We start from the raw sequence: 57,671 nt of genomic DNA on the forward strand, positions 1-57,671 counted from the left end.
CGTAATGCGAGGCCAGCATGCCCGGCGCCAGCGGCTGGCTGTCGTCGCTCTCGGCTTCCGCCGGCGGCCGCGCCAGCGGCGCGCCGAGCACGGCCTCGATCCGCTCGCGCGACAGGCCACCGGGGCGGAGCAGCGTCAAAGTCTCGAAGCAGCCGACAATGGTCGATTCGACGCCGACCTCGACCGGCCCGCCATCGACGATCAGGTCGATCCGCCCCGATAGATCACTTTCGACATGGGCGGCCAGCGTCGGCGAGACATGACCGGAGATGTTGGCGGATGGCGCCACCACGGCTCCGCCGAAGGCACGCAGGATCGCCTGCGCCACGGGGTGGGCCGGGATGCGGATCGCGACCGTGTCGAGGCCGGCGGTGGCAAGGTCCGCGACGGGGCAGTCGTCCGTCTTCGGCAGCACCAGCGTCAGCGGCCCCGGCCAGAAGGCTTCCGCAAGCGCCAGGGCGCGCGCATCGAACCGCCCGATCCGGCGCGCGGCCGCGAGGTCGGCGACATGGGCGATCAGCGGATTGAACGCCGGCCGCCCCTTGGCGGCGTAGAGATGGGCGATCGCGGCGGCATTGGCGGCATCCGCGCCAAGCCCATAGACCGTCTCGGTCGGAAACGCGACCAGCCCGCCGGCCGCGAGCACGCGGGCAGCCGTGGCATCGGCCGCCGCGCCGGCCGGTAAAATCAGCGTTTCAAGACCCGTTTTCACAGGGATAAAATTCCTCTAGCCCGCCGCTTGCGGTGCGCCAAACCCGACGCTATAAGCCGCCTTCTTGTCGGAGTGTGGCTCAGCCCGGTAGAGCACTGCGTTCGGGACGCAGGGGTCGCAGGTTCGAATCCTGCCACTCCGACCATTCTTCCAAAAGTTGACGTTTTCCAGAGACTTGGCGGGCCGGCCGCCGGGGCCTCGGGAGCGCCTTTCTGCAACGATTTTCGAGGCGGGTCCACGGCCGATTTGGCCCAAGCAGGGACGCCTGTGCGCGCGGCATGGCTCGTCAAGCGACGATCCAGATCGGCCGGCGCTTGATGCCCGAAACTGATCTTCGTCGGCACCGGCCTGGATCGATTTTTGAGCCTTCTTGACGGCTTTGAGAAGGGTATCGTCAATCCGACTCTGCCATCCGCGCCCCGAAGCCTTGAAATGCTCGAGGACAACCGGGCTCAGTCGCAGCGAAACCAGCTTTTTTTGTACGTGCCTTGTTGGGCCTTTACAGGATCGCCATCGGTCAACGGATCGAGCCGAACTCAACGGTCTCGCGTTTACCCGGTAACGTTCCTCTTCCGGCAACGCTACCGCCGCGCCACCACGACGCCCACCAGAAACGCCATCATCAGCGACGGCAGAGGCGCCTCGCGCACCATGCTGCGGACGATGTCCGGCCAGTGCTGATCCGGGACGAGCTTTGGAGATCTGACCTCGGCGAGCGGCGCCATGCCCCACTCGGAGGCGAGCTCGGCGATCTCGCTTTGCGCCAGGCGCACGCCGTCGCGGACGCGGAAGATGGCGGCTTCCGATCGGTCGCGCGGCGCGAGCGCCATCAGCGTTGCGACGGCGGTGCGCAACGTCATCTCGCCATAGCCTTGCAGCCTCACCGACTCCTCGGGATCGGACGTCATGCGAAATCCCTCGCGGGCGCGAAGCGTCACGATTTACGCCAGGCCCGGCATGGAAATGGTGATGCGCGACGTTGGTTCCCCCGGGGTGAAGCGAATCGCGAAGGATCGGATTATTTCCGCAGCAGCTCGCTCAGGGCCGCCGTCGCCTCGGCACAGCGGATGTCGTCGATCTCGCGCGACAGGCCGAGTGCGCTGGCTTTCAGCTCTTCCACCTTCCAGCTCTCGGGATGCTGGCTTTCCAGCTGGCCGAGCCGCTTGTTGAGGTCATCCAGTCTCGACTGGAGCTGCCCGATGCTGGCGGCCCCATTCACTTTCCAAACGCGTTGTGCACGCATCGTCGTCCCCCTGATAGTCTCACGGCCTTGTGAGAGCGGTTCGTGGCCGGATTGGGAGTTTCTTTTGTTCGGCTTCAGACAGTGGGGAACCGTTGCAAATTCGCAACGCGGTCCTGGGCTGGACCTCACCTCTCACTCCCCTGTGTCGCCCTATCAAGACATCACCATAAAAATATTCCTATATTCCGAAATTCGGAAATGACGCAGTGTCGGACGCAGCGTCACAAGCGCGACGCGCGTCTTCGACGCGCTAAGGCGTTGCAGCTTGTCCAGCACGAGGGCGCATCAATGACCGCGCTCGCGGTCGCCCATCGAGGCCCCCCTATGCGTGGCCCGGCTCTTGCTCGGCAGTATGATGTATCTGTATAAACATCATACTGGGGGTGCCGTGAGTTTGTCAGGTGGTGTTGCAAGGCAAGCGTTCGAGCCCGGCCCGATCGCACATCATCCTGCTCCATTCGCGGATGATGCGCCTCGCGCCGGGGCCGGACCGCTGCAATGCGTTGATGAGCGAGCAAGGCGATGTTGCGCGCTGCCGGTCCTGGTCGCCGCCGCGCTCCTCGGCGGCCACGGGGGCGCATCTGCACAGCAAAGCGGCGCCTCGCGCGAACTGCCGCCGGTTCAGGTCATCGGCAGCGAGACGCAGCGTGTCCGAAAGCCTCCGCCATCGCGGCGCGCCAGCAAGCCGGTGCCCGTCAGAAGCCGTAGCCTTGCTGACCCGGCAGCGACGCCGGGATCGGACCCGGCCGGTGTCGCGTCCGGCCCGAAGCACTCGCCGAGCATGGCGAGCGAGGTGATCGTCACCGGTGCGGAGATCAACGCGCGCCCGGTGACCCGGCCGGGCGAAGTGCTGGAAGCCGTGCCGGGGCTGATCGTGACCCAGCACTCCGGCGAAGGCAAAGCCAATCAATATTTCTTGCGCGGCTATAATCTCGACCACGGCACCGATCTCGCCATCTATGTCGACGGTGTGCCCGTCAATATGCGCACCCATGGGCATGGCCAGGGCTATGCCGATCTGAACTGGCTGATCCCGGAGACCATCGCCGCGATGGATGTGCGCAAGGGGCCGTATTTCGCCAACGAGGGCGACTTCGCCTCCGTCGGCAGCGTCCATATCGGCCTGATCGATCGCACCGAAAAAGGCCTCGCGCAGGTGACCGCCGGCAGCTTCGGCTATCGCCGCCTGCTCGGCATGGATTCGGCGCAACTCGGTGACGGCGCGCTGCTCATTGCCGGCGAGCTCGGCACCTATGACGGGCCCTGGGTCAATCCGGACCAGGTGCGCAAGCTCAACGGTCTCGTGCGCTACAGCCAGGGCACGGCGACAGACGGCGTCACCGTCACCGGCATGGCCTATGCCAACAAATGGAATTCCACCGACCAGGTGCCGCAGCGCGCGATCACGAGCGGCCTGCTCGACCGTTTCGGATCGGAGGACAGAAGCGACGGCGGCAACACCAACCGCTTCGCGCTCTCGGGCCGCATCGCGCAGAGTGACGATCTCGGCTCGTGGAAGGCCAACGCATATGTCGTGAAGAGCCAGCTCGATCTCTTCAACAACTTCACCTATTTCCTCAGCGATCCCGTGCTCGGCGACCAGTTTCACCAGCACGACGACCGCCTGATGGCGGGCGCCAACATCTCGCGCACGCTCAACGGTTCGTTTGTAGGCCTGCCGATGCAGACCACCTTTGGGCTGCAATCGCGCTATGATGCGATAGACCTCGCGCTCACGAACACGTTCCAGCGCGGCTTCCTGTCCAACATCCGCAGCGACAAGGTCGGCGAAGGCAGCGTCGGCGTGTATGCCGAGAACACCGTGCGCTGGACCGACTGGCTCCGGACGACGGCCGGCTGGCGCGGCGATTATTATGCCGCTGACGTCACCTCGCTGTTCAATTCCGCCAATTCCGGCAAAGCCGATGCAGCGCTCGGCAGTCCGAAATTCAGGATGGTGCTCGGCCCGTTCAATCGGACCGAATTCTTCCTCGGCGCCGGATACGGCATGCATTCCAACGACGCTCGCGGCGCCACCACGACCGAAGATCCGAGCGATCCCGCGACGCGGCTGACGCCGTCGCCGCTGCTGGTGCGCACCAGAGGCGCCGAGATCGGCGTCCGCAGCAGGATCATTCCCGGCCTCGACACCGCGCTCAGCGTGTTCATCCTCGATCAGGATTCCGAGATCCTGTTTGCGGGCGATGCCGGCGACACCGAGGCAACGCGCGCCAGCCGCCGCTACGGGTTCGAATGGACCAACCACTACAGGCCGGCATCCTGGATCGACATCGACGCCGATCTCGCAATGACGCATGCGCGCTTTCGCGGTTACAATGCCGCGCAGGCGGAGGCCTATGCCGAGCTCGCCGGCTATTCCGAAGCGCAAATCGGCAACGCGCCCGGCAATTACATTCCCAACGCGCCGCCGATGGTGGCATCGGTCGGCATCACGCTCGGTGAGAAGACCGGCTGGTTCGGCACCGTGCGCTGGCGCTATCTCGCCTCCAGCCCGCTGACGGAAGACAATGCGTTCCGCTCGGCCGCGACCAGCATCTTCAACGGGCGCCTCGGCTATCGCATCGAGAACGGCTGGCGCGTTCAGCTCGACGTGCTCAATCTCTTCAACACGCGGGCGAACCAGATCACCTATGCCTACGGCTCGCTGCTCAAGACCGACACGCTGTATGGGCTCTGCACGGCTGGCGCCGCGCCGGCCGCGGTCTGCCGGAACGGCGTCATGGACTACGTGCTCCATCCGGTCGAGCCGCTAACGATCCGCATGACGGTGGCGGGGGCGTTCTGAGAAGCGTGCCGTCGCGCGCTACGTATTGCGCAGGTGAGGTCCGTCAGTTCGGACAGGGTTGTCCCGCCGCTCCCCACGTGGCCATGTCCTTGACATGATCCTCGAACGTGCCCGGCGGTGTCGAGCGGCCGGCGCCCGGTGCCCAGCCGCGCGGGATGAAGCCGTTCAGCGATGCATCGTGCCGCAGGTGCTCGACCAGGCCTGCGGCGTCGCGGCCGCCATTGCGCTTGGAATCCTTCAGCTGCGCGCAGATATCGGCACCGCTTTTACCGAACCAGAGGAAATCAACGGGCGCGAGCTGCCAGTCGATGCCGGCGCGCGGCGGCGCCGGTGCCGGCTCGTTTGCCTGGGTCGAGGTCATGTGACAGGTTGCGCAGGGGATAGCCTCGGCGCCGATGCGGCTCGCGCCGCCATGGATGTTCATGCCATGCGGGCGCGGCTTCGTCTCGCCCGCCGGCGTCCAGATCGGGATCGCCTTGGCGTCAACGTGGCAGTTGGCGCAGCGCGGATGCGTCACCACGGCCTCGATCCGCTTCCAGGCCTCGAGCCCTTCGGCGCGGCTGACGCTGCCGGGCGGGAGCAGGTCCTTGGCGGTTTCGTCTTTCGCCGCGACAAGCCCGCTCAAGGCCGCAATGGCCGAGGCGGCAAGGACGACCGTGATCAGAGCTCTCTTCATGGCGCGCCTCACACGAAATCGATGAACTTGTTGAAGGGCATCTCGCGGATGCGCTTGCCGGTCGCCGCGAAGATCGCATTCGCGAGCGCAGGCGCGGCCGGCGGGACGGGCGGCTCGCCGACGCCTCTCACCTTGGGATCGTTCTCGAGCCCGCGAACCTCGATGACCGGACATTGGTAGATCCGCATGGCCTCGTGGTGGTTGTAGTTGGTCTGCTGCACCGCGCCCTTGGCATAGGTAAGCTCGCAATTGATGGCATGTCCAAGCCCCCAGACGACGCCGCCCTGCACCTGGTTCTCGAAATTGACGGGATCGACAACCTTGCCGACGTCGGCCGCGACCCACACCTTGTCGATCCGGATGCCTGCATCCGTCATCGTGACCTCCACGACTTCGGCGGTCGGTGTCCCGAACGATTCCACGAACGCGACGCCCCGGCCTCTGCCGTTGCCGAGCGGTCCTTTCCAGTCCGACATATCCGCGACCGTCTCCAGCACTTTGCGGTAGTGCGGCACGTTGCACATCGCAATGCGCGCCTTCATGGGATCAAGGCCCGCCGCGTGGATCAATTCGTCGATGAAGCTTTCGGTGAAGAAGCCTGCCGTCGATGCCCCGACCGAACGCCATGTGGTGCTCGGCGAAAGTCCCTGCGCCTCGTAGCTCGTCGCCCGGAAATTGGGGATATCGTAATAGACATTCCACAGACCGGCGGCCAGTTGCCCGTCCGGGTCCTTCGAGGGGGTCCCGGAACGCTCGAGCAAGCCCTTGAGCGGCGCAGTCGAAGCTACTTGAAGATCGGCGGCGACGATCTTGCCCTTGTCGATGCTCCCTCGATGCCGGGCGATCGCGATCTGGCGTGGAATGTCCTGAAGGAAATCCTCCTCGCGCGAAAACACGAGCTTGATCGGCGTTCCCTTCATCTGATTGGCGATCTCGGCGAGAACGCGGACGTTCTCGTATTCGAGACGATGGCCGAAGCTGCCACCAGTCCACTGATTGTGGAACGTAACCTGTTCCGGCTTGAGGCCAATCGCAGTCGCCGCGATATATTGCACGAAGCGTGGGCTCTGATGGCCAACCCAGACTTCCATCCCCTTGTCGGTGACGAGGCCGATCCCGTTGAGCGGTTCGAGCGGCTGATGCGCCAGATAGGGCGCGCGATACTCCGCCTCAACGCGGGTACCTGTCTTCAGCCCGCCTTCGATGTCGCCGATCTTCCGCCACTCCTTGCCCAGGAACTCGGGCTTGAACGAGGATTCCAGAACCTTCCAATGATCGGCTTGTTCGGCGGGGTAGGCCGAAGGCGCCCACTCGCAAATGATGGCGTCGACCGCCTTCATCGCATACCAGCTGTTCGTGGCGATCACCGCAACGCCATTCTTGATTTCGAGGACTTTCCTGACCCCAGGCATCGCGCGCGCCTTGCTGGCGTCGTATGATTTCAGCGGCTGACCCTTGTTGGGATTTAGCTTGACGGACGCATAGAGCATTCCGTCGATCTTCATATCGATGCCGAATTTGAGCTCGCCCATCACCTTCGAACGGACGTCGAGCCGCATCATCGGCTTGCCGAGCATGCGCCATTTGGACGGATCGCGCGGCTGCGCATCGAGCACCGGCGGAATTTTCGCGGCATCGGCCGCGAGCGCGACATAGGCTATCTTGGTCCCGTTGGGCAGGATGACATGACCCGATTGGGTGCGGAGGTCGGCCATTGCGACGCCCGAACGTTTGGCCGCAGCGGCCTTGAGCGTCTCGCGCGCGACCGCACCGGCGACGCGCAGCTTCTCGTAGGTGTCCGGGATCGTGCTCGATCCACCCGTCATTTGCAGGCCCGACTTTCGCAGCCATTCGAGCGTGGCAGCGCGCGCTTCCTCTGCGGCCTTGCTTTGGTCGGCAGCCACGAACGGCGCGAACTCGTCGGCGAAACCTGTGTTGAAGTAGGCCGGGCTCGGCCCCGCGAACCGGAACTCGAACTGGCCGGGATCAAGATCCATCTCTTCGGCGATCATGATCGGCTGCACCGAGCCGACGCCCTGGCCGATGTCGGCGTGTTGCGCGATGAGCGTGATCTTGTCCGGGCTGATCTCGACCCAGGGATTGAACGTCACGGAATTTGGCCCAAGACCGGCGGCCAAGGGGTTGTCACTTGCGGGCGTAGCCGCCGCCTTGGCATCGCCGTAGGCGCCGAAGGCAATACCCCCGGCGATAGCGGCGGAGCCGAAGACGAAAGCTCGACGTGAAATGCTCGGTAGCGCGCCCATCTCACTTCTCCGCCATCTTCCTGGCCGCAGCCGCGTGGATCGCCGCGCGAATGCGCGGATAAGTGCCGCAGCGGCAGAGATTACCGGACATCACCTGATTGATCTGCTCGTCGGTCGGCTTGGATATTAGGTCCAGAAGTGAGATAGCCTGCATGATCTGCCCGGTCTGGCAGTAGCCGCACTGCGGCACCTGATGTTCGATCCAGGCCTGTACAACCGGATGCTGCTCCCTCTTCTCCAGCCCTTCGAGCGTGACGACCGCCTTGCCAGCGACCTCGCCGACATGGGCCTGACAGGACCGCACTGCCATGCCGTCGATCTGGACGGTGCAGGCGCCGCATTGAGCGACACCGCAGCCGTATTTCGGGCTGGTGATGCCGAGCTCGTCGCGCAAGACCCAAAGCAGGGGCATCTCGGGTAACACGTCGACCCGGCGCTTGATCCCGTTGACCGTGAGCTCGATCATGTCGATATGTCCCTTCGCGGATTGGCTTCGTCACAGCATTCATTCATGGGCGCGGCGCGGTATTTCCGAATCCTGCGGGATCATATGCAATCCCTGCGCAATGCTCGATCGGTGCAGCCTTGATGTCGACCTGGCAGCAGCAAAGCTCCCGATACTGGCCCGGCGTGAGACTCGTGGCCTTGCGGAACACGCGCGTGAAATTGGCCTGGGAACCGAAGCCGAATTCCAGGGCGATCTCGACCAGGGACAAGCGGCTGCGGGCCAGCTCCTGCCGTGCAGCCTGGACGCGGCGATCGGTTACATAACGATGCGGTGACAGCCCGGTCGCCTCGCGAAACAACCGTGAGAAATGGAAGGGGCTCAGGCAAGCTTCGGCTGCAAGTTCCTCCAGCCTGATGTCTACGCCGAGAGAGGTCTCGATGAAGTCCAGGACGCGCTGCAGCCGTCGCGGATCCAGCGATGGCGACCTTTCCGGCGGACGCCAGCGATCGATCGTATAGTTCCCGAGAAGATGTGCCGCGAGCGCGACCTGGATGCCCTCGACGAACAGGGCGTCAGTCGGTTGGCGGGGGCGATGCAGCAGGTCGCGCAACGGCGAGCAGATATGAAAGAGAACCTGGTCTGCCAAACCATGGGCATAGGCGACCTCGACCTTGGCCGGATCGATATCGAAGTCTTCGAGGGCGCTTTGGTCCAGCAACGCCGGAGGAAGATAGAGATGAAGACATTCCATCCGGTCCGAAAGCTCGAGATGGCTCTCCTGCGTTCCCACGGGGACGAGGTAGCTCATGCCGGGCCGCGCAAGACTCTTCTGAACTTCGCCATTGCCGGAGCGGCAGACCATCCCGCCGCCCGACAGCAACATGACGAGCTCAGTGCAGATGGGGACGGGCGTCGCCTGCCGTCCCGCCTCGAACCTGCGATGCTCGATGCTCAGTGAGTGCCAGTTGCTGGTCTCGGCGAGCTTCTCGCTGTTCTGGTACTTCTGATCTCCGTGGGTGACGAGCGCCATCATGACCTCCGCTTGTGTTGCGGCGAATCCCGGCCCCGTATCGCGTACGAGCGAGCATTCCATCCGGTGGTGAGTTGCAGCCCCGGCCGCTGCCACGTCCATGCGGAATTTCTCACAAGCGGCGAGAGCGAAGTCCAGAGGCGGCGCGGTTAAAAGAGGTAAAAGGCAAGCAACGCAAAGGCTTGGCCGCGTGCGCGCTGGGCGCCGAAAGTCGATCGCGTATCAGCAAGATTCGTCCGTCATCGCGCAGGAATCGGAAATCCGCAATGCTGGCTTGACCGCATGATGGCTGCATCGAACGGCAATGCCGCCTTCGCGAGGGATCGGAGCCTGACATGAAGACACTTGTTTCAGCACTTGCCGCAATCTCGATCGCGACTGCCCAGGCCGCCACCGCGGGCGCGGCCGAGAGGACCGTCTCCGTCGTCCTTGTCCACGGTGCCTTCGTCGACGGCTCGGGCTGGAAGGACACCTACAACATCCTTTCGGAAGCGGGTTATGAGGTCCTCGTCGTCCAGCACCCGACGATCACGCTTCGTGACGATGTCGCGGAAACCGAACGGGTGATCGCCAAGGCACGGCATCCAGTCATTCTCGTCGGGCATTCCTATGGGGGAATGGTGATCACCGAAGCAGGCGACAATCCAAAGGTCCGCAGCCTCGTCTATCTCGCGGCATTTGCGCCCGATGCAGGAGAGTCGGTCAGCACGCTGGCGGAAGGGCCCGCACCGGCCGGCGAGCACAAGGCCCCGCTGGTCACCGAAGGCGACTATCTCCTCGTCGACCGCGACAAGTTCCCGACCTCCTTCGCTGCCGATGTCGATCTGGCCACGACCCGGTTCTTGGGCGCTGCGCAACTGCCCTGGGGACTGCAGGCGGTGCAGACCAAAGTCGGTCGCGTGGCCTGGAAGGCGAAGCCGACCCATTACATGGTGACGGCCGAGGATCACATGATCCCGCCGACGGCCCAGCGCACCATGGCCAAGCGGGCAGGCGCGAAGGTGGCGGAGCTGAAAAGCAGTCATGCCGTGATGCTGTCGCATCCGCGCGAGGTCGCAGCCTTCATCAGAAGTGCGGACACTCCCACGACCGATTGAAAACGATCGCGCCGCGGACTTTCTTCCGCTCTCGTACAGGAAGGACTTGCGAGATGGCCCTCAAGGATATTCTGCCGGGAAGGCTGGGCTTCGGCGCGGCGCCGCTCGGCAACATGTTTCGCGACATCCCGGAGCAGGAAGCGCTTGCCACGGTGAATGCGGCCTGGGACGACGGCATCCGCTATTTCGACAATGCGCCGTTCTATGGTGCAGGACTGGCGGAGATCCGCATGGGCGCCGCGCTCGCCGCAAGGCCCCGCGGCGACTACGTCATCAGCACCAAGGTCGGCCGCCTGATCCTGGATGAGATCGAGGATGTCGGCGCCCGTGATCTCGGCGAGAAGGGCGGTGTCTTCAGACACGGTCGCCCGAACAAGATCGTGAACGATTATTCGGCCGATGCGACATTGCGATCGATCGACGACAGCCTGAAGCGGCTTGGCACCGACCATATCGACATCGCCTTCGTGCACGACGTCGCGCAAGACTTCTACGGTGACGAATGGCTGACGGTGTTCGAGAGCGCGCGCAAGGGTGCGTTCAGGGCACTCGACCGGCTGCGCGACGAGGGGGTCATCAAGGCGTGGGGGTTAGGCGTCAACCGGGTCGAGCCCATCGAACTGCTGCTCGCGCTCGAAGGTCCGCGTCCGGACGGCTTCCTGCTCGCAGGCCGTTACACGCTGCTCGACCATGCCCGCGCGCTTCAGCGGGTGATGCCGATGGTTGCCGAGCATGAGCTCGCAATCGTGGTCGGCGGTCCCTACAGCTCGGGCGCGCTGGTCGGCGGTCCGAATTTCGAGTATGCGCCGGCGCCGCCGGAGATCCTCGACAAGGTGACGCGGATCAAGGCGATCGCCGACAGGTACGGCGTCAGCATGAAAGCTGCGGGGCTCCAGTTCGCGCTCGCCAACCCCGTGGTTGCAGCCGTCATTCCGGGTGCGAGCCGTCCAGGCCGGATCGCCGAGGATCGTGCTGCGCTCGCGGAATCCATACCCGTCGATTTCTGGCGCGAGCTCCGTTCCGCAGGTCTCGTCAACCCGGCAGCTCCGCTTCCCGCGGCTGCCTGAGCAATGCACGCATAACCAATCGAAACGACAAGGCGAGCGACATGACCGATGAAACACACAACGCAATCGAAATAGGCCGCCGCGCCGTACTGCGGTCGGCCGGTGCGGCCGTGGTCGCCGGGCTGGTCGTCGGCTCCGCGTCCGACGCCGGGGCACAGGGCACGGATGCGATGCCAGCCACCGCGCGCAACGAGGCGCCACTGGGGGCTCGGCTGCAGGGCGTCCAGCACTTCGGGTTGACGGTCCAGAACATGGAGCGCGCCTATCAGTTCTACACCGAGGTGCTGGGCGGCACGGAAGTCTTCCGGCATGGCGACTTCCAGGGCGACGGGGTCCAGAACACGTTGTTGGCCGACCAGGAAATCGAGGCGAATACGCGCGGCGTCAATCCGCGGACGATCGGCGTTCCCGATCTGCGGAGCGGCGCGCAGCGGCTCGATGTCCGCTTCATCCAGTTCGACAACATGGTGCTCGAACTGCTGCAATATCGCGAGGCCGATCAGCCCATGGGCAGCTCGAAGAGCTTTGCCGAACCGCTGGAGCACATGAGCCCGGCCTTTCCGCGCATGATGCACATCTGCTTCTACGTTCGCGACGATGTCGACTTCAACAAGTTCATCGCCGATCTCGAAGCCGAATCCGCGCGCCGCGGCATGACGCAGGTGCGGGCGAACCGCACGGTCAGGGTCACGACAGAAACGGACCGCAAGGCCGCTCCCCGCAGCGCCAATACGAACCGGGTGACCGAGGCGCCCTCGGACGGCTGGGAGCTGATCTATTGCAAGGGGCCGGAAGGCGAGCAGCTGGAATTCGTGAAGGCACTTGGCCCCGTCAAGAAGCGCTTCAGCGAGGCTCTCGCCCAGCGGCAGGCGATCGTGCGCTGATCAACGAAGGAGCCCATCATGCAAACTGTTGGCCGGAAGTCGCTTGCCGCGATGCTGTTCCTCGTGTTGTCGTCGCTGGCCGCTGCCCAAGAAGCGCAACATGTGCGCTATCAGGACATTCGGGAAGGCGCTTATTCGATCGTTGCCCAGGTGCGAGCCAAGCCCGGAAAGGAAGACGCGTTACGGGCCGCCACCCTGCCGCTGATCGAGCTGGTTCGCGGCGATCCCAAGAACCTCGTCTATTTCCTCCAGGAAGATCGAACGAAGCCCGGTCATTTCATCTTCTACGAGGTTTTCGCCAGCCAAGCCGATTTCGATGCACACAATGCCATGCCTTACGTCAAGGCGTGGTTCGCCAAGCTCCCGGAATTGGCCGAGGGCGGCGTCGAAGTCATGCGAATGGCGATCCTCGACCTGCCCAAAAAATAGTCCTGCGACGAAATGCTCACTCCAATCGCGTTAATTCACAAGGGGTCCATTCTCTGTTGTTGCAGCGCATGATAATTTCCTTCGGTCTCTCAGATCGATTGGCAATGGTCAATGCTGGCTGCCGCAGACACATCGCAGCGGGACGCGCGCCGACAGGAACTCACGTTCTCCTTCGGCCCGTTCCAGCTGATTCCCCGCCGCCAGCTGCTGCTTCTCGACGGCCGTCCCGTCAAATTGGGCGGCCGCGCGTTCGAACTCTTGCATCTGCTGGTGCAGCGACGGGGGGAATTGGTCAGCAAGAAGGAGCTGATGGCGGCCGCCTGGCCGGGCACCTTCCTTCACGACAGCAATCTCAAGGTCAACATGTGGAGCTTGCGCCGTTCGCTGGGCGATACCCAGATCGAGCCGGTCTACATCGCGACCGTGGCGCGCCGGGGATACAAGTTCATTGCGAACGTGCAGACCAGCATCGGCGAGAGTGGGGATGAACTGCCGCTTGCCAACCAAGCCGCCGTGTCCAGGCTGCCATTGTTGCGGGGGATCGTCGGTCGCGAGGCGGAAATTGCCGACATCGCCGATGTGTTGATCAACACGAGGCATGTCACTTTGGCCGGCCCAGGCGGGGTCGGCAAGACGACGGTCGCGCTTGCGGCGGCCCAAGTCGTCGCTTCACGATGCCGCGACGGCATGTGCTTCGTAGATCTCGCAACGATTTCCGATCCGACGCTGTTCGGCGCGGCGCTGGTCACTGCGCTCGGCATCAGGGGCAATCCGGACAACAGCCTGGCTGCAGCCCTTGATTATCTGAGACCGCGGCAGATGCTGCTCGTGCTGGACAATTGCGAGCACGTGCTGGCGGCTGCCACGATCTTTGCCGGCAGGTTCATGGCGGACACCTCGCCTTCCAGGGTCCTTGCGACGAGCCGCGAACCACTTGGCAGCATCAACGAACATGTCGTGCGGCTTGGGTCGCTCTCCTCACCGCGGCCGGGCCATGCTCTGACGGTCGATCAGTCCCTCGGATTTCCGGCGGTGCAGCTGTTCGTCCGCCGCGCCTGCGAATGGTCGGATTACCATTTCGTCGATGGCGATTGCGAGGTCGTCGCCTCGATCTGCCATTCGCTCGACGGCCTTCCGCTGGCCATCGAACTGGCGGCAGCCCAGATCGGCACATTCAGTCCGCGCCAGTTGGTAGCGCTGCTCGATCAAAAGCTGGGTTTTCGCGCCCCCGGCAGCGAGGGCGCATCGCCGCGCCACGAAACGCTCATGGCGGCGATCGACTGGAGCTTCAGGCTCCTGCCGCACAAGGAAGCCACACTGTTCGGTGTGCTGTCAGTGTTCAGTGACGCGTTCGAGACGGAGGACGCGGCTTTCGTCGCCGAGGCGGCCGGACTTTCCCCGGTCGAAGTCGCCACCGGCCTCGGCGGCCTGGTCGCCAAATCGCTGTTGAGCGCGCAGGTGAGGGGGCCGAGCCTGCGCTATCGGCTGCTCGACAGCACACGTCGCTATGCGGCCGAGCGGCGCCAGGCCGATCCAGCTTGCGGCGAAGCACAGCGTCGTCATGCGCAGCGCGTCCTGGCCTTGTTCGAACAGTCCGAAGAGGAGTGGAACTGGCGCGAGCCGGCCGATTGGACTCAACGCTATCTCAGCCGCATCGCGGATTTGAGGGCTGCTCTGTCTTGGGCTTTTGGGGAAGGGGGAGACCCCGTCCTCGGCATCAGGCTGACCGTTGCCGGGATCACGCTATGGTCCGAGACTTCGATCCTGTCCGAAGCCCAGGCGCGGTTGGCGTCCGCGCTCGCCCTCGCCAAATCCATCGCATGTGACGATTTGCTGAAGGCCAAGCTTGCTTGTGCACTGGGATGGAGCCTGTTCTATGCCCGCAAGCTGCCGAACGAGGCCGAGGTCGCCTGGCTGGACGCCATTCTCTTTGCAAGACGAGCCGGCAATATCGAATATCAGCAACGTGCGCTGGTTGGGTTCGCCTTCTATTTGCTGCAGATCGGCCATGTCCCGCGCGCCATCACCTACCTCGAGGAAGCCACGGGGCTGGGCGATCGTGAGCGCGACTTGACGGCAACATCCGAAGCCGACCGGGCGCTGGCTTGGGCCCGGGCCTTTGCCGGCGAATTGAGCAAAAGTCGCCCGGTGCTCGATCGCCTGGCCGCGACCTACTCGCTGGCCGAGGGCCGTTCGCGCAAGGATGCGAACGAAGTCTATCGATTCATCACCGTCCGCTTCAATCTGCCCTTTGTCGCGTGGATGCAAGGACAGGCCGAACATGCGGCGAGGCTCGCCCGCGCCGCGGTCGATGCCGCCGATCGCAGCGGTCAATGGGTCTCGCAGTCGAATGCGCTCGGACTTGCCGCACTTCCCGTCTCACTCGAAACCGGGAATCTGGACGCGCTCGAAAGCTATGCGGAGCGGCTGCGGCGCAATCTGGAACGGGAGCGCATCTCGCGCTGGGTCCCGGTTGAACGCTATTTCTCCGCCTGCCTTCGCGACCTTCGTGGCGACAAGCAGGCCGTCGAGGATATCCGAGCCGCGATCGACGAGCTGATCGAATGCCGCTTTGTGATGCGGATCGGCAGTTATCTCGCGGTCCTCGCCCGCGCTCTTCTGCGACAAGGGCGGATCGGGGAAGCGCGCGAGGCCATCGCACGGGCGATCGACCATCAGGAACGTCAGGGTGAACGCTGGTGCCGCTCGGAGCTTCAGCGGGTCGATGCATCGATCCTGCTTCACGCCGGTCAGCCGCTACGCGCCGAAAAGCGGCTTCAACAGGCACTCATGGAGGCGCGCGCGATAGGAGCGAAGACCTTCGAGTTGCGGATCGCCACCGATCTTGCCGCGCATTGGATGGCGACCGGCCGCAGGCCAAAGGCTATCCGGCTGCTCGCGCCGATCTATGACGAGTTCACCGAAGGCTTCGAGACCCAGGATCTCGTTGCTGCCTCGCGGCTGTTGCAACCGTTGCGGGCCAGCGGCTAATATTCGTTCCAATGGACCGTTCGATAGACCGCAACGCACGGGAGCCCCGCGTTTGCGCCAGCCCTGATCTCATGACATCGGGACGTGGATCGGTATACTGCCACCACGACCGGAACAAGGATCAGGCAATGGACGATACGATTGGCTTTCCCGACCCCGGCCTCGACCTGTCCGACGGCTTCAAGCCGCACACCTCGCATTGGGGCGTGTTTTCGGCACGCAATGGCAAGGCCGGACTCGAGGTGAGGGCCTATGCGGGCGATCCCGATCCGAACGGCATCATCGACAATTTCCCCGGCGCATTGCGCCACCAGGCCCGCATTGCCCAGCCGGCGATCCGCCGGCGCTGGCTCGAGCGCGGTCCGGGTCCGGACCACCGCCGCGGCCGCGACGAATTCGTCTCCGTGAGCTGGGAGAAGGCGCTCGACCTGCTCGGCGGCGAACTGGCGCGCATCCGCGACACGCGCGGTCCCGGCGCCGTGTTCGGCGGCTCCTATGGCTGGTCGAGCGCGGGCCGCTTCCATCATGCCCAGAGCCAGGTGCATCGCTTCCTCAACATCGCGATGGGCGGCTATGTGCGTTCGGTCAACACCTATTCCTCCGGCGCGTCCTCGGTGCTGCTGCCCCAGATCCTCTGCGGATACGAGGACATCACCAAGCGCAACGTCACCTGGGAGCAGATCGCTGATCACACCGACATCGTGCTGGCGTTCGGCGGAATGGCGCTGAAGAACTCCATGGTCGCCGGCGGCTCCATCAGCAAGCATGTCGAGCGCGGCGCCATGGCAGCGGCGCGCAAGCGCGGCTGCGAGTTCGTCCTGGTCAGCCCGCTCCGTGACGATCTGCCGGTCGAAGCCGGTGCCGAATGGATGAGTTGCATACCCGGCACCGACACCGCGCTGATGCTCGGCATCGTCTATACGCTGGTGAGCGAGGGTCTGCACGATCAGGCCTTCCTCGATCGCTACACCGAAGGCTGGCCGGTCTTTCTGCGCTATCTCACCGGGGAGAGCGACGGGCAACCCAAGCACGCCGAATGGGCGGCCGCGATCGCTGGCATCGACGCCGGCACAATCCGCCAGCTCGCGCGCCGCGCCGCCGGAAAACGCGCGTTGATCACCGTCTCGCATTCGCTGCAGCGTGCCGAGCATGGCGAGCAGCCGGTGTGGATGGGCATGGTGCTGGCGGCAGCGCTCGGACAGATCGGCCTTCCCGGCGGCGGCTATGCCTATTCGCTTGGGGCGATCGGCTATTACGGCCGGCGCGTCAACGACGTGCCGGGGCCGACACTGGGGCAGGGCCGCAACGGCGTTGCCGATTTCATTCCGGTGGCGCGCATCGCCGACATGCTGCTGGGTCCCGGCAGCACCTATCGCTACAACGGCGAGACGCGCACCTATCCGGATATCCGTCTCGTCTACTGGGCCGGCGGCAATCCCTTCCATCACCACCAGGACATCAACCGTCTGCGCAAGGCGTTCGCGAAGGTCGACACGCTGGTCGTGCACGAGCTCGGCTGGACCGCGACGGCCCGGCACGCCGACATCGTGCTGCCCGCGACCATGACGCTGGAGCGCGAGGACATCGGCTATTCCACCAACGATCCGCTGATGGTCGCCATGCACCGGATCGCCGAGCCGTTCGGGCTTGCACGCGACGACTACGATATCTTCGCCGATCTCGCCGAACGCCTCGGTGCGCGCGAGCCCTTCACCGAAGGCCGCACCTCGCGGCAATGGCTCGAGCATCTCTATGAGCCGACCCGTGTCTCGCTCGCCAAGCGTGGTCTGGAAGCGCCCGGCTTCGAAGAGTTCTGGCAGCGCGGCAGCCTCGTTGTGCCGCAGCAGCCCGATGACGGCGGCCGGCTGCGGCGTTTCCGCGAAGATCCGGTCGATCATGCCCTGCCGACGCCGAGTGGCCGCATCGAGATTTTCTCGGCGAAGATCGCGGGCCATGGCGACGCGGATTGTCCGGGCCACCCGGTCTGGCTGGAGAAGACGGACATGCCAAGGCCGGGAGCGCCGTGCTTCCTCGTTGCCAACCAGCCGGTGACGCGTCTGCACAGCCAGCTCGATTTCGGCGGGCATTCGCTCGGCTCGAAGCATCGCGGCCGCGAGGTCGCGCGCATGAATCCACGCGATGCAGACGCGCGCGGCATCAAGGACGGCGACATCATCCGCCTGTTCAACGATCGCGGCGCCTGCCTTGCCGCCGTCCACGTCACCGACGGCATCGCGAGCGGAGTCGTGCAGCTTCCGACCGGCGCCTGGTACGACCCCATGGACCCCGAGGACGACGCGCCGCTCTGCGTTCACGGCAATCCGAACGTGCTTACCCGCGACATCGGCACCTCGTCCTTTGCACAGGGGTGCACGGGGCAGTTGACGTCAGTGGAGGTCGAGAAGTTCACCGGCAATCTCCCGCCGATCCGGGCGTTCGATCCGGTATAGCGGCGATGGTCGCTCTTTGGCGCTGGAGGGTCGCAAAAGCTTGCTGTGCGGTCACGCCGATGTCGCCTTTCAACGATACGAGCGCGGGGGCCCAAATCTAACCAGGAGAACCAGGATGATCCGCAAGGCAACAGCAGTATGGAAGGGGACCGGTCGTGACGGCACGGGCCAGCTCTCCAGCGAATCCGGTGTGCTTGCGCACACGCCCTACTCGTTCAAAACCCGCTTCGAGAACGAGAAGGGGACCAATCCGGAGGAGCTGATCGCCGCGGCCCATGCCGGCTGTTTTACGATGGCGTTGGCCTTCGGCCTTCAGATGGCGGGTTTTACGCCGGAGGAGCTCTCGACGGAGGCCGCCGTCACGCTCGAGCCGGAAGGCAAGGGCTTCAAGATCAGCAAGTCGGCGCTCACCTTGCGCGCGAAAGTGCCGAATCTCGATGATGCGGGCTTTGCGAAGATCGCCGGCGAGGCTGAGAAGAACTGTCCGGTGTCGAAGGTGCTTAACGCCGCCATCACGCTCGACGCCAAGCTGGGCTAGCGGCGAGCTCTCGTGTCCATCCGGTTCTGAGAGGCGGAAGCGGCCGAAGCTTGGGCTCGCGAGAGGAGCCGGATGGACAAAGACCCGTCTTTCGGCCGGGCACCCGAAGGCATATATTCTCTCAGGACGGAGCGATCAACAGGGAGCGTCAGATGACGACAGAGCGCGCAGTTTTGGCCGGAGGCTGCTTCTGGGGCATGCAGGATCTGATCCGCAAGCAGCCCGGTGTGATCTCGACCCGCGTCGGCTACACCGGCGGGCATGTGAAGAACGCCACCTATCGCAATCACGAAGGCCACGCCGAAGCCATCGAGATCATCTTCAATCCCGCTAAGACGAGCTTCCGGACCATGCTGGAGTTCTTTTTCCAGATCCATGATCCGACCACGCTCAACCGTCAGGGCAACGATCTCGGCACAAGCTATCGTTCGGCGATCTTCTACACGAGTGATCAGCAGAAGCGGATCGCCGAAGACACCATCGCCGACGTCGAAGCGTCTGGTCTGTGGCCCGGCAAGGTGGTGACCGAAGTCGCGCCCGCAGCAGAGTTCTGGGAAGCCGAGCCCGAGCATCAGGATTATCTCGAACGCTATCCTGCCGGATACACCTGTCACTTCATCCGGCCCGACTGGAAGCTGCCGCGCCGGGCAGTTGCTGTCGAAGGCTAGGCCGAGCCGTCGTGCGGTCAGTGCGCGCGGCAGCCCGGCCATGCGCAATCGAGTCGTGGGCAACGCCGATGTCGGCGATGCCCATCGCCTCTCGAGAGCGCGCGTGACGACGCCGGCGATCGATTGGGGCTGAGCGATCCGTGAGTTCTCTCAGGCTTCGACGCGCGATGTCCGGGCCTGCTCCCGTGTGACGATGCCCGCCGTCAGCGTGACGAGACCCATCAGCGCCGCCAGCAGCCAGAACGCCATCGGCAGCCCGCTGACGCCGGCAACGAAGCCGACGCCGGCGGGACCGATCAGGATGCCCGCATAACCGGCTGTCGTGATTGCCGCGACCGCCAGCCCCGTGGGCATGGCGGTTTGCTTGGCCGCCCCGCGGAACAGGACCGGCACGAGGTTCGATGCGCCGAGGCCGATCAGCAGGAAGCCGGCCATCGCGACCGCCGCCATCGAAGCCGTGAGCAGGACCACGAAGCCCGCGATGGCGATCAGGCTTCCCCACAGCAGCGTCGCACGGTCGCCGATGCGCGCGACGACGGCGTCGCCGCCGAGCCGCCCGATCGTCATCGCGATCGAGAACACGATATAGCCGGCGCCACCTTGCGCCTCCGAGACGAGGCCTGCGCCGATGACGAGCAGCGCACCCCAATCGAGCATCGCGCCTTCGACCAGGAAGGTGATGGCGGCCAGCAGCGCGAGCAGCAGCACCGATCCATGCGGCAGCACGAATAGCGGCCCTTCCTGGGCCTGCGCCGAACGGAGCAGTCGGGGAGAGGTCACCAGCATCGCGATCAGCATCAGGACGGAGCAGATCAGCGTGCAGGTGAGCGCGCCGAGCTGCAGCGAGAGCAGCGCCGTCATCAGCGCGGATCCGGCGAAGCCGCCGATGCTGAACAGAGCGTGGAAGCCGGACATCAGCGGACGAGCCGCGGCGCGCTCGACCTCCACGGCATGGATGTTCATCGCGACGTCGATCGAGCCGAGCGCAGCACCGAACGCAAACAACGCAAGCGCCAGCGTTGCGGGCGAGCTCGCGATCGCGAGCAGCGGCAGGACGACGGCGAGACCGAACCCGCCCGCGAGGATGATCGGCCTGCTGCCATAGCGCGCGCTCAGCACGCCGGTCAGAAGCATGGCGAGGACCGATCCGATGCCGAGGCTGAGAAGCAGCAGTCCGAGGATGCCGTCGTCGACGCCGAGGCGCGACTTCGCGAACGGCACCAGCGGCGCCCAGCATGCGATGCCGAAGCCTGCGACGAGGAAGGCGAGCCGGGTCGCGAGGCGCGTCGCCGGCCGGTCGGCAGAAAGCATGGGAACTCCAGGGAATCAGGGAGGGTGGGATGCCTTCAGAAGCCCCCGAATTGCCGCGCCTTTGTGTCCGCGGCCTGCCCGAATGGACGCAGCAGGCATCTCGATGCGGAATAGCTGCCGGGGGCAAAACACCCGACCCATTTGCGCCGTGTGAGTGTCAAGCCCCGCAGCGAGAAATATTCCACTTTACCGAAATTCGGAATTGACGTATGTGTCGTCCATCCCGGTTCACCCTTGAGGGGCGGTCATGTTGTCGTGTGATCGCAGAGCCGGGCTTGCGGTGGACGCAGCAGCGTCGTGCGCGAAAGCCAAGGGCAGGGCGGATTGCTCTCCGTGAGCCCTTTGCATCGCGTGGACGAGCGGCGCTGTCAGGTTCGTCGCGTCATATTCCGAGGGCAAGGTGCACAACGCCCGCGGACCCTGTGGCGCCAACGAACCGTGCGTACGGCAAAACCGTGTGGTCCTGGCCGTCGTTGCTACGGTCAAGCTCTGGCGGATGCGGCACTAGCGTCAACCGGCGCGGGGCCGGTGAATTCCGTGAGGGTGAGGGAGGCCAGAAGGAACTCGGCTCCCGGGAGAGCACGGCATAAGCCGTCCGACCATCGCGCAGGGAAGGCCGTGTGTTGGGCTTCACCTGTATGCTGCTGTGCGGTTTTCTGCGTGTGCCTTTTGCGCAGCGGACCGCGGGTGCCGCCGGCACCCGGCCTTCCCTGCACCCTCTTGGATATGAGGGTGCGTGACCAAGCAAAGCTCGCGCGGATTGCGCCGCGAGGCTGCGAAGGCGTGTCTTTAGCCATACTCAGTGTCATCGTCCGCGAAGGCGGACGATCCAGTATTCCGAGACGTTCGTGATTGAATCGAGAAGCCGCGGCGTACTGGATTCCCCGCCTTCGCGGGGAATGACAGCGTTGATTGGGGGCCAACCCTGCCGCCTCATACTCCGTCATTGCGAGGAGCGAAGCGACGAAGCAATCCAGAATCCCTCCGCGGAAAGACTCTGGATTGCCCCGGCCTTCCAAAGCGTTAGTGGACGAGTCGCCGCGCTCGTAATGACGATGGGGGGAACGATGGTGTGCGGCAGGCCAGAATCAGAGCTCCACTTCGCTCGCCATGAAGCACCTCGCCAGCCTATCGTGCGTTTGTGAAATCGTGTGAAGCTCGTCTTATGTACAAAAGTGGACAGTCGTTTCCGGATATCGGATAATGCGCGCCTAAAATTGCAGGACACTGTGGCCTGCACTCGGACTTCCACAGAAAGGCCAATCCGATGACCCAGCCAGGCGCCTACGGACAGAGGCTCGCGCAATTCCTGCGTCTGAAGGAAACGCCGCCCGCCTTGGTCACGCGCTCGTTGCGCGGCACCGAGCTCGCGGTGACCGAAACCCGGAATGATCGCCCGGTGCGAGGTTTGTCCGGTTCGTTTGCCGCCGAAGACGCCTTTCTCGTCAGCCTGAAACTACAGGATTACCCGGATTGCGAGCTTTGGGATGACGGCAAGTGCATCATGAAGGCTGACGTCCACGCCGGCACGACCTATCTCTACGACCTCAAGCGCGATCCGCGCTATGTCATCGACAAGCCGTTCTACTCCCTGCACTTCTACATTCCACGTTCGGCACTCGACAGCATCTCCGAGCAGTGCCATGCGCCGCGGATCGACGAGCTCGATTGTCGGGTCGGCATTGGACACGACGACGAAACGATCCGCCACATCGGCGCATCGCTGCGGAAAGGCCTGCGCAGGCCGGACGAGGCCAACCAGCTCTTCATCGATCACATGATGCTCGGGCTGACCGCCCATGTCGCCCGGACCTATGGCGGGCTTGCGCCGAGATCCGAGCCCGCGCGGGGCGGCCTTGCGCCGTGGCAGGTGAAGCGCGCTTGCGAGAGGCTGGAATCCGACCTCGGCGGCAAGCTCTCGCTCCAGAAGATTGCGGCTGAGCTGGATCTCTCGGTCAGCCATTTTTCCCGCGCATTTCGCGTCTCCGTCGGCTTGCCACCGCACCAATGGCTGCTTCATCAGCGCGTCAAGGCTGCCAAGCAGCTGATGACGGTTCGCGACCTGCCGCTGACGGAGATCGCGATCTCGGCCGGGTTCGCCAACCAGAGTCACTTCACGCGCGTGTTTTCCTCGATCGTCGGCGCCAGCCCGGCCGCCTGGCGCCGTGAGACGCTCGTCGCTTCGCGCGCGGGGGCGTGAACCTCAGCGCCGTTTCGCCAGCGAAATGGCGTAGCCGGTGCGCCGCGCCGCAAAGATCTCGTCCGGCGGGTGGCCGATGCCGTCGGCAAGATTGGCCGGGTCGAAAATCGAGGCGTCGCAGGCCTCGTTCGGTTCGAATGCCGTGATCACGATCGTACCCAGGCGCACCTCTTCACGGCTGTCCTCGTCCGGCCAACGCACGGTCACGTCCATGACCGGGTCGCCCGGACGGTCGAGCAGCGCCATCACGTTGAGGCGAGCATCGCCCGTGGCAATCCGCCCCTTCAGGTCGTGGTGCAGGAAGTCGGCCGGCATCGTGTCGGCTTCCTGTTCAGTCAGCGTGAAGTCGTCGCCGACGGGCGCGACCTTGAACTTGATGAAGCGTGTCTCGCCGTTCGTGCTGGTGGCCGGAAAGGCGTGCACGCCCCAATAGGTCGTGCCGGCAAAGCTTCCGGGCAGCTGACGCGCGGCGACATAGTCCGCCTGATTGAGCGTCTCGGGATTGGCCGACGAGAAGGCTGCGATCCTGGCCTCGTTCAAGGGGGGAATGCGTGCTTCGAGGAAGGCCAGCATCTGTTCGAGTGTCCTCGCGAAATGCACGGGCGCGCTCTGTGTGAGGATGTCGGACCGATGAGCCTCATTGCCGAGCCTGAAGCTGAAGCCGCGCAGCACCTGCCGGTTGGTGTCTGCCACGTCGGGATTGCCGCCGCCCACCGAGAAACGGGCCAGCACGCGCGATGGTCTCGTAAAGCTCCGCGATCGCGTGACGTTCCCCGCTTTGTCCGACGGGGTATAGGTGCCGCGGACGCACCAGCCTTTGGCGAAGCTCGCGCGCACGTTCGTCGGACGGCCGGCGACGGCCTTGAGGGCTTCGACGATGGAGGCAGGCGTTGCGGCGCCGTTCGGGCTCTCTGACAAGACGGGTCTCTCGTGCGTGCCCCGAGTCTAGGCATGCCGCGCGTCCTGCGTCTTGTTCAAATCAGGCGCGATTTGCCTGATCAGGCCATAATCGATCACGCAAAGAGTAGATAAGCTAGCCGCCGAGGATGCGGCGGCAGGCGTCGACGAACACCTCCGCGCCGGTGACGATGTCGGAATCCGCTGTGTTCTCGGTCCAGTGATGGCTGATGCCGCCGATCGACGGCACGAACAGCATGGCCGCGGGCACGATCGTTGCCAGCATTTGCGCATCGTGGCCGGCGCCGCTGGGCATGCGAATGGATCGTCCGCCGGCGAAGGCCTTGCTTGCCGCTTCGATCGCATCCTGAAAGCCGGAGTTCATCATCGCAGGTGCGCCGGTGCGCAGCTTCGTGACGGTGACGGTGCAGGGGCCCTTTGCGTTGACCTCGTCTACCATAGTCCGCAGCAATTGCTCCAGCCGCGCGATGACGGCGGGATCGTCGTCGCGGATCTGGAACAGCATCTCGCCGCCGCCCGGAATGATGCTCGGCGCGCCCGGATCGAGCGTGATGCGGCCGGTGGTCCACACCGTCCGCGGACCGCAAGCATCAGGGAAACGTTCGTCGATCGCGACGCAGAACTTGGCCAGCGCCAGCCCCGCATCCTTGCGTACGGCCATGCGCGTGGTGCCGGCGTGGTTCTGCTCGCCGGTAAAGTTGATCCTGTATTGCCAGATGCCGACGATGGAGGTCACGACGCCGATCGCGAGGCGGCCGCTTTCGAGCGTGTCGCCCTGCTCGATATGCGCCTCGAGATATCCGACGTGCCGGCCCGGCTCGGCGGTGACGCGCGCCCGTCCGGAAAGACCCATGTCGGCGAGTGCCTCGCGCATGGAGCGGCCGCTGGTGCGGTCGCGCGCGGCATCGATTTCGGCCTCGGTCACTTGCCCCACAAACGAGCGCGAGCCGAGGAAGCTGCCGAAATGCCCTTCCTCGTCGCACCAGCAGGCGACTTCGACCGCGCCGTTGAAGGCGGGATCGGCATTGAGCACGCGCGCGGCTTCCAGCGCATAGATAACGCCGAGCGGGCCATCGAGCCAGCCGGCGTAATTCTGGCTTTCCAGATGTGAGCCCGCGAGCAGTTTCGGTCCCGGCTTCGTGCTGGTGCCGAAGACGTTGCCGATGCCGTCGATCGCGGCGGAGAGGCCCGCATCGGGCAGCTTCTGCACCAGCCAGTCGAGCGACTGCCTGTGCGGCTCGGAGAAGGTCGGCTTGTGCACGCCGGTCTTGTAGGCGCCGATGGCGCGGAGCGCGTTGAGGTCGGCGAGGACGCGCGTTCCCTCAGTGCGGGGCAGAGTGTCAGGCATGTTCGGCAACCTTCAGCGCCTCGGTGCGGATCTCCTCGACCAGCCGTTCCTTGAGCTGGACGAATTCCGGCGTGGTCTTAATCTTGTAGGAGCGCGGATGCGGCAGGTCGACATTGATCTCGGCCTTGATCCGGCCGGGACGCGCGCTCATGACGATGACGCGGCTGCCGAGGAAGATGGCTTCCTCGATGTCGTGGGTCACGAACAGGACCGTCTTCTGGTCGCGCTCCCAGATGCCCAGCAGCATCTCCTGCATCAGGGCGCGGGTCTGGTTGTCGAGCGCGCCGAAGGGCTCGTCGAGCAGCAGGATCTTCGGATCATTGGCGAGCGCGCGCGCAATCGCGGTGCGCTGCTGCATGCCGCCGGAAAGTTGCTTCGGCCAGTGGTTCTCGAAGCCGGCCAAGCCGACCTGGCGGATGAAGGCGTCGGCGATCTTGTTGCGCTCGCCCTCGGTCACGCCGCGCTCGCGCAAACCGAAGGCGATGTTCTCGCGCACGGTCAGCCACGGGAACAGCGTGTAGGATTGGAACACCATACCGCGATCGGCGCCCGGGCCGGTCACCTCGCGTCCATCGAGCGTCACGCGTCCGCTGGTCGGACGGTCGAGGCCCGCGACGATGCGGAGCAGCGTGGACTTGCCGCAGCCGGAGGGCCCGAGGATGGTGACGAAGTCGTTGTTGCCGATGACCAGGTCGGTCGGCTCCAGCGCCTTGGTCGGCGCGTTGCCATGGCGCGCAGGAAAGGTGCGCGAAACCTGTTCGATCCTGAGCGTCGTCATGCGAGCTTCCACGGAAACAGCCAGGCGTTGAACGCCTTGAACAGGAAGTCCGAGACCAGACCGATCAATCCGATCACGATGATGCCGAAGATGATCTGGCCGGTGTTGAGCAGGGCCTGGCTGTCGGTGATCATGTGGCCGATGCCCGAGGACGAGCCGATCAGCTCGGCGACGATGACATAGGTCCAGGCCCAGCCCAGCACCAGCCGCAGGATCTCCGCGATCTCCGGCGCGGAGGAGGGCAGCAGCACCCGGCGGATGATGCCGCGGTCGCTGGCGCCCAGCGTATAGGCGGCCTCGACCAGATCGCGCCGCGTGGCACCGACGGTCACCGCGACCATCAGAATGACCTGGAACACCGAGCCGATGAAGATGACGAGCAGCTTTTGCAATTCGCCGATGCCGGCCCACAGGATCAGAAGAGGAATGAAGGCGGAGGCAGGCAGATAGCGCGCAAAGGAGACGAACGGTTCGAGGAACGCTTCGACCGGCTTGTACGCTCCCATCAGCACGCCGAGGGGGACCGCGATGATTGCCGCGAGCGCAAACCCGCCGACGACGCGCCAGATCGTCATGCCGATGTCGTAGAGGAAGCCGTGCTTGGTGAGCAGCTCGACGCCCTCCTGCACCATGGTCAGGGGATTGGCGAGGAAGGTCTTCGACACATGGCCGCCGAACGTCGCCCAGGACCAGAGGGCGACGAACAGCACGAAGAACGCAAGGCCATAGGCCGCGCGCTGCCTCGATGTAACGGGGTCCAGAGGACGCATCAGACTGTCTATCCGAGAGATCGATTCAGCCGCCGGTCCCGCGATTGCGCGGAACCGGCGGCTTGACGAGGTTTACTTGATGAAGCTCGCGTCGTAGAGGTTCTCGACCTTGGGTGCGGCCTTGATGATGCCGATCTCGAGCAGCAGCTCGGCGGCCTCCTTGTTGAAGGTCAGGAAGTCGCCGGCGAAGAATTTCTGGTTCGCGGCCTTGTCCTGCCAGCGCAGATATTTCGCCGAGTTGCCGAACTGCTCGCCGGTCTGCTTCACATCGGCGCCCATGATCTCATAGGCCTTGGCCTGGTCCTTGGCGATCACCTCGAGCGCCTCGAAATAGCTGTCGGCGAGAGCCTTGGCGGCCTTGGGATTCTCCGTCAGGAATTTCGGCGTGCAGCCGAAGGTGTCCATCACCATCGGATAGTCGAGCGTGGTCGCGATGATCTTGCCCTTGTCTGGGGCGGCGCGCACGGTCGAGAGGTACGGCTCATAGGTCATCGCGGCATCGTTCTGGCCGGAGACGAAAGCCTGCGCGGCCGCAGCCGGCTCGAGGTTCACCACGGTCACGTCCTTCGTCGTCAGGCCGTTCTTCTTGAGCATCCAGGCCAGCGCGAAATACGGCGAGGTACCCGGCGCGGAGGCTGCGACGGTCTTGCCTTTCAGGTCCTTAATCGCGGTGACGTCGTTGCGCACGGCCATGCCGTCGGCGCCATAGCTCTTGTCGAGCTGGAAGATCTGCTTGGTGGCAACGCCGTTGGCGTTCCACGAGATCCAGGTCTCGACCGTGGTCGCCGCGCACTGGATGTCGCCGGAGGCGATGGCGAGATGCCGGTCCTTCTGCGGGATCTTCTTGATGGTGACGTCAAGCCCGTTCTTCTTGAAGATGCCGGCCTCCTTCGCGAGCGTCAGCGGCGCAAAGCCGGTCCAGCCGGAGATGCCAACGCCGACCTTGACGTCGTCGGCGAGCACGGGAGTGGAGGCCGCGAGGGCAATGATCGTCGCAAATACTTTTGAACTACGCATGTTTGTCGTCCTCTTGCCGATCGATGGATTGACGTCCTGTTGATCATTGTCGGTCCGTGCGGACCGTTGCCCGAAGCATTGCACGAATTGTGCCGACATTCTCCTCTCAGCCTCCCTTGAATCGGGCGACAAGGCGGTGAGAGTCACCGGGATAGAGCAGGCGAACCGCGGTGATGGTCCGCGCGCTGCGCCAGGTATAGCGGTCGATCACGAGGCAGGGGGCGCCGACGGCGATGTCGAGCGCCTCCGCCGTGCGATCGTCCGCAACGATGGCACTGATCGTGTGCTCGGCTTCCGTCCATGGGACATGGTGAAGCAGCCAGGAGCCGGGCGGCTCGCGCGCAAAATCCGCGGTTGCGGCATGCGGCACGGACGCAAGGTCGATCAGCCTGTCCTCGACGGCGAAGGGCACGTTGTCGGCGCTGTGCCGGCAGGCGATTGCGACCACCTTGCCGGCTTTCTTGACGCCGAGGCGATCGCGGTCGGCAGCGGTCGCCGCGCGCAGCTTGCGGCCGATTAGCTCGTAGCCGTAGGAGCGGCCGAGCCCCGTGATCTCGGCGCGGATGTCGGCGATCTTGAGCACCGCCGACTGATGCTGCGGCCGGCGCACAAAGGAGCCGGCACGCCGTCGCCGCTCGATCAGATCTGCTTGCGCCAGCTCCGACAGCGCCTTGTTCACGGTCATGCGGGAGCAGCCGTAATGCTCAACCAGTTCGTGCTCGAACGGAATGCGATGCCCCGGCGGCCACTCGCCGGTCAGGATGCGCTTCTCGATGTCGGCGCGGATGCGCTTATAGAGCGTCGGCTTGTCGCCATCGGTTACGAGGCTCATGCGACGAGCCTCCGCACTGCCGCGCTGAAACCTTCGCGCGCGGCTTGACGCAGCCTGTGCCGGCCGCCTTCAACGACCTTGTCGCCGCCGGCCCAGACGCAATCGATCGCACCATTGCTCGCGGCGAAGATCCAGCCGTCGATGGCCGCATCGCCAGTGCGTCCCGCCAGCGAAGGATGCGTCGTGTCGAGCGTGACGATATCGGCGCACGCGCCCGGTGCGAGGCCGACCATCGGTTGCGCCAGCGCTTGCGCGCCGCCCGCAAGAGCATGGTCGAATAGCGTGCGACCCGTGGAGCGGCCCGCGCCACTGGAGAGCACGTTGCGCTGGCGGTGCTTGAGGCGCTGGCCATATTCGAGTTGGCGCAATTCGTCGGCGACGCCGACCAGCACGTTGGAATCTGTGCCGACACCGAACGCGCCGCCGGCAGCGAGAAACTCGCGGGCCGAAAAGATGCCGTCGCCGAGGCTTGCCTCCGTGATGGGGCAGAGACCCGCGACAGCACCGGTCTTGGCGAACGCGGTGACTTCCTCATCCGTCATGTGCGTGGCGTGGATGAGGCACCAGCGCCGATCGAGCGGCGCATGCTCCAGCAGCCATTGCACCGGCCGCCGTCCCGACCAAGCCAGGCAATCCTCGACTTCCTTCACTTGCTCGGCGGCGTGAATGTGTACCGGCCCGCCATCGGCAAGCGGGATGATCGCCGCGAGCTCGTCGGGTGTCACCGCGCGCAAGCTATGCGGCGCGATGCCGATATTGGCACCCGGCAAATCGCTGATTGCCTTGCGCGAGGCGGCCATGAGCGCGGCGAACTGGTCGACCGAGCAGATGAAGCGGCGTTGGCCTGCATGCGGCAGCGCGCCACCAAATGAGCCATGCGCATAAAAACTCGGCAGCAGAGTCAGCGCAATGCCGGAAGCTTCGGCGGCCTGTGCGATGCGCGCGGCCATCTCGCCAAGGTCGGCGAAATGGGCGCCGTCGCGATCATGATGCAGATAATGGAATTCGCCGACGCGCGTAAAACCCTGCTCCAGCATCTCGACATAGAGCAGCGTTGCGACGGACGCGACGTCGTCCGGCGTCATCGCCAGTGCGAAACGGTACATCGTCTCGCGCCAGGTCCAGAACGTGTCGGTGCTGTCGCCGCGCAACTCGGCGAGGCCTGCCATGCCGCGCTGGAACGCGTGGCTGTGCAGGCTCGCCAACCCCGGAACCGCAATCTGGTGACGCTCATCACCGGCGGAAGGCGCGACGCCCGGCGTCACCTCCGCGATCGCGCCGTCGGTTACGACCACCTGCACGTCATTGGCCCAACCCGAGGGCAGGAGCGCGGAGGCGAAATGCAGTCGGGTCATGATTACACGCCGGCTGGACAGAACGCTCCCACGATTATATGTCTAGACATATAAGTCAAGCATCCCACGCGAAGGGACCGTTGCATGGCAGAGCGCTTCGACCGGATCTGGCACAATGCCCGGCTCGCCACGATGCGGGTCGACCGTCCCGATCTCGGCGAGATCGAGCGCGGCGTGATCGCGGCGCGCGGTGGCCGGATCGTCTACGCGGGCGCACAGACTGATTTCACGGCAGATGCCGATGCCACCGAACGGATCGATTGCGAGGGACGCTGGATCACCCCCGGCCTCGTCGATTGCCACACCCATCTCGTCTATGGCGGCAATCGCGCGCACGAATTCGAGCTGCGCCTGAAGGGCGCGAGCTACGAGGAGATTGCGCGCGCCGGCGGCGGTATCGTCTCGACGGTGGCCGCGACACGCAAGGCGAACGAAGCCGAGCTTGTCGCGAGCGCGTTGCCGCGGCTCGACGCCTTGATCGCCGAGGGCGTCACCACGATCGAGGTCAAGTCCGGCTATGGTCTCGATACCGAAACCGAAATGCGCCAGCTCGCCGCGGCGCGCAGCCTTGGTCGAGAGCGGCCCGTTGCGATCCGCACGTCGTTTCTGGGCGCGCACGCGCTGCCGGTCGAAGCCAATGGCGACAAGGACCGTTATATCGATCTCGTCTGCAACGAGATGCTGCCCGCCGTCGCGAAGGCCGGCCTTGCCGATGCCGTCGATGCCTTCATGGAGGGCATCGCGTTCTCGGCCGAGCAGACCGCGCGGGTGTTCGAGACGGCGCGGGAGCTGGGACTGCCTGTCAAACTCCATGCCGATCAGCTGTCGAACCTAGGTGGTGCTGCACTTGCGGCAAAATTCTCCGCGCTCTCGGCCGATCACCTCGAGCACACCGACGAAGCCGGCGCAGCCGCGATGGCGAAGGCGGGTACCGTGGCGGTGCTGCTGCCCGGCGCGTTCTACTTCATCCGCGAGACGCAGAAGCCGCCGGTCGAGACGTTCCGCAAGACTGGCGCCTGCATGGCGCTGGCGACCGATTGCAATCCCGGCAGCTCGCCGCTCGCCTCGCTGCTGCTCGCGATGAACATGGGCGCGACGCTGTTTCGGATGACAGTTGCCGAATGCCTTGCCGGTGTCACCCGCGAAGGCGCGCGGGCGCTCGGCGTGCTGGAGGAGACTGGTACGTTAGAGGCCGGCAAATGGTGTGATCTCGCCATCTGGGACATCGAGCGGCCGGCCGAGCTGGTCTATCGAATCGGCTTCAACCCGCTGCAACGCCGAGTATGGAGGGGACAGTGACAGGGCAGGGGGCGACCATCGTCGTCAAGCCGGGAACGTCCAGCCTCGACGATCTCGCGCGCGTGCTCGAGGGAGCTTCCGTCGTGCTCGATGCCTCGTTCTGGCCGCGCGTCGAGGCCGCGGCGGAGATCGTCGCGAAGGCGGCTCGCGCTGACGCACCGGTCTATGGCATCAACACCGGCTTCGGGAAGCTGGCGTCGAAGCGCATCCCGCCCGATCAGACCGCGCTGCTCCAGCGCAATCTCATCGTCTCGCATTGCTGCGGCGTCGGCCAGCCGACACCCGAGCCTATCGTCCGCCTGACGATGGCGTTGAAGATCGTCTCGCTCGGCCGCGGCGCTTCCGGCGTGCGCCGCGAGGTGATCGAGCTGTTGCAGGATATGCTGACCCGACAGGTCTACCCATTGGTGCCACAGCAGGGGTCAGTCGGCGCCTCCGGCGATCTTGCGCCGCTGGCGCATATGACGGCCGTGATGACCGGAGAAGGCCAAGCGATCGTTGACGGCAAAATTGTATCCGGCGCCGATGCGCTCAAGGCTGCCGGCCTGGCGCCACTGACGCTCGGCCCGAAAGAGGGGCTCGCGCTGATCAACGGCACGCAGTTCTCGACCGCCTACGCCATATCAGGCGTGCTGCGCGCATTCCGCCTGGCGCGTGCCGCGCTCGTGACCGGTGCATTGTCGGTGGACGCGGCGATGGCCTCGACGGCGCCGTTCCGTCCCGAGATCCAGGCGCTGCGCGGCCATGCCGGGCAGATCGCTGCGGCGGCGACGTTGACGGCGCTGCTCGACGGCAGCGACATCCGCCTGTCGCATCTCGAAGGCGACGAGCGCGTACAGGATCCCTATTGCCTGCGCTGCCAGCCGCAGGTCGCCGGCGCCGCACTCGACCTGATCACGCAGGCGGCGCGCGCGCTGATCGTCGAGGCCAACGCTGTCACCGACAATCCGCTGGTGCTGGTTGAGACCGGCGAAATCGTCTCGGGCGGCAACTTCCACGCCGAGCCCGTGGCCTTTGCCGCCGATGCGATTGCACTCGCGCTCTCGGAGATCGGTGCGATCAGCGAGCGGCGCATCGCCACGCTGGTCGACCCCGCGCTCAATTTCGGCCTGCCGCCGTTCCTGACGCCCGATCCCGGCATCAATTCCGGCTTCATGATCGCCGAGGTGACGGCGGCCGCGCTCTATGCCGAGAACAAGCAGCGCGCAGCTGCCTGCTCGATCGATTCGACGCCGACCAGCGCCAACCAGGAAGACCATGTCTCGATGGCCGCACATGCCGCGCGGCGGCTCTCGGACATGTCCGACAATCTCGCCGCCATCCTCGGCATCGAGCTGCTCGTGGCCGCCCAGGGCATCACGCTGCGCGCGCCGCATGCGACCAGCGCGCCGCTCGCTGCCGTCATTGCCAAGCTGCGCGAGCACGTGCCCGCGCTCGGTGCCGACCGCTATATGGCCGGCGATCTCGCCAAGGCAGCCGCCTTGATCGAAGCCGACGCGCTGCCGGCGATCGCGATCACCGCGCTTCCATCCGATCCGTTTCCGAGACTTGATTAAGAGGTCCGCATGAACCGCCGACTGGACAATGACCGCATCATCCGCGCCCCTCGCGGCAGCGACATCAGCGCGAAGAGCTGGCTCACGGAAGCGCCGTTGCGCATGATGATGAACAATCTGGATCCTGATGTCGCGGAGCGCCCGAGCGAGCTCGTCGTCTACGGCGGCATCGGCCGCGCCGCACGCGACTGGGACAGCTTCGACCAGATCGCGGCGGCCTTGCGCTCACTCGAAGCCGACCAGACGCTGCTGGTCCAGTCCGGCAAGCCGGTCGGCGTGTTCCGCACCCACGCCGACGCGCCGAGGGTGCTGATCGCAAACTCCAACATCGTGCCGCATTGGGCGACGCTCGATCATTTCAACGAGCTCGATCGCAAGGGCCTGATGATGTACGGCCAGATGACGGCCGGCTCCTGGATCTATATCGGCAGCCAGGGCATCGTGCAGGGCACCTACGAGACCTTCGTCGAGGTCGGCCGTCGCCACTATGGCGGTAGCCTCGCGGGCAAATGGATTCTCACGGCCGGTCTCGGCGGCATGGGCGGCGCGCAGCCGCTGGCCGCGACCATGGCCGGCGCCTCGATGCTCGCGGTCGAATGTCAGCCGAGCCGTATCGAGATGCGGCTGCGCACCGGCTATCTCGATCGCCAAGCTACGACCCTCGACGAAGCCCTCGCGATCATGGCAGACGCCGCGCAGACAAAGAAGGCGGTCTCGGTCGGCCTGCTCGGCAATGCCGCGGAGATTTTTCCGGAGCTGGTGCGCCGCGGCGTCAGGCCCGACATCGTCACCGACCAGACCAGCGCGCACGATCCGATCAACGGATACTTGCCGAAGGGTTGGACGCTGGCGGAATGGGAAGCCAAGCGTGGCTCCGATCCGAAATCGGTCGAGCGCGCCTCGAAAACTTCGATGGTCGAGCATGTCCAGGCCATGCTGGATTTCCACGCGCAGGACATCCCGACGCTCGACTACGGCAACAACATCCGCCAGATGGCGCAGGACATGGGCCTGAAGAACGCCTTCGATTTCCCTGGCTTCGTGCCCGCCTATATTCGCCCCTTGTTCTGCCGCGGCGTCGGGCCGTTCCGCTGGGCTGCGCTGTCGGGCGATCCCGAAGACATCTTCAAGACCGACGCCAAGGTCAAGGAGCTGATGCCTGAGGACAAGCATCTGCACAATTGGCTCGACATGGCCAAGGAGCGCATCAAGTTTCAGGGCTTGCCGGCGCGGATCTGCTGGGTCGGTCTCGGTGATCGCCATCGCCTGGGCTTGGCCTTCAACGAGATGGTGGCGCGCGGGGAATTGAAGGCGCCCGTCGTGATCGGCCGCGATCACCTCGACAGCGGTTCAGTGGCGAGCCCCAACCGCGAGACCGAGGCGATGAAGGACGGATCGGACGCGGTGTCCGATTGGCCCTTGCTCAATGCGCTGCTCAATTGCGCCAGCGGCGCGACCTGGGTCTCGCTGCATCATGGCGGCGGTGTCGGCATTGGCTATTCCCAGCACGCCGGCATGGTGATCGTCGCCGACGGCACGCCGGAAGCGGCCAGGCGGATCGAGCGCGTGCTCTGGAACGATCCCGCCAGCGGCGTCATGCGCCATGCTGACGCGGGTTACGACATCGCGATCGACTGCGCCCGCGACAAGGGGCTCGATCTGCCGAGCCTTGCGAAGTAACGCCTTCAGTCGCTCTCCAGGAGCCTCGGCATCGTCGTCTTGGCGCCGTCCATGAAGGTCTGGACGGCGTCGCGGACAATCGCGTCGAGATCCGGCGGGATCGGCGTCGCATAAATGAACTTGCGGATGGCGAGATAGAAGATGCGGCCGTGCAGGCCCCAGAACAGCTCGGTCTCGCGTTCACTCAACGAGTGCGCTTTCGCGTCAGGCAGCTTCAGTTCATGGCGCAACTCGCCAGCGGCGGGCTCGATGATCTCGCGCCTGACGATGTCGAGATAGCGGCCGGTGATGCCGAACGACTTCATGCCGGAGAAGACGAAGATCCGCACCCAATTGTACTCGAACACGCGTTCGACATAGTCGAGATAGAAACGCGTAAGCCTGGCCTCCAGCGGCAAGGTCCGGTCGCGGATCATCGGTCCCCAGTCCGGCGACCAGCGGCTGAGATAGACCTCCTGGTAGACCCGCTCGATCAGCGCTTCCTTGCTCGGGAAGTGGCGATAGATCGCCGAATGCGTAATGCCCATGCGCTTGGCGAGCTCGCGGGTCTGGCCCTCGAAGCCGCGCTCGGCGAAGAAGCGGATCGCTTCCTCCACGATCACGCGCTCGCGATCGGCCGCACGCATGTTGCGGCGCTTTGGCGCAGACTTGCTGCCTGTCTCGGTCCGCTTGCGGACCGCACGCTTCGAAGTTTTCTGCGCTTTCCGGGCCATTTCGTCGCTGAATCGAACGTCTTGCCTCCTTCATAGCCCAAGCTGGTTTTGTGACCAAATGGTCATTTCCTGTTGACCGGCATCCGGCGCCGTGTCAGGATTTTGAGACCAGGTGGTTACAAATCTGGCATCCCGGCTGATGAGCCGACGGATATCGGGGAAACGGCAGTGAAGGCGAAGGCTTTCAGCTATTTTCGTGCTGCGACGATCGACCAGGCGCTGGACGCTCACGCGCGCGCCGGGGACGATGCGCGCTTCATCGCCGGCGGCCAGAGCCTCGTCCCGGCGCTGTCGCTGCGGCTGCAGGCGCCGCGGCTATTGATCGACATCACTCATATCGACGAGCTGCGCGGTGTCACGCGCGAGGGCGGCCACTTGCGCATCGGCGCGCTGACGCGTCATTGCGAGATGCTGAGCGAGCCGTTGATCGCCGAATTCGCGCCGCTCCTGCATGCGGCCGCGCCCTTCGTCGCCCATCCCGCCATTCGCAACCGCGGCACGTTCGGCGGCAGCGTCGCGCTGGCCGATCCCGCATCCGAATTTCCGGCGATGACCCTGGCGCTGGATACCGAGATCGAAATCGCAGGCCCTTCCGGTCGCCGACGGGTGAAGGCGGATGATTTTTTCCTCGGCCTGTTCGAAACGGCGTTGCAGCCGGGCGAGCTGATCACCGCGGTCCATGTTCCGCTGTTTAGGGCCGACCAGCGCTTTGCATTCGACGAGCTGGCGCGACGGCGTGGCGATTACGCGCTGGTTGGCTGCGGAATATTAGGGACTTTCATCGGCGACCACATTGACGACATCCGCATCGCGTTCTTCTCCGTCGGCGACACGCCGACACGGGCGAGGAGTGCCGAGGCGGCGCTGATTGGCAAAGGACTCGATGCCGACCGTATCGCTGCTGCACAAGCCGCGCTCGAAGGCGATCTCGCGCCGCCGGAGAGCGACGAGGTGCCGCCGGCGATGCGGCTGCATCTCGCCCGCGTGCTGCTCGGCCGCCTGCTCGGACGTCTCGGTGAGGGCTCATGAGCGGCTTCGAGGACAGCCTGCTGGACGAGGTGGACGAGACCGTCCGGATTCGCCTTGTCGTCAATGGCCGCAAGGTTGTCTGCGAGGTCGCGCCGCGTCACACGCTGGTCGATTGCCTGCGCGACACGCTCGAGCTGACCGGCACGCACGCCGGCTGCGAAATGGGCGCCTGCGGAGCCTGCCTGGTGCAGCTCGATGGCCGCGCCGTACATTCCTGCCTGGTCTTCGCGGTGCAGGCCGACGGCGCGACCGTCAACACGATCGAAGGCCTCACCGAGAGCGGTGTGCTCGCCGAGCTCCAGGCCGAATTCCACCGCCGCAATGCGCTACAATGCGGCTTCTGCACGCCGGGCATGCTCGTCAACGCCCATGAACTGCTTTCGCGGGTGGCACAGCCGAGCCGCGAGGAAATCCGCGACGCGCTGTCGGGCAATTATTGCCGCTGTACCGGCTATGAAGCGATCATCGATGCGATCGACACCGTCGCCAAAGCGCACAGTGAGAACGGAGGCGCGACGTGAGCGCACCGCTGACCTCCCTGGATCGCCCGAACTCCTATATCGGCCGCTCTGTGCCGCGGCCGAACGCAAAGCGCCTGCTCGCCGGGCGCGGGCGCTATGTCAGCGATCTCCGCCTGCCGCGCATGCTCCATGCTGCGTTCCTGCGCAGCCCGCATGCGCATGCTAGGATCGTCGCGATCAATACTGACGAGGCGCGCACGCTCAATGGCGTGCATCTCGTCGCGACGGGTGGAGACCTTGCCAAGATCTGTACACCCTGGATCGGCACGCTCGACCATTTCAAGGGCATGACCTCGGCACCGCAACTGCCGTTGCCATTGGATCGCGTGGTCTGGGCGGGTCAGGCCGTGGTCGCGGTCGTCGCCGAGAGCCGCGCGATTGCCGAGGATGCGCTGGAGCTGATCGAGGTCGACTACGAGGACCTTCCTGTCGTCGTCGATATCGACAGCGCGCGTGAGGCCGGCGGCCCGCTGGTCAATCCCGGCAGCGCCAATAACACCTGCTTCCGCAGCCAGCTCGACAACGGCACCGTCGACGACGCATTTGCAAACGCCGCCCACGTCGTGGAGGAGGAGTTCTCCTTTGGTCGCCACACTGCGGTGACGCTGGAGCCGCGCGCGATCGTCGCGGATTACGATCCGGCGGCCGGCATGCTCACCGTGCATCACGCGACGCAGACGCCCTACCAGTTCCAGGATCTCTATTCGCGCCATTACGGTATTGCCGAGGCCCGTGTTCGCGTGATCGCGACCGACATTGGCGGCTCCTTCGGGATGAAGCTGCATGTCTATCACGAAGACATGGCGGTGGTCGGCCTTTCGATCCTGCTCGGCCGTCCGGTCAAATACGTTGCCGACCGCATCGAGTCCTTCGTGTCGGACATTCACGCCCGCGACCACCGCGTCCGCGCCCGGATGGCGCTGGATTCCAGGGGCGAGATCCTGGCAATGGACGTGCTGGACCTAACCTCGATCGGCGCATTCTCGACCTATCCGCGCACCAGCGTTGTCGAGGGCAACCAGGTGATCCGCCTGATCGGTGCGCCCTATCGCTTCAAGAATTATCGCGCCACGCTGGAGGTGATCTTCCAGAACAAGGTGCAGACCAGCCAGTACCGTGCCGTCGGCCATCCGGTCGCCTGCGCGGTCACCGAGCGCCTCGTCGACTTGGCGGCCGCGAAGCTCGGCCTCGATCCCTTTGCCATCCGCGCGCAGAACGTGATCGCGGACGATGCCTATCCGCAGACCTCACCGACCGGCTATCGTTTCGAGGCCTTATCGCACCAGGCCTGCCTCAAGCGTCTGCACGAGCTGATGAACTATGACGCGCTGCGTGTCGAGCAAGCGGACTTGCGCAAGCGCAGCGTCTACCGCGGCATCGGCATTGCCACCTTTGTCGAGATCACCAATCCAAGTCCTGCGTTCTACGGCGTGGGCGGCGCGCGTATTTCGTCGCAGGATGGGGCGATCCTCAGCCTGACGCCGTCGGGCGAGGTGCGCTGCCTGATCTCGGTGACCGAGCAGGGGCAGGGCACCGAGGCGATCATCAGCCAGATCGTGGCCGACCAGCTCGGCCTTGCGCAGGAGCGCGTCAAGGTCATCACCGGCGACACCGAGGTGACGCCGCATGGCGGCGCCACCTGGGCCTGCCGTGGGGCCGGCATCGGCGGCGAGACCGCGCTGCAGGCCGCGCGTGCGCTCAAGCGCAACATTCTGGAGATCGCCGCGCTGATCCTTCAGGAGCAGACGTCGGCGCTCGACATCATCGATGGTGAAGTGGTCGACGCCGGCACGCGGAACCAGCGGATGCCGATCGCGGAGATCGCGCGCATCGCCTATTTCCGCTCCGACACGTTGCCGCCCGGCACGCAGGCGCAGCTCACCGTCAGCCACCATTTTGCACCGCAGGGCTATCCCTTCGCCTTCACCAACGGCATCCAGGGCTGCTCGCTCGAAGTCGACGTCGAGACCGGCTTCGTCAAGCTCCTCAAACATTTCATCGTCGAGGATTGCGGCCGCGTCATCAATCCGATGCTGGTGGACGAGCAGCTCCGCGGAGGCATCGTGCAGGGGCTGGGCGCGGCGCTGTTCGAGGAGTGCCGCTACAGCGAGACCGGGCAGCTCATGAACGGCTCGCTCGCCGACTATCTTGTGCCGATGCCGATGGAGATGCCCGACATCGTCATCGCCCATGTCGAGACCCCGACCGCCGACACCGAGCTCGGCGCCAAGGGGGTTGGCGAGGCCGGCACGGCGGCGGCCTCCGCCTGCGTTCTCAACGCCGTCAACGATGCGCTCGCGCCGTTCGGCGCGACGATCAATTCCATGCCCATTACACCTGCCAAAGTCCTGAAAGCCCTGAAGCGATTCTAGAAAAAAGACAGTTGGAGGAAATCATGCCCAAATCCGGTTCGACCCTGCGGATATCCCGCCGCACCGCGCTCGCCGGCCTCTCGGCCAGCGCAGCATTGCTCGCCATGCCCCGGCTCGGCCGCGCCGCGGACGAGACGATCCGTATCGGCTTTCCGACGCCGCTGACAGGCCCGTTCGCGGCGGAAGCGCGCGACCAGGTCAAGTGTGCCGAGCTCGCCGTCAAGCTCGTCAACGACAAGGGTGGCATCGGCGGCCGGAAGGTCGAACTGCTGGTGCGCGACGACAAGCTCAATGCCGGCGAGGCCGCGACCCGCACCTTGGAGCTGATCGAAAAGGACAAGGTTCACGCCGTGGTCGGCGCGCTCTCCAGCGCGGTGCAGCTCGCGGTCAACGAGGTCACCCGCGCCCGCGGCGTGATCTACGTTTCCATCAGCCAGTCCGATACCATCAACGAGGCCAAGGATTTCAGCAAATACACCTTCCACGAGGCTCTGAACCCGCACATGACCACTGCCGCGGTGGCGCGGCAGACCCTGAAGAAGGGGATGAAGGTCGCCCATCTCGTCGCCGATTATGCCTACGGCCATGAGATGCTGCGCGGCTTCAAGCGCGCGCAGACGGCGATCGGCGCGGAGAGTGTCGGCGAGATCCTGCATCCGTTCGGCGCCGCTGATTATTCCACCTTCATGCCGCGCCTGATGTCGATGCGCCCGGATGTGCTCTGCATCTCCAATTTCGGCCGCGACCAGGCCAATGCGATCAAGCAGGCCGTGGATTTCGGCATCAAGCAGCAGATGAAGATCGTCGTGCCCGTCATCCTGCACAACCAGCGGCTCGCGGTCGGCCCCGACGTGTTCGAAGGCGTGGTCGGCGGCGCCAACTATTATTGGGGCCTGGAGACGCAGAGCAAATCGGCAGCGGCCTTCAACACGGCGTTCAAGGCCGCCAATGGCGGCGCGATCCCGACCGACTACGGCGCCTACGGCTATTCCGGGGTCGGATCGCTGCTTGCGGCCATGCAGGCCGCGGGCGGTACCGATACGGACAAGGTCATCGATGCCCTGGAGAAGCTGCAATATGATCTGACCAAGGGTCCGCAGCATTACCGCAAATGCGACCACCAGTCGGTGCAGTCGGTGCTGGTGCTGGAGTCCAAGAAGAAATCGGCCATGGCTGGCGACAACGATCTGTTCGCGATCCTCGCCAACGACGCCGGTTCCGACGGCATGCTGCGGACCTGCAGCGAACTCGGCCACGCCACTTAAGACTGAGACGATGGATCTGTCGCTGATCATCATGCAGCTTCTCTCCGGGGTCGCCCTTGGGGCGGTCCTGGTGATCACTGCGCTTGGCCTGACGATCGTGTTCGGCATGCTCGGGGTGGTGAATTTCGCCCATGGCGCGCTGTTCATGATCGGAGCCTATGCGGGACTCTATCTAGCATCGCTCACGGGGAGCTTCTGGTGGGGATTGCTACTGGCTCCCATCCTGATCGGCGCCTTCGGCATGCTGATCGAGTTCGTCCTGATCCGCAGGCTCTATGGACGCTCGATCGACGATCCGCTGCTGCTCACTTTCGGCCTCAGCTACATCCTGGTCGAGGGCGTGCGCATCGTGTTCGGCAGCGACGGCATCCCATTTCCGACCCCGCCGCAACTGATCGGCGTGCTCGACCTCGGCATCGGCTTTTTTCCGCGCTACCGCCTGTTCGTCATCGTGCTGGTCGCAGTGGTGTTGCTTGCGCTCTGGCTGACGTTGGAGAAGACCCGCGTCGGCTTGATCGTGCGGGCCGGTGCGCGCGACCCCACCATCATGCAGGTGCTCGGCGTCGACATCGGCCGGGTGTGGCTCGCGATCTTCGGACTCGGCGTTGGGCTGGCTGCGCTTGGCGGCGTGCTCGCGGGGCCGATGCGTAGCGTAAATCCCGAGATGGGGTCCCTGGTGCTGGCGGAAGCGTTCGTCGTAACCGTGATCGGCGGCCTCGGCTCGATCGTCGGTGCGGTCGTGGCCGGGCTCATGGTCGGCATTTCCATCAGCCTGGTGGCGCTGTTCGCGCCGGAGATGGCGACCATCGTCATGTTCGCGCTGATGGCGGTGGTGCTGCTGATCCGCCCGCAGGGTCTGTTCGGCGTCAGAGGGAGGACGGCATGACGTCATCACCGGGCGGCCAAACTCTCGCCAAATCTGCACCGGGCGGATTTGACCGTATTCTCGACCACCGCGTGCTGCTCTCGATTGCGGTGCTCGCCATATTGCCCTGGCTGCTGCCGTCCAAGGCGCTGGCGGTCAACGTCCTGATCTACGGCGTCGTGGTGATGGGCTACAATCTGCTGTTCGGCTACACCGGGCTGTTGTCGTTTGGCCAGGCCGCGTTCTTCGGTGCGGGCGCCTATTTTACGGGGATCGCGATCGGCCGATATGGCGTGCCCTGGTTTGCGGCGGTGGCGATTGCGGTGCTGCTCAGCACCTGCCTGGCAGCCCTGATCGGCATCGTCTCGACGCGCACCCGTGGCATCTACTTCTCCATGGTGACGCTCGCTTTGGCGCAACTCGTCTACTATGTCGCGCTCCAGGCGGCCTCCTTCACCGGTGGCGAGAACGGACTGCGCGGCTTCACCGTCGACCGCATCAGCCTGTTCGGCCTTCAGGTCAACTTCCTCGATCCTGTCAACAAGTACTACGTGCTGATGGTCTTTGCGGCATTGGCGATGTGGTTCCAGTCGCGCATCCTGAACTCTCCATTCGGCGCCGTCATCGAGGCGATCCGCGAGAACGAGCAGCGGGCGCGGGCCTGCGGCTATGACGTCGAACGCAGCAAGCTGGTCGTGTTCATGCTGTCGGGCGCGATCTCATCGCTCGGCGGCTGCATGCTGGCGCTGCATCTATCGATCGTGCCGCTCGACATCCTGCACTACCAGACCTCGGGCATGATCGTGATGATGGTGCTGCTCGGCGGCGCCCGCAGCTTTTTCGGACCGTTCGTCGGTGCTGCCAGCTTCCTGATCCTGGAGGACGTCATCTCGCTCTGGACGCCGCATTGGCAGATCTTCGTCGGCGCGATCTTCGTCCTGTTCGTGCTGTTCCTGCCCAAGGGTATCTGGGGGACGCTGCTGGATGCCCTTGGCTTCGGAAAGGCGCGGCCATGAGCGCCGAGCTGCTTCGGGCCGAAGGCATCGGCAAACGATTTGGCGGTTTCACTGCGCTTGAAGGCATCACCGTGTCGTTCGCGGCCGGCCAGCTTACCTCGATCATCGGGCCGAACGGCGCCGGCAAGAGCACTTTCTTCAACATCCTGTCCGGCGCGCTGACGCCGACGTCGGGCAAGCTGCATTTCAGGGGACGTGAGCTCAACGGCCTGCCGCAGCACCGCTTCGTGCATCAGGGCATCTCGCGGTCGTACCAGATCACGAACATCTTTCCGGACCTGTCCGTGCACGAGAACGTCCGCGTCGCGGCACAGGCGCTGACCGTGAGCTACGACATCTGGCGAAACCGCACCCGACTGACCGAGCTGAACGCGAGTGCCGATGCGGCGCTGGACGCGGTCGGATTGCTCGGCAAGCGCGGCGAACTGGCAAAATTCCTGTCGCACGGCCAGCAGCGCGCGCTGGAGATCGCGATCGCATTGGTATCCGAGCCGGAATTGCTGCTGCTGGACGAGCCGACCGCCGGCATGGGGCCGGAGGAGACCAAGGACATGGTCGCGCTGCTCGAACGCCTCGCAGAGAAGCGCACCGTGCTGCTGGTGGAGCACAAGATGAAGATGGTGCTGGGACTGTCGAAGCGCGTCGTCGTGCTGCACCACGGCCGCCTCCTTGCCGACGGTGCGCCGGACGAGATCAGGAGCAACCCGGAAGTTCGCCGGGTCTACCTGGGACAGAGTGAAGGCTATGGCTGAGACCGCGCTGCTCGACATCGAAGATCTCCATGCCTGGTATGGCGCAAGCCATATCCTCCACGGCATCTCACTGCACGTGAACGCCGGCGAAGTGGTCGCGCTCGTCGGCCGCAACGGCGCCGGCAAGACCACCACCTTGCGGGCGGTGATGGGCCTGATGCCGAAAGCTCAGGGCCGCGTGCGCTTCGCTGGCAGGGAGCTGTTGCCCCTGCGGGCGCATCAGCGCTTCCACCTTGGCCTCGCCTATGTGCCCGAAGAGCGCCGCATCGTTCCCGGCCTGTCGGTGCGCGAGAACCTCCGGCTCGGCCTCGTCGCCGCGGGCAGCGACATCGAGGAGCGCGCGGCCATCGACGAGATCGCCGAAACCTTTCCGCGTCTGAAGGAGCGCCTCGACCAGGAAGGCGTGACGCTCTCCGGCGGCGAGCAGCAGATGCTGGCGATCGCGCGGGCGCTGATCGCGAACCCCAAGATGATCCTGCTCGATGAGCCCTCCGAGGGCATCATGCCCGTGCTGGTCGAGGAGATGGGCGTTCTGTTCCGCCGCTTGCGGGACGAGGGCAAGACGCTGCTGCTGGTGGAGCAGAACGTCGAATGGGCGCTGCGGCTGGCCGACCGCGCAGTGATCATCGATCAGGGCGAGGTGGTGCATCAGAGCAGCGCGGCGGCGCTGCTCGCGGACAAGGACATCCAGGAACGTTACTGTGCGGTCTGACGTCAGGCCACGACTTTGGCCCCGCCGCCGTCGAGGCGCTGCCGTTCCTTCGCCAGATAGTCGCCGATCGCACCGGCCGGCATGGGCTTGGCGAAATAATAGCCCTGGATGAAGTCGCACCCGAGGCGGCGCAGGGTGTCGAGCTGCGCGCGCGTCTCGACGCCCTCGACGACGCAGGCGATCTCCATGTCGTCGCACAGGCCCGTGAGCGACTTGATGATCTTGTAGCTCACGGGATTGTCGTTGATGTCGGAAACGAAGCTGCGGTCGATCTTGATCTTGTCGAGCGGCAGCCGGTGCACATGGCTCAGAGACGAATAGCCGGTGCCGAAATCGTCCAGCGAAACGCCGCAGCCCATTGCCTTCAGGGTCGCGACCGATTGCTGCGCGCGCACGAAGTCGAAGGTGACCGCGGTCTCGGTGATCTCGAAATCGATCCGATGCGGTGGCAAACCACTCTTCTCGATGATGGAGATCAGCGGCAGAATTCCCTCCGCCGCGCAGACGTCGTGGGCGGAGAGGTTGAACGACAGGCGGATGTGATCGGGCCAGGTCTTGGCGGTCGCGAGCGCGCGAACCAGCAGCGCCTGCGTCAGCGGCCGGATCAGGCCGATGCGCTCGGCGGCCGGAATGAAGTCCGCGGGCGAGACCAGTCCGAGGCGGGAGCTGTGCCAGCGCGCGAGGACCTCGAAGCCGGCGGTGTGCTCGCTCATAGCGTCCACGATCGGCTGGAACACCAGATCCATCTCAGTGCCGAGGTCGGCGCTGCGGAGCAGATTCTCGATGACGCCGCGGCTGCGGATCTCGGCCTCGAGCTCGCTCGAGAAGATGACGGTGCGGCCGCGCAGATGGCGCTTGGCGTGATAGAGCGCATAGTCGGCGCATTCATAGAGTGCCTCCGACGTCGCCGCGGAGTTCGGGAACAGCGCGAAACCAATCGAGCAGGACAGTCCGGTGTGAGCGGTGTCGAGCTGGTAGGGCAACTTGACCTGACTGCCAATGCGTTCGCCGAGCCGCATCAGATCGGCATCGTCGGGATCGCCGCACACAACGAGGCCGAACTCGTCGCCGCCAAGCCTGGCGAACTCCACGCGCTGCGGGCCAAAGCCCTTGCAAACCTCGCGGATGCGTTTGCCGGCCTCGATCAGGACACGATCGCCGACGGTGTGGCCGTAATTGTCATTGATCGGCTTGAAGCCGTCGAGATCGATGATTGCGACCGCGACGCGAACGCCCCTGCGCTCGGCATCGGTGAACGCGCTCGACAGCTCGGCGAAGAAGCGGCGGCGGTTCGGCAGCTCGGTGAGGGAGTCGAGATTGGCAAGGCGGAAGTTCTCGTCCGAGAGCGCCTGCGTCGCCGCCTGCTGCGCGAGCAACGACTTGCGGCTCGCGACGAGATCGGCAAAGTCGCGGTAGTAGATGAACAGCACCGTCACCATCGCGCCGGAGACCAGGAGATTGTTGACGGCGATCGCTTTCAGCGTCGGCTCCCCGGTGGCGAAGAAGAACAGCACATAGGGCACGTCGACGATCAGCGTCACGATCAGCGCCGCCGAACGCAGATGCATCAGCGAGAAGATGCAGCCGATCACGGTGACCGCCATGTAGAAGGCGACTTGGCTCTTGGCGAAGGGATCGCCGTAAGGGTAGAGCGCGAAGGACCAGACGGTGAAGCCGGCACCGATCGGCAGGGTCAGCCAGTTGGTGGCGCGCAGATTGCGCAAGATGTCGGCGTCGCTGCGCACGAGGTGGCGTTGACGCAGCCACCAGTAAGTGCGCAAAGCCGCGAGCACGGTGAGCACGCTCGGCACGATCATCGTCAGCCAGTCCGGCGCCACGTTCACATAGGTATAGGCGACGGCGATCGTGTTGCTCATGAGGATGAAGTAGAGCAGCGGGACCTGCTTGGAGAAGGCGTCAAACTGCGCGCGCATCAGGTCCGGATTGTCGGCCGGAACGCGAAACAGCCGCATTGCGGCGGCCAAATGAGATTTCAAATCGGCAACAGGCATTGAAATACGAGTCCCGGATCCCTGAAAAAACGCCGGCGATCTTGCACGGCCCGGGTAAAGGGCGCGTTAGATCGGGTTCCGTCGGACAGGGCTGCACCGGTTGCATGAGACCGCGGGGGCTTCCAGAACCGTGCAATGGTGATGCTCTGTTAAGCATGCCGGGCGCCCAGGTCTGACGCTTCGGCTGCGTCAGGTGGTTTGCGGCTACGTCCTGCTAACCATGCCCGGCGCAGCGTATTGTCGCACGTCAGCGGCCCGGGCTGACGTGCTCTGCGTTGCAAGGATGAAACGTGGTCGCCGCTATTTCTTGTCCAGCGCCGCGGTCTGCTTGGCCAGCTGCTTGTCGAAATCATCGGAAAGGCCGGCGATGTAGGTTGCGAGCTCCCCCGGCTTGACGAAGGGATTCGGTACGCCGTCCTTCATCTCCGCGCGCTTGGCCTGCATGCCATAGACCTCCGGATGCGGCCCGAGCAGCACGTCGATCTTCATCGCCTTAGCCTTGGCGTAGGTCGCGCGGTAGTCGTCGACGATGCCCGGATAGGTCGGCTGCCCGACCAGCCTGTTCAACGCCACAGTGCCGCTGCAGAAGAACAACACCTCGCGGTTCTGATCGCCGTCCTTGACGCTCATCTCCCAGCTCGTGCAACCCGGCGAGTGGCCGGGCGTTGCGTGAGCGCTCAGCGTGACATCGCCGAGCGTGACCTTGTCGCCTTCCTTCACGGTGCGGTCCACCTTCACCGCGGGAAAGGCGAGGTCCTGGTTTTTTTCGTCGCCGGGATAGTAACCGCCTTCGAGCAGCGGCTTGTCGCGCTCGCCGGCCACGAGCTGCGCACCGGTCTCTTTCTTGATCTCGGCGAAGCCGCCGGTGTGGTCGAGATGCGCATGCGAGTTGAGGATGAGTTTGATATTGGAAACCTTGAAGCCGAGCTTGGCGATGTTGTCCTTGATCATGCCGGTCGACTGGGGCATCGCGGTGTCCATCAGGATCAGGCCCTGCGATGTCTTGATGACGTAGACGGCAATGCCGCCGGTGCCGACATAGTAGATGTTGCCGATCAGCTGGAACGGCTCGAACGGTGCCGTCCACTTCTGCATGGCCGCCGCCAGGAAATCCTTGATGGTCTGCGCCTGCGCGCCGGTCGTAAGCAGCACGATTGCGCATAGTGCGGCCGTGAGCCTTCTCATGGTTCATCTCCCAGATTGTTCTTGTCGTTTCGATCGGGCGCGGACATCGGTGGCTCGACCGCTCCGCAAATTACGTGGTGGCGGACGTTGCGGGCAACTTCGTGTCTGGAGATATCTGATGTGCCGCGCGCGAATAACGGCAAGTCGGCCGAAGGGCGCTACGAGCAACTTGGCGCCCAATCGCCACGGGGGTAACCGTCTGACGCGGCCGTTTGCCCGCCGCGAGGAGGGGGTGCGCGATGCAGAAGGCAACCCCCAGCACTTCGCGCGCTGATGGTCGCAGAGGAAAGGATCAGGCGAGCGCGGCTTGGCGTTCCCGCGCGGGCTCGCGGACCCGATCGGATTTCGCGGGCTCGGCGAGAGGTGTAAAACTGCGCTGGCTCGCGTGCACGGGCGCCTCGACGATGACCCCCTCGCAGACGATCTGCCCGCCGAGCATCTTGAATTCCAGCTTGTCGTAGCGGGGCATCGTCTCGCCCGGCGCGGGCGGCAGCAGCCCGACACTGCCCTGGATGTTGAGCGCGGCATCGCCGGTGCCGTGAAGGCGAGGATTCCACATCCTGACGCCGGTTTCCGCCCAGCGCTGCCGGATCAGTGCGGCGCGATCGGCGGGTTCCGCTGGGCGCGCCCGAACTTTCCGCACGTTACGTACTTCGGAAGCGGGACTGACAGGGGCGGGAGGCTCCATATTCGTGACGGCGGCGTCTGGTTCAGCAGACGGAGCCTCCGCATCGATGGCTGCGGCGGGCGGAGGATCGCTTGCGGGGGACGGCGTAATCTCGATGTTCGGAGCAGAGCCGCCGTCGGAGCTGGCGTCCGCCGCAACGCTGTCGGCGTCGACTGCGGGGATTTCGTTGACCAACGGATCGATGGCTGTGGATACGACGAGCGAGGGACCGTGCTCGGCGACGGCGTCGGGAACATCCTTCAGCGCGGTCTCGACCCTGGCCGACGAAAGCGGCAATACCTCTGCAACGACGGGTTCAAACGGAGCCGCGATATCAGAAGAGATATCGGTGACGACATCGGCAGCTGCGACCGGCTCGTGCGTGAGATCCGGCGGTGAAACCGAAGCCTCTTCGACGGCAGGCACCGCCAAAACCGCCTCGGCCTCTGTCGGCGACTCTGGAGCTGAAGCGTCGTTGGCGCAAATGTCGGTCGACGGGCTCTCCGCGACGGCACAAACAGCCGTGTCATTCTCCGCGGCCGGCGGAGCCGCAACCGTGAGGTCAGCCCCATCATGCTGTGGCGCCGCGCCGATATCTGCGACTGGAGCCGGCGCAGTTTCCACGACGGCGACAATGGTGGCTGAGTCAGCTGCGGCACTCGGCGCGATGTCAACACTGCCGCCGTGCGGCGAAGACCGAAGCCGGGTGAACGCCCATTTCACCGCTGGGATGCGGCGCAGCAACGATATCAGTCTCGAAAGCACTGGGAGTTGTCCAAGAGGTACTCGGCGTGAGGCAATCGCTGATTCGTCAGCAATGTGAAAAACTGCCCCGGCCGTAACACCGATGTCAATGTAGGTGGGACCAATTGCAGAACATCGGTGCATCGTGAGGAGTGGCGCGCGATGCTGGCATGATCATCGCTACAGTGCGTTCCGGCGACATCATCGCCGCTGCTCTTCTGTCGAGAAGGGGTGAATGCGGAATCTTCGGGACGTGTCCTGGGCAAGACTCATTATCGTCGACCTTGCGTCTGACATCGACGGCGACGAGCTCTGATTGGCCCAGAACACGAGCGGATGAACGAGCCGGCTCCCAGGGTGTACTGAGCGTCATGAAGAATCGTTCCGGCCACTGATCGGTCCCGGGCCGGGGAGAGGAGCCTCGGCCCCTCTCCAGATTTCGAGCGGGGCGCTTTATTTGCCTGCGCCTGCGCTCCCGCCGGCCTGGCTGCCCATGTTGTTGGTGTTGCTGCCGCCGGCCGATGGGGTCTGCGCACCCTTGCTGTCGCTGGCCTCGTTTTGCATGTTCGACGAACGGCCTGTCGTCATCCCCTTGGTGCCGGGCCCTCGCGACGAGGGACCGACGTCGCCCTGGCCGGATGCGCCGGGGGCGGGCTGTGTCTGCGCGACGGCGCCGCCGGTCGCCAGGGCCATGATGCATGCGGATGCCAGAATGATCTTCTTCATCGTCGTCTCCTTGACTTCACCTCGAAGACAACCTGCCGCTGCTGACGATGTTCCCATCGCCGCCGATGTCGGGGGCCGTTCCGTTCAACCGCGACGAGTGAGGAACCTCTCGTGTGTTCGCATCAGCGTGAAAGTCGCCGGGATAGCGCGAGGTCTGCCTTGGGCTCAGTGCTCGACGTCGGCTGATGCAGAGACCGTCTCGGCCGCTCCGATGCTTTTTCGCCAATAGTGATCGATCTGGTCGATCAAGAGGAGCGGCAGCGGCACGTAGTTGAGCGTTTCGGCATGCGATCTTCCGCTTACGAGCGACCAGCGGACGAAGTCCATGGCAGCTGCCGACCGCTCCGGAGATTTCGGCTCCTTCGGCATCAACACGAAGGTCGTGGCCGTGATGGGGTAGGCGTCTTCGCCGGGCGCGTCGGTCAGCACCAGATGGAAATCCTTCACCGCTTTCCAGTCCGCACTGGAGGCTGCGGCCTTGAACGATCCTGCGTCGGGGATCACGAAATTGCCGGCGCTGTTCTGCACCAGGCCGAAGGCGATCTTGTCGAGCCGTTGCAGTGCGTAGGTGTATTCGAGGTAACCGATCGAGCCCGGAACGTGGCTGACCAGCGAAGCGACGCCCTCATTGCCCTTGCCGCCCACTCCGCGCGGCCACTTGACCGATGTGCCTTCACCGACGCTCGTCTTCCATTGTGGGCTGACCTTCGAGAGGTAGTTCGTCCAGTTGAATGTCGTGCCGGATCCGTCGACGCGATGGACTACGGCGATCGGCGCATTCGGCAATCTGATGTCGGGATTGATCTCGCTGATGGCCGGATCATTCCATGATTTGAGCTTGCCGAGATAGATGTCGGCGAGCACCTGCCCGGTGAAACGGATCTGTCCGGGCCTGACACCGGCGATATTGACGATCGGTACGACGCCTCCGATCACGATCGGGAATTGCATCAGGCCGAGCCTGTCCAACTCGTTGGGATCGAGCGGCATGTCGCTTGCGCCGAAATCGACGGCCTCGTTCTTAATCAAGTCGACCCCGATGCCCGAGCCGACTGCTTGATAGCTGACGGCATGGCCTGTCTTGGTATTGTATGCGTCGATCCATTTGGCCATCACAGGCGAAACGAAGGTCGAGCCCGCTCCTTTGGTTTCGGCTGCCAAGCTTTGCGTGGCGGCCAGCAGAGCGGTAAGAATGACCGGGAGCTTGATGTGTTTCGTCATGGGTCTGACGCCTAGCAGCTGAGGCACGAAGCCGGTGTGGCCTGTCTCACAATCTCGCGGAGAGGAATTCGCGCTGGCGATGGCGTACCAATCACACCACAGCGCTGGCGTGCACCGCGTCATCCGATTGAGCGAGGTCGAGGTGGTCCGAGGTCTGCCGAGCTTGCCGCGTCTCCTCTGCGAGGGCGCTGGGGCCGGGCGCAAATCCAGGCAAACCGCTTGGCTGGCCGCCAAATGCTGCCCTTTAGCGACCGAATGGCGGCTTTATTCCCGGCTCGGATGCGTTAAGGAACAAGATCGGGTCGCGCCAGCCCGATGCCGGTGCTAGACCCTGACCAGGAACAATGGCAGGCCGCGCTGGTACGGGCCGCAAACATGAAGGATGTGACGCAATGATCCAAACCGTTGGCATCATCGGGGCAGGGACCATGGGGAACGGCATCGCGCAGGTCTGCGCGGCGGCCGGGCTCTCGGTCGTGATGGTCGATATTTCCGATGCGGCGGTGAACCGCGGCCTTTCGACCGTCGGCGGCAGCCTCGAGCGCCTGGTCAAGAAGGAGAAGATGTCGGCGGCTGACCGCGAAGCGACGCTCAAGCGCATCACCGGCACCACGGACCGGGCGAGGCTGTCGGATTGCGATCTGGTCATCGAGGCCGCGACCGAGAACGAGGAGCTCAAGGTCAAGATCCTGAAGGACCTCTGTGCAACCTTGTCGCCGCGCACGCTGGTTGCAACTAACACCTCGTCGATCTCGATCACGAAGCTCGCCGCAGCGACCGACCGCCCCGATCGCTTCATCGGCATGCATTTCTTCAACCCGGTGCCGGTAATGGCGCTGCTGGAGTTGATCCGCGGCTTGCAGACCTCCGAGGACACCCACGCCAAGGCGCTTGATTTCGCCAAGCGCGTCGGCAAGGTGGCGATCACGGCCAAGAACAGCCCGGGATTCGCCGTCAACCGCATCCTGTGCCCGATGATCAACGAGGCGATCTTCGCGCTTCAGGAGGGAATCGCGACGGCGGAAGAGATCGACGCCGGCATGAAGCTCGGCTGCAACCATCCGATCGGACCGCTGGCGCTTGCCGATCTGGTCGGTCTCGACACCATGCTGTCGGTGATGGAGGTCTTTTACAAAGGCTTCAACGACCCTAAATACCGGCCAGCCCCCCTGCTGAAAGAGATGGTCGATGCCGGCCATCTCGGCCGCAAGACCGGGCAGGGCTTCTACACTTATAACGCCTGATGAAGGCACCGGCGGCGGGCCTCAGCGTCCGCCGCCAGATCCCGCAATTTGCGCTGCGACAAAGACGCCGTGCGCAATTGGCCCGACAATGCTGGACGGGCGGCTCGCGGGAACAATCGAACGGATAACAGAGGACATGTCAGATCGACTGAAGGCCGAGCGCGAGGCGGCGGCTGCGCGGCGGAACCTGCTGACCCAGGATGCGATCGAGCGCACCGGGATCACCGAGGAGATGATCGGGGAACTCGTCACCCGCTTCTACGGACGCGTGCGCGAAGACGCACTGCTCGGTCCGGTCTTTACGATCGTCCAGAACTGGGACGAGCACCTCGCTAAGCTCCGGGATTTCTGGTCGTCCGTCGTGCTGATGAGCGGCCGCTATCATGGCTCGCCGATGCGGGCGCATCTGCCGCTGAGTCTGGTCGGTGATCATTTCGACCGCTGGCTCGATCTGTTCGAGCAGACCGCACGCGAGGTCTGCCCGCCCGCGGCGGCCGCTCTCTTCATCGACAAGGCGCGGCGCATCGCCGACAGCTTTGAAATGGCATCGGCAACCGTCGCAGGCCGTATCGCATCGCCGCGTCACGTGCTCCGGTCGTAAGGCGATCTGCTCCGCTTTTGCACTGCGCACCGAGAGCGCGGTGCACCAATTCCAACATCATTGGCCTGATCTGCAAAATCGTCATGCTGATCGCGCGGTGTGACGTTGAAATTGCAAAAATGCCTTTGAATGCATTTATGGTCCCGCAATCAAAGCGAGCAAAGCCATATTGATGCACTGCGGCGCCAATTCTTCGCCTTGTTTTCGGCAGAGTTCCAGCGCCTGCTATCGGGCATGTCGAGCGCACCGTTCAACGACCCTTCCTCATCATCATCCGATCATGACGCGGAACTTGAAGCCGATGCGGGCATCGAGCAAACGCGGCGAACGCTGCTGCTCGGCGCGCTTGCGACCACCGCTTGCCTCTGCTGTTCGCCGCCGGCGCGCGCGGGCGAAGATCCGCCCGGTTCGGACGAACGGCCCCAGAAGGGCGATGTGCTGGTGTTCTCGGAAGGCGACCAGGAAGGCAAGCTCATCACCGCATCCGATCTGAAGGCTGGCGGGCCGCCGGTCCATGCCTGGCCGAAGGATCCCAATACATCCGTGGTGCGCAGTGCCTCACGGCTCAACGAGATCCTGATCATCAAGCTCGATCCCGCCGATCTCGACGAGAAGACACGCGCGCGTGCCGTCGACGGCATCATCGCCTATTCCGCGATCTGCTCGCATGCGGGCTGTCCCGTCACCGCCTGGGTGAAGAGCGACGTCGGCGACAAGGAGGTGTTCAAGTGCATGTGCCACAACTCCGAATTCGATCCTCGCGCGAGCGCGCAGGTCGTGTTCGGGCCGGCACCGCGACGGCTTGCGGCGTTGCCGCTGGCGCTCGCTGACGGCGCACTCAGCGTCGCCGGCAATTTCATGGGAAAGGTAGGTGGCACGCAGCCAGGATGACGGCGGGTTGCGGGCCATGCCCGCGTCACGAGAGGCCGCATCCGCCGACGGGCGGACGACGGGACGAACGACAAGAAACAACAAGAACGACAAGAATTCACAACAAGAATTCAAACGGATGAAAAAGGGGAACGTCCATGAAAACTTCCACCAGGAAGCAATGGTTACTGTCCGGCTTCGTCGCCTTTACGTGTCTTGCTTCAACTCTTGCCTCGACCGTCGCCATATCAGGTCCGATCGAGAATTACTCTCCGGTCACCGCGCAGCGATTGGAAAATCCCGAGCCAAGCAACTGGATGCTCTACCGGCGCACCTATGACGGGCACGGCTATAGTCCGCTCGATCAGATCAACACCTCGAACGTAAAGAACCTCACGCCGGTCTGGACCTTCGCCACCGGCGTGGTCGAAGGCCATCAGGCACCGCCGATCGTCAACAATGGCGCGATGTTCGTGACGACCCCGATGGGGCAGGTGATCGCGCTGAATGCGAAGACCGGCGACGAATACTGGCGCTACAAGCGGCAGCTTCCTGACGATCTGTTCCAGCTGCATCCGACCAACCGCGGCGTCGGCCTGTGGGAGGACAAGCTCTACCTCGCCACCACGGACGACCACGTGGTCGCGCTCGATGCCAAGACCGGCAAGGTGCTGTGGGACACCAAGGTGCAGGACTACAGGAAGGGCCAGTACCTGACCCTGATGCCGTTGATCGTCGACGGCAAGGTCATCGTCGGCGGCTCCGGCGGCGAGTTCGGCGTGCGCGGTTACGTCGTGGCTTATGATGCCAAGGACGGCAAGGAGCTGTGGCGGACCTACACCATCCCCGGCGAAGGCGAGCCCGGTCACGACACCTGGCAAGGCGACGACTGGAAGAACGGCGGCGGGTCGGCCTGGATGACCGGCAATTACGACAAGGAGACCAAGACGATCTATTGGGGCATCGGCAACGCGGCGCCATGGCCCGGCGAAACCCATCCCGGCGACAATCTCTATACTGCATCCGTGCTCGCGCTCGATCCCGACACCGGCAAGATCAAGACCCATTTCCAGTATCATCAGAACGATTCCTGGGATTGGGATGAGGTCGAGGCGCCGATGCTGATCGATCTGCAACGCAACGGCCGCACCATCAAGAGCCTGGTCCATCCGGGCCGCGACGCGATCTTCTGGGTGCTCGAGCGCACGCCGACCAAGATCAACTATGTCGCCGGCTGGCCGTTCGTCTACACCGACGTCTGGAAGGGCATCGACGAGACCGGCAAGCCGATCGTGGATCCCGCGCACAAGCCGGTGATCGGCAAGCGCGTCGAGTTTTGTCCGTCGCTGTGGGGCGGCAAGGATTGGCCGTCGGCGGCCTACAGCCAGAGGACCGGGCTCGTCTACGTGCCTGCCAACGAGAATTTCTGCGGTGGTTTCACCGGCGAGAAAGTGCCGCTCAAGCCGGGCGAACTCTGGCTCGGCACCAAGCCGGAAGACATCGGCCTCAAGACGAGACCGGGCGCCGATCATTTCGGCGAGCTGCAGGCCTGGGACCCCGTCACGGGCAAGAAAGTCTGGCAGCACAACTTCCCCAAGTCGCAACTGTTCGGATCAGTCACGGCGACGGCGGGCGATCTCGTCTTCGTCGGTGGGACCAACGACCGCAACTTCAGGGCCTTCCACGCCAAGACCGGCGAGCTGCTGTGGGAACAGAAGACCAACTCCGGCATCGTCGGCATGCCGGTGTCCTATGAGATCGATGGCACGCAGTACATCGCGATCCAGTCGGGCTGGGGCGTGGACGCACAGCGCATCCAGGATGCACTCGTGACCAACAATATCGGCATCGAAGCCAACGTGCCGCAGGGCGGCGTCGTCTGGGTATTCGCGCTGAAGAAATAGCTCCGCGGGCGGATCGAAAGAGGCGGAGCAGTAGGGGGGTGGCGAATGCGGCGGACGGCAACGTCCGCCGCATTCTTGCTTGTGCCTTGCTATGCTGGCCGTCGCGCCTACTTCCCCTGCCTGTCGACCTTGTCCTTTTCCTTTTGGTTCATCTCGCGAATCTTCGGATCCGGATTGTGCTGGCCCGTCGTCTGGTTGGTCGAGGGAGGCTGGGCATTGGCGTTGGGCAGCGAGTTCTGGTCCGGCCCGGTCGGGCGCGTGGCCGTGGTCGGCGGGGCGGTATTGCTTTGGGCGAACGCGTCCGAGGCGGTCAAAAGAAAGGCGCCCGACAGCGAGACTGCGAGCGCCTTTGAGATGTTGATCATCGATCTGCTCCTGTCAGATCGATGGAAACGGCGCGAGGCCGCTTGGGTTCCGACTCAGGCCTCCAATTGCTTGCCGATCGGAAGCGAGCGGATGCGTTTTCCCGTCGCCGCGAAGATCGCATTGATCAGCGCCGGCGCGAACGGCGGAACGCCGGGCTCGCCGACGCCGCTCGGCGGCGTGTCCGGCCCGGGCGGCACGATGTAGACGTTGGTCACCACGGGAGAGTCGTCCATCCTGACGACCTGGAAATCGTCGAAGTTCTTCTGCTGCACCTTGCCGTCCTTGAAGGTGATCTCGCCATATTTGGCGAGGCTCAGCCCCATGATCGCGGCGCCCTCGATCTGAGAGGCGATGCGCTCGGGATTGACATAGGTGCCGCAATCGATCGCGGTATCGACCCTCGGCACCGTCAGCTTGCCCTTGTCGTCGACGGCGACCTCGACGATGGTAGCGATGTAGCTGACGAAGCTGCGGTGCACGGCGATGCCGAGGCCGTGGCCCTTCGGGACCTTCCGTCCCCACTCACCCTTTTCGGCGACCAGATCGACCACCTTGCGCAAGCGCGCGGTGTCGATCGGGTAACTGTCCTCGGGCTCGCCGTAGTTCCAGAGGTCTTTCACCTCGGGCTTGACGATGCGCGGGCTCCCGATCAGCGCGAGCAGCGTCTCCTTCTGGTCGCGGCCGGTCGCTTGCGCAATCTCGCCGACCATCGATTGCACCGCGAAGGCGCGCGGGATGTTCGAGACCGAGCGGAACCAGCCGATGCGCGTGAATGCCGCGGCTTCCGGGTTCTCACAGGAGATGTTGGCGATCTCGAACGGCATGTCGACGAGGCCCATGCCGATCTCGAAGGGCGCCTGATGCACGGTCCCGGCGGCGAACGTCGAGGCGATGCTGGGGGCCACACTGCGATGGCGCCAGGCGATCACCTTGCCGCTCTTGTCGAGACCCGCCTCGATCCGCTCGACCGAGACGGTGTGCAGGAAGCCGTTGTGGATGTCGTCCTCGCGCGTCCACTGCACCTTCACCGGTGCGCCGAGCTCCTTCGAGAGCAGCGCGGCCTCGAGCGCGAAGTCGCATTTCGACTTGCGTCCGAACCCGCCGCCGAGCAGCGTGACGTTGACCGTGACGTTGGCTTCGGGAATGCCGAGCGTCTTGGCGACGTCCTCGCGGGTGCCGCCGGGGCTCTGTACCGGCGCCCAGATCTCCGCCTTGTCGCCCTTGACGTCGGCGACCGCCACCGGCGGCTCCATGGCGACATGCGCAAGATGCGGAACGTAGTACTCGCCGACAATGACCTTGTCGGCGCTCTTCAAGGCGGCATCCGCATCGCCCTCCTTGCGCAGGACAAGGCCAGGCTTGCGGGAGGCCTCCTCGAGCTCCTTGCGGTAGGCGACGGAGTCGTATTTGCCGTTGGGACCGTCGTCCCAGGTCAGCTTCAGCGCGTCGCGGCCCTTGATCGCCGCGCCGGTGTTGCGCGCGATCACCGCGACGCCGCCGAGCGGCTGGAATTTCGACGGCCACGGCCAGCCGCGCACCTGCATCACCTTCTCGACGCCGGGGATCTTCAGCGCCTCCTCCGGCTCGAACTTGACCAGCTTGCCGCCGGTCACCGGCGGACGGGCGATCACGGCATATTTCATGCCGGGCAGCCGCACGTCGGCGCCGTAATGCGCCTTGCCGGTGGTGATGTCGTGGAGATCGACGATGCCGATCTGGCCCTTGCCGAGATAGCGGAAGTTCTTGGGGTCCTTCAGCTTGAGGCCCTCGATGCTGGGCACCGATTCCTTGGCGGCGTCGGCAGCGAGCTCGCCGAAGCCGAGCTTGCGCCCGCTGGCGCTGTGGACGACCTCGTGGTTGACCGCCTTGACCTCGGTGGCTGGTACGCCCCAGCGCTTCGCCGCGGCCTGCTCCAGCATGGTCCGGGCGGAGGCGCCGATCTGTCGCATCGGGATCAGATAATGCCGCGTGCTGCGCGAGCCGTCGGTATCCTGGTTGCCGAACTTGACCTCGTCGCCATGGGCCTGCTGCACCTTGACCTTGGACCAGTCGGCTTCCATTTCCTCGGCCACGATCAGCGGCAGGCTGGTGCGAACACCGGTGCCCATTTCCGAACGATGCCCGACGATGGTCACGATGCCGTCCGGCGCGACCGAAACGAACACGCGCGGATCGACCACGACGCCGTGCGGCATCTTGCCTGCGCCGGTTTCATAGGCGAATGCCTGGCGCGACATCACGGGCGCGGCGAGCACGAAGCCGCCGGTGATGCCGAGACCTTTCAGGATGCTGCGGCGCGAGACCTTCTCGACCCTGATGTTCTTTTCGAAGCCGCGAAGCTTGCGGGGGTTGTCGATGAAATTCATGTCACACTCCCGTCGATGCGAGATGGACGGCGTTCTCGATGCGCTGGTAGCAGCCGCAACGGCAGATGTTGCCGGCCATCCCTTCGCGGATCTGGTCATGCGAGGGTTTCGGGTTGTCCATCAGGAGGGCTGCGGCCTGCATGATCTGGCCGG

At 64.6% G+C, this 57,671-nt stretch carries 49 protein-coding genes, 1 tRNA gene and 1 pseudogene (1 of these 51 running past the window's edge); 26 read left to right on the plus strand and 25 right to left on the minus strand.

The features are described 5' to 3' along the window. On the minus strand, positions 1–712 hold a 712-nt coding region (locus SE91_RS07055), incomplete at its 3' end, for an L-threonylcarbamoyladenylate synthase (RefSeq protein WP_061847065.1). A 68-nt stretch (positions 713–780) separates the two neighbouring features. Between SE91_RS07055 and SE91_RS07060 the strand changes: the two genes are divergently transcribed. Continuing rightward, positions 781–857, plus strand: a tRNA-Pro gene (locus SE91_RS07060). A gap of 242 nt (positions 858–1,099) precedes the next feature. On the opposite strand, the pseudogene SE91_RS38230 reads toward SE91_RS07060, so the two are convergent. From SE91_RS38230 to SE91_RS07070, 3 genes and pseudogenes are all read right to left on the minus strand, one after another. Next, positions 1,100–1,291 (minus strand): annotated as a pseudogene (locus SE91_RS38230) (BrnA antitoxin family protein); the annotation flags it as partial. Between the two features lie 2 nt (positions 1,292–1,293). Next, a complete protein-coding gene (locus SE91_RS07065; RefSeq protein WP_061847066.1) occupies positions 1,294–1,620 on the minus strand; it encodes a hypothetical protein in 327 nt (108 codons plus the stop codon). 110 nt (positions 1,621–1,730) lie between these two features. Beyond that, on the minus strand, positions 1,731–1,955 hold the full coding sequence (locus SE91_RS07070; protein WP_061847067.1) for a hypothetical protein: 225 nt from the start codon (positions 1,953–1,955) through the stop codon (positions 1,731–1,733). 781 nt (positions 1,956–2,736) lie between these two features. Between SE91_RS07070 and SE91_RS07075 the strand changes: the two genes are divergently transcribed. Continuing rightward, complete coding sequence (locus SE91_RS07075) at positions 2,737–4,761, plus strand: TonB-dependent receptor (RefSeq protein ID WP_245318386.1); 2,025 nt, start codon at positions 2,737–2,739, stop codon at positions 4,759–4,761. 43 nt (positions 4,762–4,804) lie between these two features. Here SE91_RS07075 and SE91_RS07080 read toward each other — a convergent pair whose 3' ends face one another. The 4 genes from SE91_RS07080 to SE91_RS07095 are packed head-to-tail and all read right to left on the minus strand — an operon-like array spanning position 4,805 to position 9,281. Then, positions 4,805–5,437 carry a hypothetical protein gene (locus SE91_RS07080; protein ID WP_061847068.1) on the minus strand — a complete coding sequence of 211 codons (633 nt, stop codon included), beginning with the start codon at positions 5,435–5,437 and terminating at the stop codon, positions 4,805–4,807. An 8-nt stretch (positions 5,438–5,445) separates the two neighbouring features. Next, a complete protein-coding gene (locus tag SE91_RS07085; RefSeq protein ID WP_061847069.1) occupies positions 5,446–7,701 on the minus strand; it encodes a xanthine dehydrogenase family protein molybdopterin-binding subunit in 2,256 nt (751 codons plus the stop codon). A 1-nt stretch (position 7,702) separates the two neighbouring features. Continuing rightward, on the minus strand, positions 7,703–8,167 hold the full coding sequence (locus tag SE91_RS07090; protein ID WP_197489436.1) for a (2Fe-2S)-binding protein: 465 nt from the start codon (positions 8,165–8,167) through the stop codon (positions 7,703–7,705). Positions 8,168–8,210: 43 nt separating this feature from the next. Further along, positions 8,211–9,281 (minus strand): helix-turn-helix domain-containing protein, encoded by a 1,071-nt coding sequence (locus tag SE91_RS07095; protein WP_349540737.1) that lies wholly within the window; start codon positions 9,279–9,281, stop codon positions 8,211–8,213. A 233-nt stretch (positions 9,282–9,514) separates the two neighbouring features. On the opposite strand from SE91_RS07095, the gene SE91_RS07100 reads away from it, so the two are divergent. The 8 genes from SE91_RS07100 to msrA all read left to right on the plus strand — a co-directional run bounded on the left by SE91_RS07100 (position 9,515) and on the right by msrA (position 19,303). Beyond that, a complete protein-coding gene (locus SE91_RS07100) occupies positions 9,515–10,276 on the plus strand; it encodes an alpha/beta fold hydrolase (protein ID WP_061847070.1) in 762 nt (253 codons plus the stop codon). Positions 10,277–10,329: 53 nt separating this feature from the next. Then, complete coding sequence (locus SE91_RS07105) at positions 10,330–11,343, plus strand: aldo/keto reductase (protein WP_061847071.1); 1,014 nt, start codon at positions 10,330–10,332, stop codon at positions 11,341–11,343. 41 nt (positions 11,344–11,384) lie between these two features. Continuing rightward, positions 11,385–12,227: a VOC family protein gene (locus SE91_RS07110; RefSeq protein WP_061847072.1), complete on the plus strand. Its 843-nt coding sequence runs from the start codon at positions 11,385–11,387 to the stop codon at positions 12,225–12,227. A gap of 51 nt (positions 12,228–12,278) precedes the next feature. Further along, complete coding sequence (locus tag SE91_RS07115; RefSeq protein ID WP_245318390.1) at positions 12,279–12,656, plus strand: putative quinol monooxygenase; 378 nt, start codon at positions 12,279–12,281, stop codon at positions 12,654–12,656. A gap of 111 nt (positions 12,657–12,767) precedes the next feature. Then, positions 12,768–15,647 carry an ATP-binding protein gene (locus SE91_RS07120; protein ID WP_061847074.1) on the plus strand — a complete coding sequence of 960 codons (2,880 nt, stop codon included), beginning with the start codon at positions 12,768–12,770 and terminating at the stop codon, positions 15,645–15,647. A 128-nt stretch (positions 15,648–15,775) separates the two neighbouring features. Next, a complete protein-coding gene (locus tag SE91_RS07125; RefSeq protein WP_061847075.1) occupies positions 15,776–18,097 on the plus strand; it encodes a molybdopterin guanine dinucleotide-containing S/N-oxide reductase in 2,322 nt (773 codons plus the stop codon). 115 nt (positions 18,098–18,212) lie between these two features. Further along, the gene (locus tag SE91_RS07130) at positions 18,213–18,635 is read left to right on the plus strand and encodes an OsmC family protein (protein WP_008562279.1); all 423 of its coding nucleotides are present in this window, start codon (positions 18,213–18,215) and stop codon (positions 18,633–18,635) included. A 152-nt stretch (positions 18,636–18,787) separates the two neighbouring features. Then, on the plus strand, positions 18,788–19,303 hold the full coding sequence (gene msrA / locus SE91_RS07135; protein ID WP_061847076.1) for a peptide-methionine (S)-S-oxide reductase MsrA: 516 nt from the start codon (positions 18,788–18,790) through the stop codon (positions 19,301–19,303). 150 nt (positions 19,304–19,453) lie between these two features. On the opposite strand, the gene SE91_RS07140 is transcribed toward msrA, so the two are convergent. Beyond that, a complete protein-coding gene (locus tag SE91_RS07140; protein ID WP_061847077.1) occupies positions 19,454–20,614 on the minus strand; it encodes an MFS transporter in 1,161 nt (386 codons plus the stop codon). Positions 20,615–21,881: 1,267 nt separating this feature from the next. On the opposite strand from SE91_RS07140, the gene SE91_RS07145 reads away from it, so the two are divergent. Continuing rightward, complete coding sequence (locus SE91_RS07145; protein ID WP_061847078.1) at positions 21,882–22,814, plus strand: helix-turn-helix domain-containing protein; 933 nt, start codon at positions 21,882–21,884, stop codon at positions 22,812–22,814. Positions 22,815–22,817: 3 nt separating this feature from the next. Here the strand turns inward: SE91_RS07145 and SE91_RS07150 are convergent, their stop codons facing one another. The 7 genes from SE91_RS07150 to SE91_RS07180 all read right to left on the minus strand — a co-directional run bounded on the left by SE91_RS07150 (position 22,818) and on the right by SE91_RS07180 (position 29,832). Then, positions 22,818–23,732: a catalase gene (locus tag SE91_RS07150; protein WP_061847079.1), complete on the minus strand. Its 915-nt coding sequence runs from the start codon at positions 23,730–23,732 to the stop codon at positions 22,818–22,820. 115 nt (positions 23,733–23,847) lie between these two features. Beyond that, entirely contained in the window at positions 23,848–25,080 is a 1,233-nt protein-coding gene (locus SE91_RS07155; protein WP_061847080.1) for a Zn-dependent hydrolase, read from the minus strand. Then, the gene (locus SE91_RS07160) at positions 25,073–25,858 is read right to left on the minus strand and encodes an ABC transporter ATP-binding protein (protein WP_061847081.1); all 786 of its coding nucleotides are present in this window, start codon (positions 25,856–25,858) and stop codon (positions 25,073–25,075) included. The genes SE91_RS07155 and SE91_RS07160 overlap by 8 nt, the downstream gene beginning before the upstream one ends. Continuing rightward, complete coding sequence (locus SE91_RS07165; protein ID WP_061847082.1) at positions 25,855–26,628, minus strand: ABC transporter permease; 774 nt, start codon at positions 26,626–26,628, stop codon at positions 25,855–25,857. The genes SE91_RS07160 and SE91_RS07165 overlap by 4 nt, the downstream gene beginning before the upstream one ends. Positions 26,629–26,700: 72 nt before the next feature. Further along, entirely contained in the window at positions 26,701–27,645 is a 945-nt protein-coding gene (locus SE91_RS07170; RefSeq protein ID WP_061851024.1) for an ABC transporter substrate-binding protein, read from the minus strand. A gap of 106 nt (positions 27,646–27,751) precedes the next feature. Next, positions 27,752–28,477, minus strand: a complete 726-nt coding sequence (hutC, locus tag SE91_RS07175) for a histidine utilization transcriptional repressor HutC (RefSeq protein ID WP_061847083.1) — start codon at positions 28,475–28,477, stop codon at positions 27,752–27,754. Continuing rightward, positions 28,474–29,832 (minus strand): formimidoylglutamate deiminase, encoded by a 1,359-nt coding sequence (locus SE91_RS07180; protein WP_061847084.1) that lies wholly within the window; start codon positions 29,830–29,832, stop codon positions 28,474–28,476. The genes hutC and SE91_RS07180 overlap by 4 nt, the downstream gene beginning before the upstream one ends. 84 nt (positions 29,833–29,916) lie before the next feature. Between SE91_RS07180 and hutI the strand changes: the two genes are divergently transcribed. The 3 genes from hutI to hutU are packed head-to-tail and all read left to right on the plus strand — an operon-like array spanning position 29,917 to position 34,367. Then, a complete protein-coding gene (gene hutI / locus SE91_RS07185) occupies positions 29,917–31,131 on the plus strand; it encodes an imidazolonepropionase (RefSeq protein ID WP_061847085.1) in 1,215 nt (404 codons plus the stop codon). Next, on the plus strand, positions 31,128–32,687 hold the full coding sequence (gene hutH, locus SE91_RS07190) for a histidine ammonia-lyase (protein WP_082813681.1): 1,560 nt from the start codon (positions 31,128–31,130) through the stop codon (positions 32,685–32,687). The genes hutI and hutH overlap by 4 nt, the downstream gene beginning before the upstream one ends. Positions 32,688–32,696: 9 nt before the next feature. Beyond that, entirely contained in the window at positions 32,697–34,367 is a 1,671-nt protein-coding gene (gene hutU, locus SE91_RS07195) for a urocanate hydratase (protein ID WP_061847087.1), read from the plus strand. 5 nt (positions 34,368–34,372) lie between these two features. Here the strand turns inward: hutU and SE91_RS07200 are convergent, their stop codons facing one another. Further along, the gene (locus SE91_RS07200; protein ID WP_061851025.1) at positions 34,373–34,993 is read right to left on the minus strand and encodes a TetR/AcrR family transcriptional regulator; all 621 of its coding nucleotides are present in this window, start codon (positions 34,991–34,993) and stop codon (positions 34,373–34,375) included. Between the two features lie 255 nt (positions 34,994–35,248). On the opposite strand from SE91_RS07200, the gene SE91_RS07205 reads away from it, so the two are divergent. Genes SE91_RS07205 through SE91_RS07240 form a run of 8 tightly spaced genes read left to right on the plus strand, consistent with a single transcriptional unit; the run spans position 35,249 to position 43,612 of the window. Further along, positions 35,249–36,109 carry an FAD binding domain-containing protein gene (locus SE91_RS07205; RefSeq protein WP_061847088.1) on the plus strand — a complete coding sequence of 287 codons (861 nt, stop codon included), beginning with the start codon at positions 35,249–35,251 and terminating at the stop codon, positions 36,107–36,109. Continuing rightward, positions 36,106–36,630 carry a (2Fe-2S)-binding protein gene (locus SE91_RS07210; protein ID WP_061847089.1) on the plus strand — a complete coding sequence of 175 codons (525 nt, stop codon included), beginning with the start codon at positions 36,106–36,108 and terminating at the stop codon, positions 36,628–36,630. Before SE91_RS07205 ends, SE91_RS07210 begins: the two co-directional genes overlap by 4 nt. After that, positions 36,627–39,002, plus strand: a complete 2,376-nt coding sequence (locus SE91_RS07215) for a xanthine dehydrogenase family protein molybdopterin-binding subunit (RefSeq protein WP_061847090.1) — start codon at positions 36,627–36,629, stop codon at positions 39,000–39,002. The genes SE91_RS07210 and SE91_RS07215 overlap by 4 nt, the downstream gene beginning before the upstream one ends. A 23-nt stretch (positions 39,003–39,025) precedes the next feature. Beyond that, positions 39,026–40,267 (plus strand): ABC transporter substrate-binding protein, encoded by a 1,242-nt coding sequence (locus SE91_RS07220; protein WP_060737857.1) that lies wholly within the window; start codon positions 39,026–39,028, stop codon positions 40,265–40,267. A 10-nt stretch (positions 40,268–40,277) separates the two neighbouring features. Next, positions 40,278–41,153, plus strand: a complete 876-nt coding sequence (locus SE91_RS07225) for a branched-chain amino acid ABC transporter permease (RefSeq protein ID WP_061847091.1) — start codon at positions 40,278–40,280, stop codon at positions 41,151–41,153. Then, positions 41,150–42,148, plus strand: a complete 999-nt coding sequence (locus tag SE91_RS07230) for a branched-chain amino acid ABC transporter permease (RefSeq protein ID WP_060736703.1) — start codon at positions 41,150–41,152, stop codon at positions 42,146–42,148. The genes SE91_RS07225 and SE91_RS07230 overlap by 4 nt, the downstream gene beginning before the upstream one ends. Beyond that, on the plus strand, positions 42,145–42,900 hold the full coding sequence (locus tag SE91_RS07235; RefSeq protein ID WP_060736702.1) for an ABC transporter ATP-binding protein: 756 nt from the start codon (positions 42,145–42,147) through the stop codon (positions 42,898–42,900). The genes SE91_RS07230 and SE91_RS07235 overlap by 4 nt, the downstream gene beginning before the upstream one ends. Beyond that, positions 42,893–43,612 carry an ABC transporter ATP-binding protein gene (locus tag SE91_RS07240; protein WP_061847092.1) on the plus strand — a complete coding sequence of 240 codons (720 nt, stop codon included), beginning with the start codon at positions 42,893–42,895 and terminating at the stop codon, positions 43,610–43,612. Before SE91_RS07235 ends, SE91_RS07240 begins: the two co-directional genes overlap by 8 nt. 2 nt (positions 43,613–43,614) lie before the next feature. Here SE91_RS07240 and SE91_RS07245 read toward each other — a convergent pair whose 3' ends face one another. The 5 genes from SE91_RS07245 to pstS all read right to left on the minus strand — a co-directional run bounded on the left by SE91_RS07245 (position 43,615) and on the right by pstS (position 50,167). Beyond that, positions 43,615–45,624, minus strand: a complete 2,010-nt coding sequence (locus tag SE91_RS07245) for a putative bifunctional diguanylate cyclase/phosphodiesterase (RefSeq protein WP_061847093.1) — start codon at positions 45,622–45,624, stop codon at positions 43,615–43,617. A 300-nt stretch (positions 45,625–45,924) separates the two neighbouring features. Beyond that, the gene (blaBJP, locus tag SE91_RS07250) at positions 45,925–46,809 is read right to left on the minus strand and encodes a BJP family subclass B3 metallo-beta-lactamase (RefSeq protein WP_061847094.1); all 885 of its coding nucleotides are present in this window, start codon (positions 46,807–46,809) and stop codon (positions 45,925–45,927) included. A 292-nt stretch (positions 46,810–47,101) separates the two neighbouring features. Beyond that, positions 47,102–48,220: a hypothetical protein gene (locus SE91_RS07255; RefSeq protein ID WP_063921344.1), complete on the minus strand. Its 1,119-nt coding sequence runs from the start codon at positions 48,218–48,220 to the stop codon at positions 47,102–47,104. Positions 48,221–48,673: 453 nt separating this feature from the next. Continuing rightward, positions 48,674–48,946, minus strand: a complete 273-nt coding sequence (locus SE91_RS07260) for a hypothetical protein (protein ID WP_061847096.1) — start codon at positions 48,944–48,946, stop codon at positions 48,674–48,676. Positions 48,947–49,111: 165 nt separating this feature from the next. After that, on the minus strand, positions 49,112–50,167 hold the full coding sequence (gene pstS, locus SE91_RS07265) for a phosphate ABC transporter substrate-binding protein PstS (RefSeq protein WP_061847097.1): 1,056 nt from the start codon (positions 50,165–50,167) through the stop codon (positions 49,112–49,114). A gap of 392 nt (positions 50,168–50,559) precedes the next feature. On the opposite strand from pstS, the gene SE91_RS07270 reads away from it, so the two are divergent. From SE91_RS07270 to SE91_RS07285, 4 genes are all read left to right on the plus strand, one after another. After that, entirely contained in the window at positions 50,560–51,411 is an 852-nt protein-coding gene (locus tag SE91_RS07270; protein WP_061847098.1) for a 3-hydroxybutyryl-CoA dehydrogenase, read from the plus strand. A gap of 136 nt (positions 51,412–51,547) precedes the next feature. After that, positions 51,548–52,012, plus strand: coding sequence for a group III truncated hemoglobin (locus SE91_RS07275; protein WP_061847099.1), 465 nt, complete (start codon positions 51,548–51,550; stop codon positions 52,010–52,012). Positions 52,013–52,246: 234 nt separating this feature from the next. After that, a complete protein-coding gene (locus tag SE91_RS07280; RefSeq protein WP_061851026.1) occupies positions 52,247–52,903 on the plus strand; it encodes a QcrA and Rieske domain-containing protein in 657 nt (218 codons plus the stop codon). 137 nt (positions 52,904–53,040) lie between these two features. After that, complete coding sequence (locus tag SE91_RS07285) at positions 53,041–54,786, plus strand: methanol/ethanol family PQQ-dependent dehydrogenase (RefSeq protein ID WP_060736697.1); 1,746 nt, start codon at positions 53,041–53,043, stop codon at positions 54,784–54,786. A 107-nt stretch (positions 54,787–54,893) separates the two neighbouring features. Here SE91_RS07285 and SE91_RS07290 read toward each other — a convergent pair whose 3' ends face one another. The 3 genes in view from SE91_RS07290 to SE91_RS07300 are tightly spaced (at most 54 nt apart) and all read right to left on the minus strand, a layout consistent with a single transcriptional unit that may run on beyond the window. Continuing rightward, positions 54,894–55,151, minus strand: coding sequence for a hypothetical protein (locus tag SE91_RS07290; RefSeq protein ID WP_061847100.1), 258 nt, complete (start codon positions 55,149–55,151; stop codon positions 54,894–54,896). 54 nt (positions 55,152–55,205) lie between these two features. After that, entirely contained in the window at positions 55,206–57,518 is a 2,313-nt protein-coding gene (locus SE91_RS07295) for a xanthine dehydrogenase family protein molybdopterin-binding subunit (RefSeq protein WP_061847101.1), read from the minus strand. A 1-nt stretch (position 57,519) separates the two neighbouring features. Next, positions 57,520–57,671, minus strand: partial view of a (2Fe-2S)-binding protein gene (locus SE91_RS07300; RefSeq protein ID WP_060737855.1) — the end only. The gene runs 301 nt beyond the window's last position; the window shows 152 of its 453 coding nt (coding positions 302–453); its start codon lies beyond the right edge, outside the window — the gene reads right to left on this strand; its stop codon occupies positions 57,520–57,522.

This window comes from Bradyrhizobium sp. DOA1 (genome assembly GCF_001593325.1).
Taxonomy (GTDB): Bacteria; Pseudomonadota; Alphaproteobacteria; order Rhizobiales; family Xanthobacteraceae; genus Bradyrhizobium.

Coding starts and splice junctions, on each gene's coding strand:
- SE91_RS07290 (WP_061847100.1), bottom strand. CDS start 55,151: ATGATCAACATCTCAAAGGCGCTCGCAGTCTCGCTGTCGGGCGCCTTT.
- SE91_RS07165 (WP_061847082.1), bottom strand. CDS start 26,628: ATGCGTCCTCTGGACCCCGTTACATCGAGGCAGCGCGCGGCCTATGGC.
- SE91_RS07065 (WP_061847066.1), bottom strand. CDS start 1,620: ATGACGTCCGATCCCGAGGAGTCGGTGAGGCTGCAAGGCTATGGCGAG.
- SE91_RS07120 (WP_061847074.1), top strand. CDS start 12,768: ATGCTGGCTGCCGCAGACACATCGCAGCGGGACGCGCGCCGACAGGAA.
- hutC (WP_061847083.1), bottom strand. CDS start 28,477: ATGAGCCTCGTAACCGATGGCGACAAGCCGACGCTCTATAAGCGCATC.
- SE91_RS07180 (WP_061847084.1), bottom strand. CDS start 29,832: ATGACCCGACTGCATTTCGCCTCCGCGCTCCTGCCCTCGGGTTGGGCC.
- SE91_RS07160 (WP_061847081.1), bottom strand. CDS start 25,858: ATGACGACGCTCAGGATCGAACAGGTTTCGCGCACCTTTCCTGCGCGC.
- SE91_RS07095 (WP_349540737.1), bottom strand. CDS start 9,281: ATGGACGTGGCAGCGGCCGGGGCTGCAACTCACCACCGGATGGAATGC.
- SE91_RS07200 (WP_061851025.1), bottom strand. CDS start 34,993: ATGCGTGCGGCCGATCGCGAGCGCGTGATCGTGGAGGAAGCGATCCGC.
- SE91_RS07260 (WP_061847096.1), bottom strand. CDS start 48,946: ATGAAGAAGATCATTCTGGCATCCGCATGCATCATGGCCCTGGCGACC.
- SE91_RS07115 (WP_245318390.1), top strand. CDS start 12,279: ATGCTGTTCCTCGTGTTGTCGTCGCTGGCCGCTGCCCAAGAAGCGCAA.
- SE91_RS07275 (WP_061847099.1), top strand. CDS start 51,548: ATGTCAGATCGACTGAAGGCCGAGCGCGAGGCGGCGGCTGCGCGGCGG.
- SE91_RS07220 (WP_060737857.1), top strand. CDS start 39,026: ATGCCCAAATCCGGTTCGACCCTGCGGATATCCCGCCGCACCGCGCTC.
- pstS (WP_061847097.1), bottom strand. CDS start 50,167: ATGACGAAACACATCAAGCTCCCGGTCATTCTTACCGCTCTGCTGGCC.
- SE91_RS07125 (WP_061847075.1), top strand. CDS start 15,776: ATGGACGATACGATTGGCTTTCCCGACCCCGGCCTCGACCTGTCCGAC.
- hutI (WP_061847085.1), top strand. CDS start 29,917: ATGGCAGAGCGCTTCGACCGGATCTGGCACAATGCCCGGCTCGCCACG.
- SE91_RS07140 (WP_061847077.1), bottom strand. CDS start 20,614: ATGCTTTCTGCCGACCGGCCGGCGACGCGCCTCGCGACCCGGCTCGCC.
- SE91_RS07210 (WP_061847089.1), top strand. CDS start 36,106: ATGAGCGGCTTCGAGGACAGCCTGCTGGACGAGGTGGACGAGACCGTC.
- SE91_RS07285 (WP_060736697.1), top strand. CDS start 53,041: ATGAAAACTTCCACCAGGAAGCAATGGTTACTGTCCGGCTTCGTCGCC.
- SE91_RS07100 (WP_061847070.1), top strand. CDS start 9,515: ATGAAGACACTTGTTTCAGCACTTGCCGCAATCTCGATCGCGACTGCC.
- SE91_RS07130 (WP_008562279.1), top strand. CDS start 18,213: ATGATCCGCAAGGCAACAGCAGTATGGAAGGGGACCGGTCGTGACGGC.
- SE91_RS07090 (WP_197489436.1), bottom strand. CDS start 8,167: ATGATCGAGCTCACGGTCAACGGGATCAAGCGCCGGGTCGACGTGTTA.
- SE91_RS07270 (WP_061847098.1), top strand. CDS start 50,560: ATGATCCAAACCGTTGGCATCATCGGGGCAGGGACCATGGGGAACGGC.
- msrA (WP_061847076.1), top strand. CDS start 18,788: ATGACGACAGAGCGCGCAGTTTTGGCCGGAGGCTGCTTCTGGGGCATG.
- hutU (WP_061847087.1), top strand. CDS start 32,697: ATGAACCGCCGACTGGACAATGACCGCATCATCCGCGCCCCTCGCGGC.
- SE91_RS07075 (WP_245318386.1), top strand. CDS start 2,737: ATGGCGAGCGAGGTGATCGTCACCGGTGCGGAGATCAACGCGCGCCCG.
- SE91_RS07295 (WP_061847101.1), bottom strand. CDS start 57,518: ATGAATTTCATCGACAACCCCCGCAAGCTTCGCGGCTTCGAAAAGAAC.
- SE91_RS07070 (WP_061847067.1), bottom strand. CDS start 1,955: ATGCGTGCACAACGCGTTTGGAAAGTGAATGGGGCCGCCAGCATCGGG.
- SE91_RS07155 (WP_061847080.1), bottom strand. CDS start 25,080: ATGCCTGACACTCTGCCCCGCACTGAGGGAACGCGCGTCCTCGCCGAC.
- SE91_RS07240 (WP_061847092.1), top strand. CDS start 42,893: ATGGCTGAGACCGCGCTGCTCGACATCGAAGATCTCCATGCCTGGTAT.
- SE91_RS07110 (WP_061847072.1), top strand. CDS start 11,385: ATGACCGATGAAACACACAACGCAATCGAAATAGGCCGCCGCGCCGTA.
- SE91_RS07145 (WP_061847078.1), top strand. CDS start 21,882: ATGACCCAGCCAGGCGCCTACGGACAGAGGCTCGCGCAATTCCTGCGT.
- SE91_RS07230 (WP_060736703.1), top strand. CDS start 41,150: ATGACGTCATCACCGGGCGGCCAAACTCTCGCCAAATCTGCACCGGGC.
- SE91_RS07170 (WP_061851024.1), bottom strand. CDS start 27,645: ATGCGTAGTTCAAAAGTATTTGCGACGATCATTGCCCTCGCGGCCTCC.
- SE91_RS07225 (WP_061847091.1), top strand. CDS start 40,278: ATGGATCTGTCGCTGATCATCATGCAGCTTCTCTCCGGGGTCGCCCTT.
- blaBJP (WP_061847094.1), bottom strand. CDS start 46,809: ATGAGAAGGCTCACGGCCGCACTATGCGCAATCGTGCTGCTTACGACC.
- SE91_RS07280 (WP_061851026.1), top strand. CDS start 52,247: ATGTCGAGCGCACCGTTCAACGACCCTTCCTCATCATCATCCGATCAT.
- SE91_RS07105 (WP_061847071.1), top strand. CDS start 10,330: ATGGCCCTCAAGGATATTCTGCCGGGAAGGCTGGGCTTCGGCGCGGCG.
- SE91_RS07080 (WP_061847068.1), bottom strand. CDS start 5,437: ATGAAGAGAGCTCTGATCACGGTCGTCCTTGCCGCCTCGGCCATTGCG.
- SE91_RS07245 (WP_061847093.1), bottom strand. CDS start 45,624: ATGCCTGTTGCCGATTTGAAATCTCATTTGGCCGCCGCAATGCGGCTG.
- SE91_RS07235 (WP_060736702.1), top strand. CDS start 42,145: ATGAGCGCCGAGCTGCTTCGGGCCGAAGGCATCGGCAAACGATTTGGC.
- SE91_RS07085 (WP_061847069.1), bottom strand. CDS start 7,701: ATGGGCGCGCTACCGAGCATTTCACGTCGAGCTTTCGTCTTCGGCTCC.